We start from the raw sequence: 43,192 nt of genomic DNA on the forward strand, positions 1-43,192 counted from the left end.
CCGTCAAACCGGAAAAGCTCTTGGCATAAGCCCTTCATGGTTGAATACTGGCCCTATAGGGGAACAGGCCCGCCCTCGATCGTGTGGGCGGCGCAACACTGAAATTTGCTAAGAGAAGTCACCATGTTCAAATCAAATTGGAAATTTTTACTGCTCGCAGCGCTGGTGAATCCAGGCTGCGCAACCCTGGTCATTCGCCTTGCACCATCGGACTGCGCCGTCGTCAATGAGGCCGTACCGGACGGCCAAATACCTGACCCGGCGGCCATTGCGAAGGATGCGTTCTGCGCCAAACAGCTGATGGACCGTCATGCTCCCCAGGGGGCTGTCTCCATTTTCGGCAGCGCACGCACACCGGAAGATCACGAAGCCTACAAAGTCACCCGCGAATTCGCTTTCAAATGGACGCAAAAACATGGCGCTGAATTCCCTGTGATGACCGGCGGAGGCCGCGGCATCATGGAAGCCGGCAATCGGGGGGCCGCGGATGCCAAGGGCAAGAGCCTCAGCATCGGCACCTGGTTCACGGGTGGTTTGGAACGGCCGAACACCTACACAACGCACGGATACATGGCAGCAAGCTTCTCCCAGCGGGAAACGGATCTTATAGATTACGCGGCCGCTGTCGTCATCGCCCCCGGCGGTTTCGGAACCGAGTGGGAGATTTTTGAATCGCTGTCGAAGATTCAAACGAAAAAGAAAAAGACCGTGCCTGTAGTCTTCCTGGGTGGCAGGAAAACCTGGTCCACCTTTCTGCGCCGGGTGGAGGACATGAAAGCCCTCGGTACGATCAGCGCGGAAGACGATAAGCTCTTCTATATCGCCGAGACCACCGACGCCGCTGTCCTGCACATCGAAAAAGCGCTGAAGTCCAGCCAAGGCCGATGAGCCGAGGCATCAAGGGGGAACAGGATCATGGGCCAAACAGAAAACATCACGGCGGTCACCGATAAGGCCACGATAGATGCGCAGTACCGTTACTGGCGCGTGCGGGTGATGTATGGAATGATGGGCGGCTATGCCCTCTATTATTTCGTGCGGAAGAATATTTCGATCGCCAGCAAGGCCATCACTGACGAATTTCAATTTTCCAATACTGAATGGGGCGTCGTGCTGAGCGTCGCGACCATCGTCTACGCCTTTTCCAAATTTTTCAGCGGGGTCCTCGCCGACCGCATGAATCCCAAGTACATGATGAGCATTGGTCTTCTGGCTTCGGCCGTGATCAACCTCTTCTTTGGATTCGGCAGCAGCCTGACCTTCTTCATCGTCTTCTGGGCCATCAATAACCTTTTCCAAGGGGCCGGCATGCCGCCCTGTTCCAAGCTTCTGACGAGCTGGTTTGCGCCCAAGGAAATCGGTTCGGCCTGGGGCATTTGGAATGCCTCCCATCAGATCGGTGGCGCTGTGATCGTGGTGTGGGCGGGCTACCTCGTCGCGCATGATGGCTGGCGCGCCGCGTTCTGGATTCCCGGCGCTCTTTGCGTGGTCGGAGCCTTCTGGCTTTTCAACCGACTCACCGATTCCCCCGAATCCATGGGCCTGCCGCCTGTGGAAGTTTACAAGGGCGAAGTCACGACGCCCGCGCCGAAGGACGATACTCCCTTCGCCGAGATCTTTAAAAAATACATCCTCTATAACAAGTGGGTGTGGGTCGTCAGCATTGCCAACTTCTTCGTCTATATCGTGCGCATCGGCATCATGGACTGGGCGCCCAAGTATCTGCAGGAAGCCAAGGGCTTTGATATCAAACAGGCGAGCTACGCGCTGTCCGGTTTTGAAATCGCGGGCATCTTCGGCGCTTTTGCCTCGGGCTGGATTTCCGACAAGATCTTCAAGGGTCGTCGCGGTCCCGTCTCGGTTTTCTTCATGCTGCTTCTGATCGTGGGCGTGGGCATACTCTTTTATGTGCCGTCCGGTCAGCTGGGTATGATGTCGGTGATCTTCGCCGCGCTGGGCTTTTTGGTCTATGGGCCGCAGCTGCTCGTGGCCGTGGCCGCAGCCGACTTCGCCACCAAGCAGGCGGCGTCCAGCGCTGTGGGTCTCACGGGGCTGCTTGGTTATATGGGAGCTTCTGTCTGCGGTGTCACCACCGGAGTTCTGGTGGATCGCTTCGGTTGGAATGCGGCGATACTCTTTTATCTGGCTTCGGCTATCCTGGGCTGCCTGCTCCTGGCCTTGACCTGGTTCAAGAGCGCCCACAACGCCACGCCGGATTCAGTGCATCACTAAACCTGCCGTTTCAAGGCCCGGAACGGGCCTTTTGAAACCGGTCGGCAGCGCCTTCATCTCGATCAGTTTCAGGATGAGTTTGATCAGGCCCGTCATCGACTCACACTGAAGGAAGGCGCGATTTTCATAATAGTCCGCCAGCTGAGTCCGAAGCGCGATGATATTCTCATGCGGCGCCAGCGTGCTGCCTTCCAGCGCATTGAAGAGTCCTTCCAAACGCAGGATCTCCGAGCGGGTTCGGCGGAAAAACTGCGCCCGCTCCTCCTGCTGATACTGATGCACGGATTCAATCGACAGGTGATCGAGCACGAGCTTCACATAGGGGAAGTTCTGTTTGAAAAATTGCGGCAGGTAGACCTTCAGCGAGGGTTCGAAGCACTGCTGGTCAAAGTCGATCGAGCGGATACGGAAATAATTCTGTTCAAAGTCCATGGTCACGTCGATCACGAAGTTGGCGGCGTGCATGTCCCCCAAGAGGCGCAGGACGCAACGCTCATTGAACTTCACGAATTCCTTGGCGAGGCGCACGCGGCTCGTATCATCCTGATCCAGTTTCTTCTGCAGGAACACATCACCCGGAATCCCGTAGATGTGCTCCTCGACCAGCGTGTCACCGGAATAAAGGTAGGAAATGCGGTTGGGCGAAAGCAGGTGCTCCAGCTCCAGGCCGAAGATCCGGGACATGTCGGCTTTTTTGAGATAAAAATAATCGAAGTTATCATTCAATCGGTTGATCACCCGCACCCGGAAAGGGGAGGTGTTCGCGTAAAGGCAGAGGTCGATGCGATCGACTTCCAGATGCCGCACGTGAAGGCCTGAGCCTCCGGCTCGCAGATGCGAGTAAATCTCCAGCAGCGCGTCGTGCAAAGGTCGCCTGACCGCGGGTGCGTAGCAGAGCGTGGACCAATAGGTATCCTGTCCTTGGGCATCATAGAGCGGCAGGGCCTCCACGTAGTCATGAAGTTCGTCGTAACAGATCGGGAGCTTGATTCCGCGATCATGTTGGCGAAGGTAGCGAGAAAATGGCAATGTGACTGAGTAGCTCAGCTTACGTTTCTCGATCAACTTCATGGACACCTCGAAATACGTAGTCTCCAGACGCATCTGCGCAGGAAAGTCAGCATTTGTCAAGTCCGATGCCTCGTTCCGGGGCGCCCTGCCGCTCTCTGGATTCAAAATTGTGATTTAGGTGAAAATCTGGGAAAATCAGACTCGCACTCTAGATCAAACGGAGAACCACGGAATGAGCGGCGAACTCTTATCCGCCGAAGACATGCGCCGCATTCGAGTCGAGTGGCGCACGGAAGCCGAAGATCGTATCCGCGCGGCTGCGGCGGTTCTTGGCCGCAGGGCCCGGGATGAGGCCGACGCTCCGCTCATGAAGGACCTCATGCGGGTCCTTCATTCTCTGAAGGGAACCGCCGCGATGGTAGGTTTCCGCGAGGTGGCGGAATTCGTCCATCAGATGGAAGATTACTGCGAAATGTTTCGCGGGCAAAATCCGGTGCCGTTCAGCCATTTTTCAGTGGAGCTCATGGAAAAGGCTCTGGAGGAACTCCTCGAGATCGTGGAAACGGCCGACGCTGACCATGATCCGGTCGTCGGCTCGTCTGCGGTTCGGAACGAACTGAAGACAGCGACCGAGGGCCTCTTGCGCGAAAAGGAACTTCATTTCACAGAACCGGAACTGCCGCCCCGGTCGCAGGACGCAATCAAATGGCCGGTCATCACCGCGCTTGATGAGCTGAAAAAAGACCTCACGATCTGCCCCAGCTGTCCCTTCATCAAGGAAAGCTATCGAACTCTTCATTCGAAACACCTCAGCTCCGATGAATTGGAAAAACAGCTCACGACCCTGAACAGTCTTAAGATTGAACCGTGCATCCTTCTGGTTGATGATGAGCCGGGCTTGACCCAGGTGGTCGGCGACCTCATCAAGCTTATCCTGCCCCGCGCGCGTCTGATCGAGGCGGATACGGGCGCAAAAGCCTTGAATCTTCTCAGCTCGGTCATGGGTGATCAGATTGATCTTGTGATCGTCGACCTTGAGATCATTGATATGAGTGGGCTCGCTGTACTGCGTTCGCTACATGAGCTTAAAAGTCGGAGCGAAGTTTTTGCCAATGGCATGATCATGACCGCCCACAAACCCTCCGAACAGGACCTGCATGAAGGTCTGCAGTTGGGCGTTCGCGAGTTCCTGCTCAAGCCATTTGGCATTGATCATCTTTTAACAAGTCTGATCGGCCCCATCCGCGAAGCCATGATGAGCCGTTTGCTTGTCAGTATCGTTTCCTACAGCCAGCGGGTTTACATGGGTTTCAACCGACTGGAGCGTGAACCCGATGTTCAGCTTCAAATCGGTATCCGCCGAGAGATTCACAACATGCTCACGCAGATGGCGAAAGCGCAGCGTAGTCTTCAGGACGCTCAAATGCTACCGTTCTGCTGAATGATCACCCAGCACAACGGCAGAAGGAATGCATTCAAACCGTGGCTGTGCTCAGCACCGTATAGCCAGCCTCCTCGATTTCAGCGGCGAGCGTCTTCGGATCCTCGACGCTATCCACTTTCACCAGCTTGGACGCCAAATCCACCTGAACCTTCGCCCGGCTATCGAGTTTGGTCAGCGACTTCGTGATGGCCTGGACACAGTGATTGCAGGTCATGCCCTCGACTTTAAATTCGTACATCGAAAGATCCTCCTTCCATAAGTTGATTCCAGAATCGGCCTTCCCACGGTGGGAGGGTCAAGGAAAATAATCTCTCTGGCCACTGTAAAATTTTTTGACAGTGATTTCGCCTTATTCCTTCCTGATTCTCGTGACTTACCGCCATATTTACTGGTCTATTTCCTGCAGGGTTGGCGCGGATCTCTGGCCTTTTCACGCACGAGGATACGCATGAAAAATCTCCTGCTGCTTACGCTCCTGGCCGCGACCTCCTTTCACTGCCATTCCCAGTCCTCAAGTCGCGTCGCGACTCTGGAAGCGCCCAAGGCTGCGCCTTTATCTGCGGCCAGTTCCATCGTGAACACGACCTATAATACCTGGGAAAAGGATGGCCGCTGGGAAGCGAGCATGGGGCCTTTGAATCCCAGCAAAGGCGGCATCGTCTGTGATAACGTCGATGAAAAATTTCGGACGGGCGACTATGCGCTCTGGTTTGTGGCGCCGAGTGATGTGATGCCCGAGCTGGGGCTGAAACGCTGCGGCCCCAATGTGCACGGTGGTGAGCCGTCCTGCGTCGAGAACTGGCAGCTCTGCGGCCGCAAGCTGAAAGTCAGCTGCAAGGCCGGATCACGCTGGTGCGGAACTCCGGGCAAGCCCTCGCTGCTGGCTGATTACAATGCCGCGCGCATTCCCGTGAATAACTATGTGCCTGATTATTATGTAAAGAAGACGACGGAGGCTTTGGGGGCATCACCGGCTGTACCTGAGGCTGTCGTGCTTTATATCACCGACTTCTGTCCTGCTGCGCATTCGCAGAATCAGGCCTCCGGTCACTGCCAAAAGCCTCAGCTGGATCTGGCGACCTCAGCCTTCCTGCTGTTAAGCCAGCAGAATGCTCAGGGCTATATTGATTCGCAGCTGGATCTTGAGGTGGAGCTTCTGCCGGAAGACGACAGCACTCCGGCCGGACCGCTTTATCCTAGCGGACCCAATCAATCGCAAACTTCCGCCCCTTGATACGGCCCTGGCGCAGACGTTCGACCGCAATGCGGCCGATGGACTGCGCAACAGCCACATAAGCGATGCGATCGTGGATCTCAATCTTGCCGATGTCCTGGGCGTCCAGGCCGCCGGCCTCTCCGGTCAAGGCCCCGAGTATATCGCCGGGGCGCAGCTTATCCTTGCGACCACCACCAATGGAAAGCGTCGTCATCGCCGCGCCCTGATAAAGGGCCTTTTCCTGCTTCGCGATCTGCACCCGTTCGCGCTCGAAGCTTGAACCCGTGTACGTTTCAATCGCGTCCACCTTCATGCGATCGCGGGTCGAGGCCAGGGAAATCGCAATGCCTTCCTTGCCCGCGCGACCTGTGCGGCCGATGCGGTGGACATAGGTGTCAGCCTTCAAAGGCAGATCGTAATTGATCACCAGATCCAGATCCGCGACATCAATACCGCGCGCGGCCACATCGGTGGCGACGAGCACGCGAATACTGCGGTTGCGAAGTTTGGCCATGACCTTGTCACGGTCCATCTGCTCCAGATCACCGTGCAGCCCGGCAGCGCTTACGCCCCATTCGTTCAAAGCTTTGGTGATTTCGGCGACCGCGGCCTTGTGATTGGAAAACACGATCGCGGTTTCTGGACGATATTGATCCAATAGCCCATGCAGGGCGGACAGTTTATTTTCAGCGCTGATCTCGACCAGGATCTGTTTCACGCTGGAGGCGGTCACCTCACCTTCATCAATGGTGATGCGCTGCGCCTCTCTTTGATAACGCGCGCTCATCCCTTCGATGCTGGCGGGAAATGTCGCCGAGAAGAAAATCGTTTGCCGATTCTTCGGAGCCGCGTCCAGAATTTTTTCCATTTCATCCGCAAAGCCCATGTCGAGCATGCGATCGGCTTCATCGAGCACGAGAAAGCGCAGAGGATTCAGATCGAGGTTCCCACGATTCAGATGATCGAGCGTGCGGCCGGGTGTGCCCACCACGATATGCACGCCGCTTTCCAGGCTATTGGCCTGAGGCCGTGACGGTTCCCCGCCAGCCAGCACCAAAACCTGCAGTCCGGGATGACGCCGCCCAAGTTTCCGTATCTCGCGCGCCACCTGCCCGCAAAGTTCCCGCGTGGGACAAAGCACCAGGGCCTGGACCCGCCGTGCGCTCACGCGGATGCGATCGAGGATGGGCAGGGTAAACGCAGCCGTTTTGCCGCTCCCGGTCTTGGACTGGCCAATCAGGTCATGACCTTGCAGCAGGAGAGGTATGCTCTGGGCCTGAATGGGTGTCATGGAGGCAAAACCCAACTCGGCAACGACCTGCTGCAGAGCAGGTGAAATCGCAAGCTGAGCGAAAGAGGATGGGTTTGCGGTGGGCGCTGTATGCATAGTTTTTCTCCGGAATCCTGGGACGGAGCACCATAACGCAGGACTTCGAAAAGAGCCAGCCAAGACTGGGGACGCCCTGAGCGATATCGTGTGCATCCTCTTTCAGCACACGCATCACCAGGGCCGGTCCATCCTCTCGGGAACCAGGATTTCAGGAGCCGCGGCTCAGCGTGGCAAAAGGCAGCCGGGAACTTTGACATCGACCTGCCCCTGATCGTTGCGGCAGGAATAGATCCAGAAGGTTTGCTGCGCGTAGCTATAACCCTTCTTATAGATCACAGAACCATCCTCATTCACTTCACAGGGATTATTGACTTCGCATTTGCGGCCCGAAGTATTGCCCGTGTTATTCACGGCCACCACGGTGCGCGTACCTGCGGCCAGAACCGGCGAGCCGGAGGTGCCACCGACGACATCGCAGCTTGAAGTATAACGAATCGCGTCCTCGAAGCTCCACTTGCCTTCCTTCAGAACCGGAGCCACGGCGGCCACGGCACAGGAATAACCGCGCTTCCAGTAGCCCGAGATGACCTCGATCTCGGTGCCGAGTTCGGGGGCCTCGCGGCTCAGCGTCAGCGCATCAATATTGAATTTCGCGCGGATGTCGGCATAGCTTTCACGCAGCTGGTAAAGACTCATATCGGTTTTGGTCATGGTCGCGTACAGAATTTTTTCCGCGCGCACGGTTCCGAGTTTATTGGCCTTGGCCCCCAGGACATCAAAGCTTCTGCTGTTGTTTTGATTGAACACGATACGGCCTGGATCGATCATGCCCGTGCAGTGACCGTTGCTGAGCACCATGGCCTTATCAGTGTCCTGGCTATCATCAAAACGCACGAGGCTGCCCGAGCAATTCGATAGGCCCAGAATGCCTTCGAAATCATAATCCGCGGTGAAGTTCTCCACGGCATCCAGACTTTTGGGAATGGGCAGGCCAAACTCAGGCATGCTGTCCGCGTGAAGTGACGAAAAAGACGCAAGTAGGCAGGGAATCGAAAGCAGTAAGCTTTTCATGGCATCCTCTCAATGTAATGACGGCTCGTTCTGCATTCATGGCTAAACATTCGCCTGAAGCTTGGCAATACAGCTTATTTGAAATATAGCCGCCTTCGATGGGCCGCCTTACCTCAGAGTAAGAAATCAAAATAAATTTAACATGCGGGTATACGAAGCCGAAGATCACCTTCAGAGCATGAGGTGAATGCGATGTCACGAATTCTTGCGATCTTCTTATTTTTACTCAATGACTTTCTGCAGGCGGCGCCAGCTCATCAAGCGGTCGTCGAACTCGACTCCGAGCTGCAAACCTTACCTTTGGATCAGCAGCTTTGGTTTGTGGAAGATGGCGCGGGAAAATTTCAGGAGACGGATATCCTGAAGCCTGAGTTCGCGCTGCAGTTTGCACCGAACAGCAGGAAGACGCCGAACTTTGGGTTTTCCCAAGCGGCCTGGTGGGCCCGTGTGCAGCTCCGCAACACGAGTGACAAAGCTCTGACTGTTTACGTCACCGAAGGCTACGCCGTCGTCGATCACATCAGCTTCTGGCAGGTGATACCAGACCAGGGCCTGGTCGCGCATGCGTCCATGGGAGACCGGACGCCGCATGATCCTCGGCGTGCAGCCCATCGGCTACCGACCTTCCGCATGGATCTGCCCCCTGGCGACAGCTGGCTCTATATCCGTATTCAAACGGAAGGAAGCGTAATCTTTGATATCAAGCTCCACGGCGAGGATGCCTTTCATCAGGCTAAAACCGATGACTATGTCTTTGCCTATACTCTTCTGGGCATACTCCTTGTGATGGCACTCTATAACCTTTTCATCTGGATGCAGCTGCGTAAACTCACCTATCTCGTGTATGTGGGCTTTATTCTCACCATGATCTGGCAACCGCTCGCCTACAGTGGGCTGGCTGTTCTTCATCTGAGCGATTACACATGGTTCATGAATAGCGGCTACATCTTTATCGCGAATAAATCCACGCTCCTCGCCTGCCTCTTCCCGGTCCTTTTTCTGTCTCTGAGGGACCGGCACCCCTGGCTTTTGCGCTTTTGCTATGCGGGGATGTTTTTCTCGGTCGTCTCCGATGTCTCGCTGCTGTCCAGCTATAACCTGGGAGCCAAAGTTTCTGTTCTGGGAGCGACGCTCGCGTCCTTCATTACTCTGACGGCCGGTATAGTCTGTTCCATGAAGCGCTTTCGCCCGGCTTACTTTTTTACTCTGGCCTGGATTGTGATGATTGTGGCCAATGTCGTCCGGATGGCTGTTGTCGCGGGACACCTGCCGGCCTCTTTCCTGGCCGAATGGGGCGTTCTGATAGGCTCGGTGGTGGAGGTCGTCCTGATCTCGCTGGCCCTGGCGGACAAGATTCGCCTTACGGAAAAGCAGGCCTTCGAAAGGATCGAACTGCTGAACCAGGAGCTGAAGAAAGAGCATGACGCCGTCGTGCACCTGAACAACAATCTTGAGCGCATGGTCGAAGAACAGACCCGCGAAATAAAATCCATTCTGAAGCATATTCAGATCGGTATCGTTGTAATCGGGAAAAACAAGCTGGAAATCACCGACACCTATTCGGAATCGGCCAAAAGCATTTTCAAAACGGAAAAGATCGCTGGGGTCCATGCAGTCGACCTCCTCTTCGCCAATGCCGCGATCGACAGTGATGTGAAGAGTCAGGTGCGCTCGGTGCTGGACAACAGCATGGGTGAATCGGCCCTGAACTTCGAATTGAATTCGAATCTTCTGCCCCATGAACTGACCTATCTTTTCGGACTGGAGCAGCGGGTGCTGCAGTTCGATTGGAATCCTGTCATGGACAAGGACGGGACGATCGAGAAGATGCTGATCTCGATCAAGGATGTGACGGCGCTGAAACAGCTGGAAGCGGAAGCCCATGAACGTTCGCGGGAACTGGAGTGCATCGGCGAGATTCTGGACGTGACCCCGCGGAATTTCGGGATCTTCATCGACTCCGCCCAACGTTTCCTGGCCGACAACCTGCGCCTGCTGAAGAGCAACCTGCGTTTTGACAAGGAAGTTCTGAAGATCCTGCTCATCAATATGCATACGATCAAAGGCTCGGCTCGAAGCCTCGGCCTGAAGAATCTGACTCCCATGCTGCATGACAGTGAACAGCTCCTGGCCCAGTCCTTGAATAAGGATGTGAAGTGGGATCATGCGCGACTGCTCCAGGGTCAGCAGATCATTCAGAATCAGATCGATTTGTATCAGCAGTTGAACCAGGCCAAGCTCGGACGGAATTCCGGCGACGCTCTTACTTTTTCGACCGAATTCGTGGATCGCATGCAGAACTTTTTGAGGGTCGTTGCCGACGAAGGACCATCCCAGTTCCGGCAAAAAGCGGTGAGCCTGAAGGAAGTCATTGAAAATCTGACGTTTATTCCGGCGGAAACCGTCTTCCGCGAGGTCCTGGGAACGGCCGATATGCTCGCGCGGGATCTGCGGAAAGAGCCGCCTGTCATCGAAGTTCGGGGGCATTCCATTCATCTGTCCATGGAAGCCCAGGAGCTGGTGCGGAACACTTTTGTGCATATCATCCGTAATTCCATGGACCATGGCATCGAAACCGCATCCGAACGCAGTGCGATGGGCAAGAGTCCAGAAGGGCATATTCAAGTGTCCGTTGCTCTGGAGGACGGCCAGCTCGTGATCGTCTACCACGACGATGGCCGCGGGCTGAATCTGCGGGCAATTCGCAGGATTGCGATGGATCGTGGTCTGCTCAGGCCCGATAAGAATATTTCGCCTGAAGACATGGCCTATCTGATTTTCGAGCCGGGTTTTAGCACCGTGGAGACGGTGAATGAGATATCCGGTCGGGGCGTAGGCATGAGTGCTGTCAAAGACTATATCGAAGTGAAGGGAGGTCAGGTCAGCATTGAGCTTCTGACCGAGACTCCTGTGATCAACCTGGACTTTGTTCCCTTCAATTTTGTCTTTCGACTGGTGCCGAAACTTTGCATTCAGGGAGTCGCCTGAACCATAAGCTTTGCGCAGAGCGAAGCGACTGCGACGCCACATCACTATTTTTATGCACCTCCTGGAGGCTTCAACCTGAGAATACAGGTTTACTCCAGGAGATCTCTGGTTTTTCTTCGTAAATCCTCGCTCAATCATTTCCGCCTGGGAGCCGAAAGCAGCCTTACCAGCGGAAGGAAACGTTCATGTATTTTCTAGTTCGACTCTTCGCTCTCCTGTCTCTGTTCGGGTCACTCACTGCCGAGGCGCGGACCCTCGCCGGGGATGGCATCCTCGATTTGCGAGGCCAAAAACTCGACGGCCCCCTTGAGCTGAACGGTGACTGGGCTTTCTATTGGCAAAGCTTCGTGGAACCTCAGGATATCGAGAAGCTGGAGGCCCAGCGGACGCTCATTACGGTCCCGAGCGTTTGGACCAATGCGAAGGAAAAGTACCCGACCTTCGGCTATGCGAGCTATCATCTGCGAGTTCGACTCGATGCGCCCGCGCCTCTGGCTCTTTATTTCCCGGCTTCGATATGGTCGGCATCACGCATCATCGTCGATGGCGTGGACGTGGCGCATTATGGAACATTGGGAACGTCCGCTGACACGTCCACAGGTGGCCAGGGTCCCAAACTCTATGCCTTTACGCCAAAGACGGCTGATTTCGATGTGATCGTGCAGGCGGCGAATTTTGAAATTTTCCTGGCCGGCATGAATAGTTCCCCCCTGCTGGGCTCGCTTGATGATCTGACCTGGATGCGCTTCAAAAAAATCAGTCTGGATGTTTTCATCATCGGCGCTCTTTTCATCATGGGCATCTATCATCTCTGCCTTTTCTGGTTGCGGCGGTCCGATCCGTCCACTCTCTTCTTCGGTCTGCTTTGCCTGGGCGTGGGATGCTACCTGACTGTGACCCGTGATGGTCTTTTGATGACTTTGGTGCCCCATCTTGATTTTAATCTGCGGCTTCGGCTCTATAACATCACCTGGATGGGCAGCGTGCCGATGTTCACCTGGTTTGCCCACTGCAGCTTCCCGAAACATTATAAAGCCTGGGTCCCTCTTTTCATGACCGTCGTCACCCTCGTCTTCGTCGGCCTTGCGGGTTTCACGTCCCCGCGTTTTTTCGTCGATAAGACGCTTGGCTATCAGCTCCTGACCTGCTGCATGTGCGTTCACGCGGTGGCGGCGATTTCCTATGCCTGGTATAAGAAAGTGGAAGGCGCTGCGTACTTCCTTGCGGGCATCATGTTCCTGCTGGGATCTTACCCGCATGGAAAAGGATCTGAAGGAGGCGGAACGGATCGTCGGCATCTATGAAAAAATCGCCCGGGAAAAACTGGGCCGGATCAGCGCCACGCATCGGCAGGTGGAATTTCATGTGGAACTCATCGAAGGGCTCTATTACGACATCTGCCATACGACCCGTGGCCGCGAGCTGCCGGCCGATGTTTTGAGTATGGTCGATCGACTCAAGGCGACGCTGCATGTCAAGCTCTTCAAGGACGTCGACCAGGTTTTTGCCGATCTGGTGGAGTGCCTGCCGGTGCTGGCGCGGGATCTGCATAAGGAAACGCCGCGTTTTGAATTGCATCACAGCGGGATTCTTCTGACCGAAAGAGCTGAGGATGTTTTCCGCCGGGTCTTTGTCCACCTTCTGCGCAACAGCATGGATCATGGTCTGGAAACAGCGCCCGAACGCAGCAAAAAGGGCAAGGAACCCGTGGGTCATATCCGGGTGAGCATGCAGCGGGACGGTGAACGCCTGCACCTCGTCTATGAGGATGATGGTCGCGGTCTGCATATCGCACGCATTCGTGATATCGGCCTTGCCCGTGGGCTGATCAGTGAGGATGTGAATTACACGGCGGCGGCTTTGGCGGAATTGATTTTTGATTCCGGCCTTTCGACGGCCAATCAGGTGTCGGATATTTCGGGCCGTGGCGTGGGTATGGATGCCGTCCGGAGTTTTCTGCAGGACGCCGGAGGCGGCATTACCATTCAGCTCGGAGAGGAAAAGGAACCAGGCTTTTTCGCTCTCCGCTTTTTGATTGATCTTCCCTTCGTTCTCTTTGAAGAACGGTTGCCCAACGGCGGTCAGCGCGCCGCCTGATAGGCAGCCGGGCACCACTCAACCTGCACGACCCGGCTTGAGATAACGAGCGAACTCGTGAATAATCTCTTGCTGGTGGTCGGCTGGCTATTGCATAGTTTCAGGGTATTCAACCTTCCGTACACCTGGAGGTCGATGGATCATGGCATCCCCGGATATTCTGAAATCCATTTTGCTTGAGGCTGAGTATGCCTGTTTCAATCGACGTCGGACTTTACGTGATGTCACTGAAGGGATGCCCTCGATCCATGCGGACTCCCATCTGATTCAGATCAAAGATCCCACGGCGCCCCTGGATACTTATGTCAATCGCTTGATTGTGGCTGATCCCATCGAAGCCGAGGCGCTGCTGAAAATCAGCCGGCAGTATGATGCTCAGAATCTCGCCCACTCCATCGATGTGCTGCCGCATGCCCTGACGCCGCAATTATCCGCTGAGCTGATCCAAGGTGGTTTCCTACCGTTTCGTGAGTTGCTGTTTCTTCACAGGAAGCCTGACTCGACTTTTCCTAGGCCAGCCGCTGGCATCTCCATCAAAAAAGTCGGGTCCGGCGAGGGACCTATCTTCCTGGACGCGGTGATGGCGTCCATGGGACGAGCGATTGCGCCTGCCGTGCTGGCCGCTAAACGCCATTTTTATGAGAATTCTTCGTTCATCTGCTATCTCGCTTATTGCGAGGATGAGCTGGCTGGATTGGCAACTCTTTATCATAAAGGCGATCGAGCCTGGATGGCGAACGCCTTTACGTTTGAGTCCTTTCGCGGGCGAGGCGTGCAAAGTGCGCTCATCCACAGTCGCATTCAGGATGCGGCGGCTCTGGGCGTCGCGACGCTGCTCACGGATGTGGAGTTTCTCACAGCCAGCTACCGCAATCTGCAGCGGCTTGGCTTTGGCTTCCATTATGCCGCGACCAGCTGGGAACGATTACCCAGCTGACGGCTCGCGGTTTGGGATGCTTGTCGAACCTGGTTTACATCGTCCAGGACTTCAGGGTCGAATTTATTCGGACTCGCCCTGAAACAAGGCGATCAACTTTTCAAGCCTGGCCTCGTGATCAGCGATGATATACACGGGCCTGCCGTCGATCGTCACAGCTGATGTTGTTGCACCGAATCGTGAGGGGCGACTGCAAAAGCCGCTCTTTTCGAGTTTGACCAGCATCTGAAAGCGGTCCGCATCATCACTGGCCTGGAATGCATCCTTCTTATCGAGAGTCACAAAGCTTCGATTGGCTGCGCATCTGGACTGCGGCTTGCCCAAGCCTGCTTTAAAACCTTCCATGAGCCTCGTCAGGCGCTCGTCATCATCGTTGAAACTGAAGACATCGCGGCCACCCAGGGTCAGGGAGGAACGGTTGGCGGACAATTCCGAAGCCCCCATGCAAAAACCACTGGCGAAGAGGACGCTCAAAGTCTGGGCGCGCTTGCGATCGTCGCTTTCATAGAAAACGTCCCGACCATCTAGAGTAATATAAGACCGATTGGCGTTACAGCGTGTACCGGCCGGAAAGAGTCCGGCTTGGAAAAGAGAAAGCATCCAGTTGAGTCTGGCGCCATCATCACTTTCATAAAAAACATCACGGCCATCAATGGTAATATAGGAGCGGTTCGCGCTGATCGGGCTGGCGCTGGTGCAATAACCACTAACCGCAAGTCGTTCCAGTATCGCCGACCGTTTATGATCATCGCTTTCATAAAAAACATCACGACCGCTGATGCTGATGTAAGAGCGGTTTGCGCCACACTTTGAACCCTCTGGCAGGATATTCTTCTTCGACAGGGTGAGCATCCACTGAAGCCGTTTGGCATCATCAGATTCATAGAAGACATCACGGCCGTCGATGGTGATGTACGATCGGTTTGCACCCACCCTGGTGGGCACCGAACAGAAGCCGCTCTCTTCCAAGCTCATAAAGGCATTCCATCGCTTGCTATCGTCGGATTCATAAAAGACATCACGACCATCGAGAGTCAGATAGGATGAAGTCACGCCGCATTTTTTCGAGGAAGGCAGATTCTTCTGAAACATTTCGAGCAGCCGATTCAAGCGCTCTTTATTGTCTGCAATGTAAAAGGCGTTCTTGCCGTCGATCGTTATATAGAAAGCATCAGCACTCACCCTGGTGGGTCGTGAGCAGAAACCTGAGGACTGCAGGGTCGCCATATGCTGATCACGGAGGGTCTTCTCGTTCATGCCATAAACAAAGGCCTCCTTGTCGTTGAGCTTGATGGTGAAATGGGTTTTGTCTTCCTTCACGCAGTTCCCATCCCTGCAAATAGGCAGATTCTGCATGTCTTCAAATGCCTTATCCCGATCAGCTTGACTTGAAAAAAAGCGGGTCGCATTGTCATCCAGCGTGCGGATGAAATAGAGATTTCGCTCCGAAGCCTCGCACTTTTCCGGACGGTCAAGGGTGGTGACCTGGGCTTGGATTGTTTTGCTTATATCCTGGCCGGCCGGTCCTTGGCACGATAGCGTCACATCACTGGTTGTGTTGATACGAAAGGACTCATTCGTTCCGCTCGCATCCAGACCGCGTAAATACTCGACGTTCCCAGATTCGTTCTTGAGCGCAAGCCCGCAGGTGTTGAGGCCCTCGGTCTTCCAGCTTATTGTGATGGGCTGTGGCCCATCGTCCCGGAAGATAAAGAGCGGATTGGGAGTGATCGCCAGATCGAGGATTTTAGGTTCCGGGCCAGGGGAGCGACCAACCTTGATACCGATCGTCTTTTGCACAGAGCCAGTGCTGTCTTTGCAAGTCAGAACCAGCTGCGTGCTTTCCCATACCTGGAAAGGAAGATCACGTCCTTGAACGTCAACCTTCATCGCCGAGTATGGCGTGAGGCGCTCCAGGGTGCAACTCGAAGCAAGCTGCGACTGCCATTTCAATTGAACTGTACCCTCATTTTCTGAAGGAGCCAGGACCACGTTATTGGGTTTTGCTTCAAAAGCCAGAATCGCGAGTTTGTTGCTGGGATCGCGCGTGAGCTTGATACTTTTCTCGGCTCGGACCTCATTGCCCTGCGCGTCGTTGCAGGTCAGAACGACAAATGTCGACACAGAGACGGAAATTCCCGCAATTTCATCGTTGGGCAGACGATCCGGATAGGACTGTCCATCTCCTAGAGTCAGCTGGCACTTATAGGTATTGCGGCTTCGCCATGTGACAGTGAGGAGCCCGGCTTTCTCATCGGGAGCCAGGTTCAGGAGTTCTGCTGAAAGCGTGAATTCATCTATAGCAGATTCCTGCAAAGGGTCCGACGCCCTATTGGACTTCGAATCTCCGCAGGCTTGGGAGACGATGGTTAGGGCAAGGAAAAATAACAAAGAGCGGCTCACGGAAAGCTCCTTCCTGTGTTTTGGCCACGGGCTGGTCCCGTGGCCGCTGTACCGCGAAAGACGCCAAAAAAGACAGGATATTGCAGAAATATTAGAGAATGTTTTGAGGGAGACTGGGGAGGTTTAAGAGACTATTTTTATTAAGTTTTCGGGTGAATACTGAGGGGTTGGTTCAATGCCCTCCCTCTTCGACTTCAACCGGGGCCCCTTCGTTCTCTTCAAAGAAAGGGCCGTGGCAGTCAGCGCGCGACCTGATAGCAGCCGACTTCGCGGCGCAGGGCTTCGAATCGCGTGCGCAATTCACCGACGGGATTGCGCGAGCCTTTTACATCGAGGCGCACAAAAACTTCACCATTGGGATTTTCCACCTGGATAAAGGCGGCGTCCGAAGGGGATGCAGGGCGGCAGCGGCTGTCTCCTTCCCCATTGCGGGCTCCGGCTTCCAAAGCCGCCATCAGGCGTCCTGCAAGGTCGCAGGCTTCGCTCGTGAAGCCGTCACGAGCCTGGGTCAGGACACGGCTGCTGGTCAGGATGTTGCCCTGAATCGAATAAAGAAAGCCACCCACTTCACCCTGAACATCGTTTGCATAGAAGCCATTTTTCGCGCCGGTGAAACCCGCGACGCTTCCATCCAGGGATACGACCGCATACTGCCGTGTTGGGGCTATTGGATCAAAATCTGCCGACTGAAGGGCTTCGATGATGACATCCGCTGCGTAACCCTTCGCAAGAAGACGCGCTGCATACTGCCGACCGGAGATATTGGTGTTGGCCTGAGCATGAACCGCACCGACACCGGGAACGCCTTGATAAACACGGCTGACCGAAGCTCCGGCGATGCAGCTTGTGGCCGCTCCACCGACCTGGCCTGTCTGCCTGTCGACGGCTACGATGGAATATGTAGCCCATACGGGGGCTGTAAAGACAAGACTGGCAAGGCCTACGAGAGAACGCAGAATGTGAGTGCGCATGGTGGCTCCTTTTCCTTTTGGGTTCTGCTAACAGAGCCGGAAGGCTTCGTCAAATCAAAATCCGCAAGGCGGGAGTTGGATACCAGGCGACTGTAAAGGGCTGACAGCAAAGGATCTTCACCTGTGATGGTGATCATGGTCGTGATCGTGGTCACAGCTTTCTGTTTCCACTTCCAGATTGATGAAATGATAACCCTTCTGGCGAATTTTTTCACGGGCCTGTTCTTTGATTTGCGTCGCGTGTTCCCAGGATGAAATGCGCAGACAAGCGGTGAAAACATGCTGACGCCCATCAAGGCTCCACGCATGAACATCACGCAGGGCTTTGACGCCGATGATATGCTCCAGATCATGGCGCAGAGCCGCCAGATCCTTTTCAGAAGGCACATGCTGCATGATGATGCGCAAAGGTTCCTTGAGATGGCGCAGAACATTCACCAGGACAAAAATCGAAATCCCGATGGCCAGCACCGGATCAATCCATGCGACCTGGAAAACGCGGATGCAAAGAGCGCCGATCAGAACGGCGATCCAACCCAGAAGGTCTTCGATCAGATGCCAGGACAGAATTTTTTCATTATGCGAATGACCGTGCGAAAGCCCAAAGGCGGCCAGGCCATTCACGAGGATGCCAAGGATCGCAAGACCGATCATGCCGTTGATGTTGGGCAGCTCGCGCGCTTCGAAAAGATGCGTGATGGCTTCCACACAGATGACAAACGATCCCGCGATGATGATGGTGCCTGAAACCAGGGAGGATAGGATCGAATAGCGCTGATAGCCATAGCTCAACTGGGCAGTCGCCCCCTGCCTCGATTTTTTCTGCAGCACCAGGGCCAGAGCCAGACTCATGCTGTCACCGAAATCGTGGATGGCATCGGCGATGATCGCAAAGCTGCCGATCAGGATGCCGCCGATCAATTCGATCAGGGCGAAGGCCATATTCAGATAAAAGGCCAGCTTGATCCGCTTCACAGCCGCAGCCGAAGCAGGGGAGTCATCCGCTATTGCAAGGGAGTGTTGATGGCCGGAATGGGAAGCGTGATCATGGTCGTGATCATGATGGTGATGATGGCCTTTGGTGCCCATGAGTCTCCGCCTTGTCGCCCGTGAGCGGTCTGATTCCTGGGAAGGTCGTCGCATGCTGACGACTGCCCGGAAGCAAGCGCTCTTTCAGGTAATCATACACCAAATGCAGAAGGGCGCCTCCAATAAATGCCTCAAAAAGACCGAAGTAGGAGGGGATCGCAGCAAAGAGGGCATGACTCAGGAAAAAGCCGAGGACCGTGCCCAGGGCCACGTTGATCAGCACAGCCATCGCCATGCGACGGCCATAGCGTTCGTCGAAATACTTCCAAAGAAATACTTCGAAGAGCATGCGATGAAGGAGCACGCTCATGCTCAGCTCCTTGGCATGATGATGCGCCTCGCCGATGGCCGGCAGCTCGGAACTGACCAGCGCCGCCCCATCAATCATGGCGTGGCTAAAGAGAAAGACCTGAACCAGAGCCAGGAAGAACCAGGATTTTTTTTCCGGATGCGAAAAGAAATAATCGTCCCCGACACCCAGCATGATCACACCGGCCAATGCAGCAACGATGGCACCCCAACCGTAGACGGCCAGGCTTTCCACTATAATATGAGTGATGATGGTGTAGGTGATCCCGACGACCAGAATGAAGGCCAGAATCTGTGAGGCTTTACGATAGCGCTGCACGGCCTGCACGATCATGGGAGTGCAGGCGAGGAGCAGCAGGCTTGCGAGTAGGTAGTTCATAAAGCCTTTCGAATACTTGGGATCGCTCAAGCGGACCGGGCCGCATGCGCTGACCTCATGTCTATCGGCATAAATACTAAAATTTACAATAAGAGGGCAGTCAAATCTCGGGCCCCGGGAGGGCAGGAATTAAAATATCCTGAGATTTTAGTCAAGTGGAAAGCCATTAAGGCGGGTAATCGCAAAGTCTCGGCCGCTTCTATTCGCAAGAACTTGCAACAGAAGCGGTGACTAAGTGCCTGAAAATCTTACCTTAGGGGTAAAGAATCTGGGTGATCCAGGCGTCCTTCGGGCTTTTCCGGGTATAGACGAGGCGATCGTGCAGACGGAAGGGTCGGTCCGACCAGAATTCCACGCGGATCGGCAGAATGCGAAATCCTGACCAATGCGGTGGCCGCGGGATGGTCTTGCCCTCGTACTGCTCAGTGACCTGTCTGAGACGCGCTTCGAATTCGGCGCGCTCTTTCATCGGCTGCGATTGCAACGAGGCCCAGGCACCCAGCTGACTTTCACGCGGACGGCTGGCAAAATAAGCATCCGCTTCGGCATCCGACACACGCTCGACGCTCCCCGCAACGCGCACCTGACGCTTCAGCGTATCCCAATGAAAACAGACCGAGGCCTGTGGATTCTCTTGAAGATCACGAGCCTTGGCACTCGTCATGTTGGTATAAAAAACCAAACCTTCGTGATCAAACTGTTTCATAAGCACCATGCGCACCGACGGCATGAGATCCCGCGAAGCCGTGGCCAGAGCCATCGCTGTGGGATCAATCAGAGTTGAGGCTTTTGCCTCAGCAAACCAGGCAGCAAAACGTTCGACAGGGTCCTGATTGTTGACAGCCATAGTCAGACATCTCCAGTTGAAAGGGTACGTGACGCGACTGGAGTATATAACAGGCCTCGTACGAGGGCTAGGCGACTTGCCCGATGCTGGATTTTTTCACTCGGAAAAGAGGCAATTCCAAATCGAGCCCCTTCACCTTGAAGGTGCCGATGGATTCCCATGCGCCTTCGGGCAGCCATGCGGTTACGGCCTCGGTCATCACGATATCATCCGCATCTGCCATGGTTTCCACGCGGGACGCAAGATTCACGGTATGACCAACGGCCGTGTAATCTGCCCGCTGGGGACCTCCAAAACTGCCGACGATGGCAGGCCCACAGTGCATGCCGATGCGCATGTGAAAGGTGTAATGCTCGGCCCGCTGCCATTCTTCGTTAAGCTCGGCCAGTGCTGTCTGCATGGCCTTTGCGCAGCGATGGGCACGGTCCACCTGGTCCTGAACGCGCATGGGCGTGGGCGCTCCGAAGATGATCATGATGCCATCGCCGATAAATTTATCCACGGTGCCACCATGTTCAAAGATGATTGCGCTCATGCGTACGAAGAAGGTATTCAGAATATTGGCAATGGACTGAGGCGACAGCTGCTCGGTTGCTCGGGTGAAGTTGCAGAGGTCAGCGAAAAGCACGGTCACGTCCATCTGCTTGGCCTGCTCATCCAAAGTGGAGCGGCCCTCGACGATGTCGCGCACCAGCTGAGGCGGCAAAAATCTTTGCAGGACGTTCTGCGCAATGTAGCGATTCAGTTCTTCGATCTTGCGCTCGCGCTTTTTCAGATCCAAAAGGTTGTCGACGGTCGCGATCAATTCCAGGTCATCGAAGGGTTTATTGATATAGGCATTGGCGCCCACGCGGGTGGCCAAGGCCCGGCTCTGCTCATCGCTCTTGGCGGTCAGGAGTATGGTCGGGATCGAGGCGAATTCCTCGTGCTGATGCAGGGTTTGAATGAATTCAGGGCCGGTCATGCCCGGCATCATCCAGTCGCTGATGATCAGGTCAAAGCGCTGCTGCCTTTTGAAGATAAGCTCCAAGGCCTTGGCCCCGCTTTCCACCAGCACAGTATGATAGCCGGCGGAAGCCAGCGTATTGCCGATCAGTCGCCGCATGTCGGCCACGTCATCGACCACCAGAAGATGGACGGCTTCCGCCGGTGGCGTGCGCGGGGCTATGGCATCTATATCTTGCGAAGGAGCGGGTTCATCCACATCCGCAAAATGCCAGTCGCGCGGCACAAAGCCCTTGGTTTCGGCCGGCCTGATATCGGGAATGGGACTGCGGTTCATAAAGCCCTGCAGGGCCTGAATCTCGTCATAGATATTGCAGGGTTTATAGATCACATAATGAACATGCGCTTCATTAATGCCCTGTTCCAAAACATCAGCCGAGGCCTGGCCGGTGATCATCACCCGGAAGGTTTCCGGATAGTGCTCGGCTGCGAATTTTAAAAGGTCGGTGCCCTTTTCATCACCCAGGACCACATCGGAAAGGAGAACCTTGACGCGATGGTTATCCAAAACCTCGCGCGCCTCCTCGCTCGTGGCCACGATACGATAACGGGTGCGACTGGACAGCTGCTCCAAAGCCAGGCGGAAGAAATCGCTTTCATCACGATCGTCCTCGACATAAACGAGGTCGAGTACAGGATCCTGATGATGCCGCACCTCGGTAACGCCTTCCACCCAGGCGCGCAGCATGGCCTCTTCCAAAGGCTTATGATACATGGCTTTGATATGGCTGGCATCAAGCATGGACGAGCGATGGGCCGGCATGATGGGTTGGGAGGAAATCAACGCCAGCCAACAGTCTTCCTGACAGCTTTGAGCCTGCTGGAAAAGGCTATGGGCCGCATCGTTTTCAAATTCCGCGCTGCAGATCACCGCGCGAATCGCGAATTCATTCAGCAGCGCGTGAGCCTCGGCAGGCGTGGCCACGGTTTTCACAGAGCGCAGCAGGCTGTGGGATTTGAAGAACTGTTCCACCAGCGCGCGGCTCGGCGCATCATCATCCACATAAAGAAGATCGACAATGGGGGCCTGCGAGGTCAAACCGGGGAATTCAACCCAGAAACTGGCGCCCTGCCCGACTTCACTGAAAACCCCGACGCGGCCATTCATCTTGCTCGTCAATTCCTTGACCAGGGCCAACCCCAAACCTGTGCCTTCCTTGCCTTCCTGATGCTGGCCTTCAATCTGTGAGAAAAGCCGGAAAAGGCGGCCCTGATCGGCCTTGGGAATGCCGCAGCCGGTATCCGTGACGGTGATGCGGACATGGCGATTCAAAAGACTGAGCGTGACGGTGATTTCACCATCCTGAGGCGTGAATTTCAGAGCATTCGACAGGAAATTGAAGAGAATTTTTTCCAGTGAATCGATATGCCCCAGAATTTCCACCGGCCCTTCGCCCGCCCCGACCCAATCCAGCTTCAGAGTGATGCCCTTCTGCCGGCAGATCTCGCTGAAATACTGGGCGGATTCCTCAACGAAGTGCCGCACATCAATCCGCTGCAAGCGAAGATGCCCATGCGCCATGGTCAGTTTTTGAAAATCAAGGAGCTGGTTGACAAGGCGATAGAGCCTCTGACCGTGGCGGAAGGCCTGGTCCAGGTTCTCTGCAACATGCTCGTTCTGTCGCGCGGACTTGAGGCCACCTAGAATCAGCGTCAGAGGCGTCCGGAGTTCATGCGAGATATTGCTGAAAAAGCGCGTCTTCTGTTCATCGAGCTGCTGCAGTTCCTGATGCGCGCTGATGAGCTGGGTCTGCTGCTCTTCCAGCATATTTTTTTGCATCTGGAGTCTTTGGGTCTGCTGATCCACTTCGGCCTGAAGGTTCTCGGAAAGATGCTCGACGCGATCAAAGGTCGAGGCAAAGCGTCGCGCCACGGCCTGGCTCAGAGCCACGATGAAAACCAGCACACCGTATTGAACAGTATAAGGCTTGCTGACGATGTGCTGGGTGACGGCAATATCATAAAGCACCGAGACCCCAAGAAGGATACTGCCGATCAAAAGTATCCAAGCTCCATCCAGATTACGCAGGGTGGCCTTGACGATGAACCAGCAGTTGAAGATAAAGCAGGGTATGATCGAAAGCTGAAAGACCATGAGCCAGGTCGTATAGAGCTTCGTCTCTGTGAATAGCACAACCGCACAACCCAAAAGACTGAGACCCTGCAGATAGGGAAGGACGGGCCACACCTCCAGGGTCGGAAAAAAGCGCAGAAGGAACATGGCGAAGATCACCGGCGGTATGACGATCGTGAGATACTCAAGCTTATATTTGAACGCAAAGACCCATTCCGCCGGATGACTCTGCATCAGCTGATAACCATCGCCGGCTATGAAGGAACGGATGCTGAGAAGCAGGCAGTAGATCGCCAAAAGAAGGCTGGCCTTGTCCTTCCGTCGCCTTGTATAAATCATGAAATTATAAATACCGACCAGGAGCAGAGCCCCCGACGCCAAAAGATAGCTGTCATGCTCCAGGGACCACTGCTGCTGCAGACGAGGAGTCGGACCTATTTCCGGCGTTTCCCTGACACCCCCACGCGCATAATGGAAATTGGCCAGCTGAATCAGTATCACCCAGGTTTCATCGACCGCTTCCGGTTGAAACGGCACGATCATGCTTTGAATGTGAGGAATGGTGCTCGCCGCGTCCCTGCCTACAACACCCATGCTGCGAATCACCGCGCGCTGCGGACGGGATTCCTCGTAGACATAGACCTTCAGCGCACTCGCCGCCTCGGGGATGCGCACTTCATAGCCCTGCTCACGCGGTGTCAGACCTGTCAGCCTGAGGCGATAGCTGGCGAGACCCGTACCGGGCAAAGTCTCCTGAAGATGCTGGCGACTGAGCACCAGCCAATTGCCGCCGATGGGTACAAGCCCGGTAGGGCTTGGGTTCTCGCCGGGCTGCACGATACGGTCCCAGAAAAATTCCCAGCGCGTATCAAGGCTGATAGGTTCCTGATGCGTGCGGGTATAGCGCAGATCGAGCGCAGGCGCCTGCGCAAAGACATCCATCCAGGTCATGACGACAAGGATTGCGGTTAATCCAATGTGAATTGGGGACAGCACGTAAATCCACCTTTGGCCTAAAACCTTCAAAAGCTCATTCTCTTATCGGCCACCTGCCGGAGCTTGTAGAGAAAAACTTTGCCAGCTACAATGCTGCATACTTTTATCAGACAAGGCATGGCATGCGGCGACTTCCTTTGGCTTTCTTTGCAATTCTTACCGGGGCATCAGTCCTAGGCCTCGGCTTCGCATGGCTCATGAATGTCACGCTTTTTGGGCGACCTCACGGCGCTCTTCTGCAATTGATGGCAGAAACGGCCGCATCCGGCATTGACTGTGAAGCGCCTGCACAAACTCCACTTTTTCGTCAGAATGCGGACAGGGGCACTCTGCATTACATCCTGCTCGATGCCCAGGGACATATTCTGGGTCAGCACGGACATATTCCCGCGGACGAGGCAGCCGTCCGTGAGGGGCCTGCCCAGTCCCGCTGGAAAGCAGACAATCCTCTGCGCCGCGAGAGCGTGTGGGCGAAGGTGGCGAAAGTCTGCGGCAAGGACTGGACGCTTTGGGCCTGGGATCCAAAAAACGAAACCTACCGTCATCTGCTCCTGCCGCGACAGATTATTTTGGTCGTCTCCTGCAGCAGCTCCATTATCCTTGTCGTCCTTCTTGCCTATCTTTTCCTGCGAAAAAAGGGTCAGGAAGCCCGGAAGGTCCTCGCCTCGATTCGCGAGGGCGCCCTCGGCAGTCGCCTCGTGACAAGGTTCTGGGAGCCTCGCTTGTCCCTGATTATGGAATTCAATCATATGGCGGCGGCCGTCGAGGATTCCTTTTCCCGTCTGCATGAAATGGAAGAAAGGCGCGCGCGCCTCTTAAGCGAGCTCGCCCATGACGTGCGAACGCCTCTGGCCAGTGTGCGGGCCGCGGCGGAAACTTTGAGCGAATTTCATGCGCAGCTCACCCCTGGGCAGAGGCAGACGCTGCATCAAACGCTGATGCTCGATGTGCTTTATTTCCAGCGTTTGATTGATGACCTTCTGATCCTGGCCCAGATGGAAAGGCTCGATACCACAGCGCCGCAGCAGAGCACGGATCTTAGCATGATCGTGGAATCCCTCTGGCCCCGCATGACCGAGCAGTATCCCGCCCTTTCCGCGACTATGGCGTGGCCTGATCCCCGGCCAAAGACCCTGATTGTTCCCGGAGATGAGCCTTTGATTCGGCGGCTTTTGCAAAACACTCTGGATAACGCCTTTCACTATGCACAAACCTATGTCGCGCTGAGTATAGTGTGCGAAGACCGGCAGCTCACTTTGAAGATCAGCAACGACGCGCCGCCCCTTTCCCGCGAGGATCTGCAAAACTGGGGACATAAACGGCGTCAGCGCATCATGACGGAAAAAGCCGGCCAGCCGCATACCAGTTTGGGGCTGGGGTCCTCCATCATCGTCGGGGTCAGCCGTCACCTGGGGGGTGCGGCCCGGCTGGAACAGAATCATACAAGCCCCGCAGGACTTGCCCAGATCACTGTTATCATTACACTTCCCTGGTTCAATGAAAGCACCTGAATTTCCATAGTCTCGCCACAATTCCCGCCGATAATAGAGCTTGAAAAGGATCGAATCCGATTCTTATGGAGGGAAAGCCATGGTGCCCAAGGCTGTTCTTGTTTATGCAATGCCCATCTTCGTGCTGCTCATTGCCTGGGAAATGTTTCGCTATCGTAAGAGTCAAAGGACCTTCCCCTGGATGGAAGCCCTGGTATCCATGCTGATGGCCCTCACCTATGTCTTCTTCAATCAGCATTCGCAGCCCCTGCTCGCGAGCGTGAATCACTGGTTCTATAGCCTAAGGCTCTTTGAAATTCCGGCCGACACGGTCTGGGGACTCATCCTGCTTTTTTTCGCCGAGGAATTCGCCTACTACTGGCTGCACCGCTGCGGGCATGAAATACGCTGGCTCTGGGCCTCGCATAGCGTGCATCACTCGCCGAATACGATCACCTTTTCCGGGGCGTATCGCCTGAGCATCACAGGTCCGATCACGGGTCTTTTCCTGTTCTTCGTCCCGCTTTTCATCCTTGGCTTTTCACCTGTCGCCGTCGCTGGCATGTTTGCTGTGAACCTCGTTTATCAGTTCTGGCTGCATACCGACTGGATTCCCAAGCTCGGCTGGTTTGAATATGTCTTCAATACGCCGAGCCACCATCGGGTTCATCATGCCACCAATGACGCGTACATTGATCGCAACTACGGCGGCATCCTGATTATCTTCGATCGCATGTTCGGCACCTTTGCCGAGGAAAAAGCTGACGTTCCCCTGAAGTATGGTCTGATCGGCAAGGAGCCGACTCTGAATCCCCTGAAACTCTTCTTTCAGGAATGGCTGGCCATTTTCCACGACGTCGCGGCGGCCAGAAGCTGGCGGGATCGCTTTTTTCTGGCTTTTGGCCGTCCGGGATGGCAGCCTGAAACCGCGAAGGAAAGCGCGGCCTCAAGACCTTTGATGATGCGCGGCAGCACAGGAGAACCCGACATTCATGAATCGCGTCCTGCTGGTTGAAGACGATAAAAGACTCGGCGACAGCGTGAAGTCCAATCTGGAATTACGTGGCTATGCCGTGACGCTCTGCCGAACGGCGAGCCATGCGCGTGAGGCCCTGCTCAAAGAGAATTTCGCCGCGGGCGTCCTCGACATTGAACTGCCTGACGGTGATGGCATCGCGCTCTGCGAGGCCATGCGTCTTCGTGATCCTGAACTCCCTATCCTGATTATCACCGCCCGTTCGGATGAAAACACAGCCCTTGCCAGCCTCAGTGCAGGGGCCGATGATCATATCCGCAAGCCCTTTGGTCTGCGCGAGCTGGGCCTGCGCCTCGAAAAGCTGATCCAAAAACGCAGCCGCCTGACTCCTCAGCTCCGTCTGGGCGATTTGGTCCTGGATCTGGATGACAGGAAGGCCCTCTTCCGCCAGCGCGACCTTGGACTGTCCCGCAAGGAGTTTCTGCTTCTGCGTATATTTTTGGAGAACCAGGATCGACTTCTTACCCGCAGTCAGCTTGTGAATGCGATGGAAGGGGAAGAGATTCTGCAGGATCGAACCATTGATTCGCACATTTCGCACCTGCGCAAGAAACTTCAGCACGGACTTTGCGATGAAGTTTCCATTACTTCCGTTTATGGCGAGGGCTACCGCCTTCTTGTAAAAAAGTCCTGCCCTCAAGTATGAAAAAATACCTTTTCGACTGTTTGTATTAATTCGCCTTCAAAAAATCTTGAGATCTTTCTGTAAAGTCTTCATTGCACGGCCAAAGTCCCGAGCCTTTCCGCCACGAAATTTTTTTCTCACAGATGAAAATTCCAGCGCCGAAAAATGGGTATAAGCATTCAGTCGAGTCCAAACCCCAAGGGGGGCACGGCTCAGGACTTAGAGGAGACCAGACCATGAACCAGGTTTATTCGCGCCTTTGTATAGCGCTTGCCATTTCCCTGGCCTTGACGGCCTGCGGTGAATCCACTCAATTCCGGGAAATTCCCCTGGGCGACCCCATCTCTGCGGAACAAAATCCTGAGATGAGCCCGATACCAACCATCGATCAGGATAAAACGGACAAGACCAACAAGGCCGAAAATAATCCCGGCTATTCGGGTGAAGAGAATTCACCAACCGCAGGGGATGCGCCTCTGGATACGGATACTCCGGCCCAGTCGGATAATCCCGGGCAGTCGGAAACCACAGCGCCTACGGTCCGTCTTTTCACCGACTGTGAAGAGAGCCCGGAAAAAGGCATCGTGGCCAACCTCTATGAGCTTCCTGTGAATACGGCGAAGCTGCCTGACTTCAGCTCGCTTTCATCCCTGCGTACGGTTTGCCTGTCGCAGCTGAATATCAAGGATCGTCAGTTCTCGGAAGGCTTTCCTGGAGTCGAAGGACTCTTTGAATGGTTCGCCTTGGATATGCAGTTCAAGGTGAACGCTCCGAAGGCTGGTCTTTATGAATTCAGCCTCGCCGCTGATGATGGAGCCATCCTTTGGATAGATGGTGCTGAGATCATCAATAATGATGGTCTTCATGAAGTGACGACCCGCACGGCGAAGATCTATCTGACAGCGGGCCAGCACAGCTTCCGCGTGGCCTACTATCAGGGACCGCGCTGGAGGATCGCTCTGGAACTTTTCTGGAAAGTTCCCGGCAGCACGACCCGCAGCTATATTCCGGCCAGCGCCATCAGCCGGGTGGAATAAACCCCGTCCCCTTGTGGTGGACCGCTCTAGAGCTGTCCACCAAAGTCAAAGAGGAATCCCGGTTTCTTATCCACCGTATCATCGATCTTGCGATAAAGTACCGCCAGCAGATTGAATTCCAAAAAGGTGATCGGCTGCTTCCCGACCACGTCTCCACCGATCGGCAGCACGAGCCCGGCTCCCGACAGCAGCACCCGATGATCAGGCTCCATCAAACGTCCGCCATCAGCAAACACTTTAAAAAGCGAGCGGCGCGGCAGCACCAGGAAGTTGGCCGGCAGCGGCAAACGCAGGGGAGTCGACACATCCGTCGACCAGGTTTGCAGACGTCCGACCAGAGGCAGACGCGGATGATCAAGCCGCAAACGGGACTCCTCGACATCCTGCGCCTGGAAAAGCCCCCCGCGGGGCACATCGCCTTCGCGCTTGGAAACTCCGGTAAAAATCTGGCCCTGCCACTGCAATCCGGGGACCTCGCAGTTGGCCTTCAAAAGCCCGACGCTGCGCTGATAATTGAAATCCCCGCTCGGCACCCAGCTGCTCACAGCATGATCGCCGAGCAGACGCCAGCCGCAGGTTCGGCGTTTTTCGCCGGTAATCGCGACTCCAAGACTCGACGCCAGATGACTTTCATCCCGATTGCCGAGGGTTTGCTTCAGACGTTGCCGGGTATAGATATCAAGCCAGGGGGCGCCCTTGAACAATGGGCGGCGTGAAACAGTCAGACTCGTTTCCCTTTCGCCCGGCAGGGTGCGATCATCATCCTGGGACACGCGCAGGTGCAGCTTCAGGGAGTGCTCGGGTTTATTCGTATCCCACTGCAGACGAAAGCCGGTTTTTCCGGTCGCCGGTTGATAGACCAGCAGTCCCGTCAGGCCCGTGCCCACATAGCGAAAGAGCTGCCAGCCGAGCTGCAGGGAGAGTTCATTGCCGGGAAGTTTTTGCAGGAAGGGAACCCAAACGATGGTATACGCATCATCCGCCAGGGTCCGCGCCGTGCCGGGAAAAAAACTCAGCTCAGTCCACAGGCTGCTGTTATTGTAGCGATCACTATCGAAGATGCTGCGATCGGGATCTATGTTCACATGATCGACGGACGCGTAAGGAACGGGGAAAACAATGGGCCGTTCCACATCCTTCGGTTGAACATGCCGCACGATCCGCTGGCCGTCCTTGGTTTTCAGCACAACATCGACAGGTACAGCGAGTTCATTGGTAAAGGACACCCGCACGGCCGTGGCCTGCCCACCCTCAGCCCTTTCCATTCCATCCAGCTTCGCATCGGGCCAGACATCGCTTTGCCAGTAACTTAAAAGCAGCGGTGACAGAGTTTCGGGAAATTTCGAACGCAGAAGATTCAAAACATGGGCTGGCGTGAGCGGCCGTTCCACGGCCTGGCCCACGATCTCCCGCAGAAAACGGGAGAATTCTTTTCTGCCGATTTCCTTCAGAAGCACGCGCAAAGCCTGGCTGCCGCGGACGAAGGAATAAGGTGGACGCTGCAGCATATCATCCATGGATCTTTGATTTTCATCCACCAGAGCGTTATGCGACTGCATCAGGCTCAGCGTCGCCGCGAGGATATCCTGGGTCTGCGTAAAGTTCAGAAGAAACCAGGCGTCATTCTCGTCATCGGATGCGAAAAGATTTCCGTACTGCTCGGAGTCCTTCAAAAAAAGCAGTCCAAGACTTTCCGATAAACTTTGAGTCAGCCAGGCATCCTGAAGACGTCCAACCCTAACCAGATAACCAAACCACTGCTCGGCCAGCACCTTGTTCAGCTGCCAGATCTTCCAGTTGAGCCAATCCTCCTGCAGCGAGCGCATCAGAGCCTGCTGGGGCCGATTGATGAGGACCAGACCGGCGACGCTGATCGGTTCGTATTCCTCGCTGTCGATCAGCAGCAGATCTTCCGTCGGCCAGCGTCCTATGACGCCATAGTGTTCACGCAGAATGGTCTTCACTGGCCTTTGCAGTTTCAAAAACTTGTCGCTCTGCGCCAGGAAACGAAGGCGAAGGCCGTCAATTTCCGTTTCGTGCACCTTGCCGTTGCGATAAAGAACGACATAGAAATCGCGACCGCGATACTGCACAGCTGCATCCGACCCATGCCCGGGATTCAGCTGCGACCAGCCACTTGGAATCTGCATGGTGACCTCAAAGCGCGAGGCCGTCGGGAGTTCCGGAAACTCCTCGGGACCAAGCTCGGGGCACTGTGTCAGCACACGGGGATAAAAGTCACTCAGGATGCGGGGACGATCCGGCCGATCCTTCCAGCCTGGAATGCGAAGGGTATAGCCGAGTTTCAGAACGCCTTTCTGTTCCAGCGCAGGCACGCGCCAGTAGCCGGGCCTTACCTCTTCCAAAAGCTCAGGCTTCTCCCATTGAAGAGCCGCGTCAACTCGTGAGGCCTGATCACGCATCGAATACCCGGTCAGGGAATGGAGTTCCGCAGCGCGGCGAAACACAGGATCCTCAAGGGGTACGTATAGGCAGGCCCCGGGCTTCAACTCCGCATCCTCGATGGTCATGCGCACGCCAGCTTCGGATTCATAATGCAGATCGCTGTCCTGAATATTGATATGGATGCGATAGGATACCACCGCGCTTTCCAAGGCCAGTGCAGGAGTGGCCTTGAGGTAAAGACAAAAGAAGGTGAGAAGGCGAATCCATTTCATCACGTTGGGCGGTCTCTCTGGAGGCTGTAAGTTGAGCTTCCATTGTACCCGTTTCCTCGCTAGGATGGGAGCCATAAACCACAGGAGCCTTGCATGGAAAGCCGTCCCAGCCAGACGCGGGCGCAGGACCTTGTCTCTCGATTTTTCATTCTTCAATCTGTGCTTTTTCTGTTGCCTTTGGCCACGACGTGGCTGCATCCGGTTTTGCTGGGCAATGTACGCAATTCGCAGATCCTGCTTGTTTTCATTTTTATCATGATCATCGTGAAAAAAAATATCACGCTGGATGCGTTACTCGCCTGGCGCTGCCCACCCAAGTTATGGAATGCACTGGCTCTGACGAGTCTTCTCTCCTTTTTAGCAACTGGTGTGACGCACTACCTTGGGCTGCGACTGAACGGCGAAGATTTCAGCATCTTCGATTGGATGCTCTTCAACACCAATTATCGTGAATTCATGACAAGCCCTATTTGCAATATGGCTGCAGCTCTGGATGTGTGTCATCATTTCGCCATTCATCCTACGTACATCATGATCCCACTCGCCTTCCTGCATCGCATTTTCGAGGAGCCCTTGTTTCTGATCACCGTGCACAGCCTTGCGCTCTGGTCGGCTATCATTCCCCTGCGGGCCCTGGCGCGGCATTTTTTAAAGCATGATGTGCTGGTGGCGGCGGTCCTGCTGGCCTATCTCTGCAATGCCTACGTCGGTTCCATTCTGAATCATGGCTTTCACGTCGAAGTCTTTTTCGTGCCCTTTGGCCTTGCTCTGCTGCGAGCCTGGGTCGCGCGGCGGACGAACTGGTGGGTCTGGCTCCTGCTCTTCCTGTCAGTGAAAGAGGATGGGGCGCTTTATATGATAGCGATGGCACTCGCTCAGATGGTTCTGACGCCAAGGGATCGGCGATCCTATGCTCTGTTCAGCGTGAGTCTCGCTGTCCTTGCTTTGAACCTTCTTCTGGTCCAGCCTTATTTCCTTAAGGTCACGGGCGCGACCGTGCCTTCGTATCTGCGTTTTTGGGGACACCTGGGAAGCAGCAAGGGCGAAATCATTCAGACGATTCTCACGCAGCCCCTGTCGACCGTCACCATGGTGCTCAAGTCGCATTGGTATATTCTGTTCGGAGCGCTGCTCTTTGTCCCGTTCCTCAGTCCTTTGGCTTTGGCGGCCATGGCTCCTGCGCTTTTGATCTATGGCCTCTCGAATATTTCGCACATGCGCGAATACGCGACCTACTATTCAGCGCCGCTGATTCCTTTTCTATTCTTTGGTCTGGTGGAAGGAGGGCACAGGATTATGAAGAGAAACCTGCGCGTCGCCCCGCGGCTGATTCTGATCGGCACATTCCTGTTTGCGCTGACGGGCGGTGGCTATCAGAAATTTCCCCTGATAGCCTTTCAGGCCCTGTGGGATCTCTATGAAGCCAGAAATTTTCTTTGGACCCAGGCGCGGCCTTTGATCTGCGCCCAGACGCTGCTCTATCCCCATCTGCCTTATGAGTGGAGGATTCAGCCGCTCTCGACGGAGTGCATGCAGGAACCTGCGGCGCTGACTGTATTTCTACGCAACAGCCGCTATGATTCCTATCCGATCGGAGCCCGGGAATTTCTCGCCTTGCGCGCAAGCGTTCCCGGCATGAGGCTGGTCAAGGCGTGGCCGTCGGGTCTTGAGATCTATCAGACGCTGCCTTGAGGGTGCATTCACCCGAGACTGCGGCTGCGATGAAACGCGCAGACGAGCTCAGCAATCTGCGTGACGTCGGGTTCCATCTCGATCATGGTGAAATGATCGCCCTCGACGCTTTTTATTTCCAGCTGCGACATGACATCCGCCCAGCCGCAGGTACGGCTTTTCAAAGGATCCTGGCGCAGACGATCTTTCGATATGATCAAAAGGCAGGGATCCCCGTAAGGCTCGCGCTGCTTTGCATAGGACACAGCAGCCACTGACTTGGCGAGCACGCGTTGCTCCCCCATTTCTGCCAGCCTGGGGTTGTCACGAAATTGATTTAAACTGGAAAATTGCGGCAGTACTTTTTCCCGCATGCGACGCCAGAGGAAGCGAAAAAGTATCGGTGGCGGTGTGCGTAAGGCCCGCCCGATCTGGCGCCAGCGAAACAGCAGCTTGTTATTCCATTCCGGGATAATGGCATCGACCAGAACGAGCACGCTGACCGTCTCGCCCGCCGCCTTGAGTCTTTGAGCGATTTCAAAGGCGACGATGCCGGCAAAGGAATACCCAAGCAGCTGATAGGGACCATGAGGCTGCAGAGCGCGAATCTGATGCATATAGCATTCGGAAAGTCGGGCGATCGAGAGAGTTTCACTGTTGGCGTCCGTAGCGGAAAGCTCTTCCAGAGTGAACACGGCAAAAGCTGCAAAATGATCCTCAAGGCGCTGGGCCAGCACCCGATAGGCCTGGACCCCGCCCAGCATGAAGAGCTTGGATTCCATGGGACCTTTATTGAGAAGTATGGGCTTCAGTTCGGACTTTTGCCCACCGCCCAGATAGTCAAGAATTCCTTGAACCGTCGCTTGCGCAAAGAATACCTGAGGCGGAATCACCAGATCATAGGTTTCCCGAAGATCCTGAAGCAAGAGGACAGCCAGCAAAGAGTGCCCACCCTCGTCGAAAAAATTAAGATCGGTGCCAAATGTTTCCCGATTGAGAGCCCGCGCAAAGCTTCTGGCGAGTTTATCGCGCAGGGAATGGTCGTGAGGGTCGTCGACCGTTTCGCGGACCTGCGCTTGCCAGGGAAGGTCCTGGAGCGCTCTGCGATCAAGTTTACCATTCACGGTGAGGGGCATTTTATCCAGGATCAGGAGCTGCTGGGGAAGCATGGCTTCCGGTAAATGCCTGGCCAGTTTGCGTCGAAACGCTGCGATCTCGCTCTCCTGAGGCCCCACCACAACCGCTATGAGATATTCCTGCTCCCGATCTTTTTTGTGCATGAGCGCACACTGCTCGGCCAGGCCTATTTCCCGGATTGTATTTTCGATCCCGACCAGCTCGATGCGAATACCGCGCAGCTGAATCTGAAAATCCTGCCTGCCGAGCATTTCCAGGTCACCGTTGGGCTGAAGTCGCCCGATATCGCCCATGCGATAGTAGCGCTCACCCTGAAGGCTGATGAATTTATCTTTCTCCAGATCGGGACGCTTGTAGTAGCCGAGCGCCAGGCCAGGACCTGCGAAACAGATTTCACCGATCACACCCGGAGGCTGGATTGCGAGCTGGTCATTGACGATGCGAACCTTGACATCGGGAAAGCCCCGCCCAACGAGGCTTTTGGTCTGCACCGCGTGCCGCGATACGGGATAGCAGGTCCCCATGCAGCTGATCTCAGTGCTCCCATAGAGAACGTAGATTTCCGCTCGGCTGAAAATCTTTTTCATATCCTCCATGACCGAGGCCGGGACCACATCACCGCCTGACGATACATGGCGCAGGTTCGAGAGATCCACGCTGCCCGCATCCTGACGCCGAATCGTCCGAAATATGCTGGACAGGAGGCTGGGTCCGGCGTGCAGAATGGTAGCGGAGGACAGCAGCTGCAAAAGACGGGGCATATCGAGGATTTCATGTCGCTCCGCAAGGATCAGCCTCGCGCCTACGCAGAGCGGTGATATGAGATCGAAGAGACTGATGCTGAAGGTCGGGCGCGCTATGGAAATAAAAACATCGCGGTTATCAAAAGCAAAGGCCTGCTGCGCGACATGTATATAGTGAGCGAGGTTGCGTTGGCTCGCAAGCACACCCTTGGGTTTGCCCGTTGTCCCGGACGTGAAAAAAAGATAGGCCGGGTCATCCAACGAAACAGGGATGGAGGCCGCAGTTTCCAAAGGGCGGAGTGGCAAGGTATCCAGAAGAATGTGGGCTCGGGAAAAAAGACAGTTGAGGCCGCTCAGGCTGCCATGCAGAAGGACAAGATGCGGATCCGCCTGCTCCAGCATATGCTGCATATAGGCTTCAGGATGCGTGGGGTCCAGAGGGCAATAGATGGCTCCAAGCTGCCAGATACTCATAATCGCCAGGAGCAGCTCAGGGCAGGTTGGAAGGCACACACCGACGACGGCACCCCGCTTCACTCCCTTGTCGCGAAGGCACTGGGCCAGGCTCTGGCTTTTGACCAGAAGGTCTCCATAGCTGAGATGCCGATCGTTCATGCTCACCGCGATCTCTTGCGGCTGTGATCGAGCCTTTCCCAGTACGATTTCACAGATGGGAGTATGGGGATAGGACGCGTGCCCGCTATCCAAAAGCTTTTCGAGCACTTTTATGTCGTCATGAGAAAGCATGGTTTTTGATTCAGCCTCGTCAGCAGGACTTTTCCAATAGAATAGCATAGTCGAGCCTGCTTACGAATCCTGTGGAATACTTATCCCAACCTTTCCCATTCTTGACCTGTACCGAACCTTGCACTTCCTTATTCAGCCGCTTGCGCCTGGAAACCCAGGCCTTGATCCGTGGGTTTCTTCAGGGATGCGGCACTTCCCGGACTGAGGCTCACAGGGGTTTGTGCCTTCAGGAATTCCATCATCTTTTCAGCTGTATCATGACCATCCCAGAATACAAAGACTCCCGCTTCGTCTTTGCCATACTGACGAGAATCAGAAGCATAGACGCGGGTCACGCGAAGTCGCACGAGTTCCTTTTGCAGCTCAAGTGTTTCCAGAGCTTGACGCAGAGCGCCGACAGCAGCTGAAGCCCGGATGGCATTCACATTGTAGAGGTCACGAAAGTCAAACTGAGGATAGTCGTCATGCAGGCTCGCCAGCCCATCCTCCAGGGATTTTTGAACGCTCGCGTAGGCCGGGAAGGCAGCAGCCTTGCCGAGCGCATGCAAGGAACCATTGCTCAGTCGCGTCCGGGCTGCGGAATTGTCCTCAAAATTAGCATCCCGAGAAACGGCATGACCAAACGCGATCAATTGGTCGATCAGATCGCTGGCTTCATCCAGAGTTTTTGGAGCCGGGCACTGGCTCACACCGAATTCGAGGCTCACCACGCAGCCCCAGTTTTTCAGGAAGGTTTCCACATCCTGGGCGCTGCGATCCGCGAATAAAAACCCGGTGATCGGGGTCACCGACTGGGGCGGCTGCGGCATGACGCTCGGTTTGTCACCCTCGCGAACGGGACGGGTCAGGATCATGCCGCCCATATTTATTTTCACTTCGCTGTTCGCGACCGTGATGTCGAAAGCCGTGGTATTCTTTGTGCCGGCGCGGGTAGGAGTCACCCACACTCCATCGCGACTCTGCACGCACACCTTATCAGTCAGGTCATACCAGACCCCTGTTCGCCAGCCATTGAAGCCGCAACTGGAACCCTTCTGGGCCGCCTGGGCGAACAGAGTTTCATAGACATTGAGATGGGTCTGCTTCAGCGTGGTGGTCATTTCACTCTTCTGGGCCGCGTATGTCGTGATAAAACGCGCATCCATCGCGAGGCTATAGCAGCCGCTAAAACGAAAGAGCGACATGGTTTGCTGAAGATAATTATCGGTGATTTCAAGGGTCGTGGAGCTGCTGCTGCCATCCGGGTTCTCGACACACTTGGATTTCCAGACACCATTCAGACGCGCATCAGCACTGGTCGATGTAAGGTTCAACGACGCGGCCGAAGCCGTGACACGCGGCGGTTCGCTGATCAGTGGTTTTTTATCGGATGACGAATGGGAAGAACCGCAGCCGAAAGCCGCAAAGCCAAGGATGGCATAGCCGAGAGCGAGTTTATAGGGGCGCTGAACCATGATTTCTTTCTCCATTTTATACCACGTCGACTTTGCGACAATACGGGGAAGCGAAGAAGGGATGGAAGTCCCAGGGATTTATTGCATGAAGCGGGGTTTTTTCTTCCCCTTCCCTTCTCATCACGCTAGCTTAGGGGCCTTGGTTAAGGAGAAACGCCACGATGAAATGGGCAAGCAAAATCAGTGTGGGTCTTTTGGCCCTTGGTCTGCAGGCACAGGGAGAGGCCGCCTCGGCAGCTCTTCCCAATCTTCAGGAATTGAAAAAGATGGAGGCGGCTTTCGCGCCTGTGCCTTTGAATGTCGATGTGAAAGCTCTGCCGGAATCGGAAAAAAAGGCCCTCGCCTTGATTATCCAGGCCGCACAGATCATGGATGGCCTTTACCTGCGGCAGGTCTGGGCCGGCAATGAAGCGAGGCTCTTGGACCTGCTTCAGGATCAAAGTGAACTCGGCCGTGCGCGGGTCCGCATGTTCGCGCTTTATAAAGGCCCCTGGATCCGTCTGGAAGAAAATCGGCCCTTCCTGCCCGCCGTTCCTGAAAAGCCGAAAGAGGCCAACTTCTATCCCGCTGGGACCAGCAAGCAGGATATTGAAAACTGGATCAAGGGTTTGAATCCAGCTGACAAGGAAGCCGCACAGGGCTTCTTCACCGTCGTTCGAAGGGATGCCCAGGGTAAATTCGCGAGCGTCGGCTATCACATCGAATATCAAAAGGAACTGGCGCTGGCGGCGGATTATCTTTTGAAAGCGGCTGCCGTCACAACGCAGCCGACGCTGAAAGAATTTCTGACTCTGCGGGCCAAAGCCTTTCAGACCAATGATTACTATGACAGCGAAGTGGCCTGGATGAAGCTCGATGCCAGCGTCGAACCCACCATCGGGCCTTACGAGGTTTATGAAGATGAGTGGTTCAATGCGAAGGCAGCGTTTGAAGCCTTCGTGACCATTCGCGATGAAGCGGAAACGGCCAAGCTCGCGAAGTATGAAAGAGAGCTGCAGGATCTGGAAAACAAACTCCCGATTGATCCCAAGTATAGAAACCCCAAGCTCGGCGCCCTGGCTCCGATCAAGGTCGTGAATTCGATCTATAGCTCAGGCGATGCGAGTCACGGCGTGCAGACGGCCGCTTTCAATCTGCCGAATGATGTCCGCGTATCCAAGGCGATGGGCACCAAGCGGACGATGCTGAAGAATATTCAGGAAGCCAAGTTTCAAAAAATCCTGATCCCGATCACCAAGGTCGTCCTTTCCCCCGCGGATCAGAAAGCGGTGACCTTCGATGCCTTCTTCACGCATATACTGATGCATGAAGTGATGCACGGACTCGGGCCGCACAATGTTCACGAATCGAAGGACAATACTTCGGTCAGGACAGCGCTGCAGGACAGTTATTCAGCCATAGAAGAAGCGAAGGCTGATATCTCGGGACTCTGGGCCATGCAGCAGCTGATTGATAAAGGCGTGATGGATAGAAAATACGAATCCTCGATGTACATCACCTTCCTCGCGTCCGCTTTCCGCTCCATTCGCTTTGGTTTGAATGAAGCGCACGGCAAGGGCATCGCTTTGCAGCTCAATACGCTTTTGGATGCGGGCGCCTTCACCGTGGATAAGAAGGGTCTTTTCTCGGTGAACAACGCCCGCATCAAGGAAGCGGTCAGCAAACTCACGGGCGAGCTGATGGAACTGCAGGCCCGCGGGGACTATGCGAAAGCCCAGGAGATGCTGAAGCGCCTGGGCGTCGTGCGGCCTGAAGTCAAAGCCGCGCTGGATCGTTTGAAGGGAACTCCGGTGGACATTGCCCCGCAATTCGTCACCGCGTCCCAGTTGATACAGCAGTACGGTCAGTAGGAGCCAACTGGAAATCAACGTTCCGAATCACGCCTTGATAGCTGAAGGGTGATTCATAGCGTTCGGAAACAGGCCCCCCGGAATCCTCGCCGACATCGAAGGTATCGTACTGGGAGTAAACAGCTGGTGTGGTCTGCGGGATATCGCGCTCACCCAATGGTTGTAGGTGGTTCGCGAACCGAGTTCATTCATATGTTCCAGGTTCTCCTCGAAATTCTCCGGCAGCGCATTGAAAATGCGGGCTTCATTGTAGCTGCCTTCCAGCCCGCCTTCCCCGCTGGCCCCGTTGTCCGAGGTAATGATGATGATGGTGTTATCCATCCTGCCGCTTTTTTCCAGAGCGGCCAGCAGCCTGCCGAATTCCTGATCGGTGTGATCAAGATAACCGGCGAAGGTCTCCTGCATCCTGCTGTAAAGGCGCTTTTCATCGGCATTCAGCTCATCCCAGGCTTTGATATCCTTGGGTCTCGGCGCGAGCTGGGTATCCTGGGGCACGATGCCGGCGAGCTTCTGACGAGCCAGCTCCTCTTCCCGCACGCGATCCCAGCCCTGATCAAAACGGCCCTTATACTTATCAATGAAAGACTGCGGCGCATGATGCGGGGCGTGCATCGCTCCTGTCGCATAATAAAGGAAGAAGGGCTTGTCCGGGCTATGACTCGTCTCCTGCTGCAGCCATGCAATAGCCTGATCGGTCATGTCCGTTGTGAAATGATACTCCGGACGACCCGCAGCCGGTGTCAGAGGTTTGCCGTTGTCCCAGACCAGTGGTTCCCACTGGGACGCATCACCCGCCATGAATCCATAAAAGCGCTCAAAGCCGAGCCCCATCGGCCAAAGATCAAACGGACCGTCGGGCCGCACCTGATCCACGGGCGTATTATGCCACTTGCCAAAGGCAGCCGTCGCATACCCGCTGTGCCGCAAGGATTCCACCAAAGACCACTTGTCCTTCGGAATATGGCTCGTGTAGCCAGGCTCGTCCGTCTGCAGTTCAACGATGACGCCTGTGCCTACGGAGTGATGGTTGCGACCTGTCAGCAGAGCAGCGCGTGACGGTGAGCAGAGAGCCGTGGTATGGAAATTGGTGTAGCGAATGCCCATCCTCGCTATGCGATCCATATGAGGTGTTTCCGTAATGCCTCCGAAGGATCCAAGCTGAGCAAAGCCCACATCATCCAGCATGAAGATCAGAACATTGGGCTGGGAAGGAGCCTGATCCGGCGACGGAGCGGCTGCGGACAGGGGCTGGACCAGAACCGATAGACCCATGACCAGCATGGGCCTCATAGGGATTTTAATCATGACTCACCTCATTGATTAGGATCAGGAAGCTGATTTCACGCAGCGAAAACCGACATTCGAACCTGCGCTATCCACGGCGCCCTTGCCCCGTGATCCCACGAGGTAACGTGTGCAATAGCGATCACTGCAAAGAAAAGATCCGCCGCGCTGAACGCGTTTCTGTGTATTGGGTTCACTCGGATCCACACTGGAATCGGGGCCTTTCGGATTGTGCACAACGCCCTGGGCGGCATCGCGGGCATAGGTATCCGGTCGGTACCAGTCTGCCGTCCACTGCCAGACATTGCCGCTGATATCGTAAAGCCCATAGCCATTCGGCGGAAAAGAGCGGACAGGGGACGTGCGGGCAAAGCCATCGTCCAGGGTATTCTCACTCGGAAATTTTCCCTGCCAGATGTTGGCCGGCCAACGGCCTCCTGGTTTCAGTTCATCACCCCAGGCATAGCGTTTCCCCTTGAGCCCACCACGCGCGGCATATTCAAATTCCGCTTCGGTCGGCAGGCGTTTGCCAGCCCATTGGCAGTAGGCTGCGGCATCGCTGTAAGCGATATGAACGACGGGATGATCCCATCGTTCGTTAATCTGCGTTGAAGGACCCTCGGGATGCTGCCACGAGGCGCCAGCCACATAGCTCCACCACTGCAAGGCATCGTCGAGCGTGTCCACTCGATCAGGAGGCGTAAACACAGCCGAGCCTGAAACCAATTTCTCCGGGGGAACATCGGGATAATCCTTCGGCTGAAGCGGGCGTTCCGCCACTGTCCGATAGCCGGTCTTCGCTGCAAACCCTTTAAAATCCCGGTTGGTGACTGGCGTCTGATCCATCCAAAAACCGGAAAGATGAACGGTGTGCAAGGGGAGCGCGTCGCTCAGCTGACAGTTCCTGCAGCCCATTTCAAAACGCCCTTCCGGAATCCAGACCATGCCCGCTTCCCTCGGCTTCCCGACCTTATGGCCGTTGCCAGCGGCGGAAAGAAGGACGATGCTTCCCAAGACGAGAAGGCTGTGTCTACGCATGGTGTTGACCTCTCGCTCTTGACTCAAGTCAATGACTGACCTTCACATCGGCCTTGGACCTGGCAGGAGACTCGCAAAGACTCCGGGATTTTTGCGCCTCGTTTCTGGCGAGGAAACCATAACCGGGACGAACGATGGCCGTGCGTGAGGCCGCGACCACAGTCCCTCCATAAGGTCCTTGCGCGACCACAGCCGTGCGCCTTGCCACCAAAGCGGATGCTGAGTTGCACCAAAGGCCTGAAGACAGGACGAGGCTCAGAAGGGCAAAATATCGTGTTTTCATAAAGGCATCCTCTCTTTATTCAGCGCATTAAAATGTGGAGCGGAACGTTCCCGGCGCAAAGGGAACCAGAGAGGCTCCTTCAGGGATTTGTGCGACGAACATGCTGTCGGCGATCTCGGTATTGAACTTCCACTCGCCGAAGGTGACTTCATACTCCGGCGCCTGGCTCAGGCTGCGGGTCGTGATCACGGATTTACAGATGAAGGTGTTGTCCCCCTGGGAAAGCCAGAGCTGCCAGTCAGCCAGCGGCGTGCGCACAGCGATATGCTCGCAATTACGACCGGCGATGCGACTCGTTCCGATATAGCGGGCTTTCTGCACGCTCTTCAGCGCCAGTTCACTCAGATCGCTGAGAAAGAGATCCGCCAGCGGGGCTTCAATATTCAAGCTGCCGAGTTTCGCCACGAGATCATCAATATCGCCAGCAAGATTTTCCTGAGCGTACTTTTTCTGAACCGGCTCGATGACGGTCAGGGATTTTCCGTCAAAGTAGGCTCTTTGATTCTCGTCACCGCTCTTGGTCGCGAAGATTTTGTCGGGACGCTTGAAGCGGACTTCCATCCGAAATGTTTTCTTGATCTTGAACTCATCCACAGGCTCGATTTCATCCAAGGTCGCAACCGCGTTCACGGAAATGCTCTGGGCCGATTCCAACCGGTCTGTGGCTTTTTTCAAAAGCCCGATAGCGCGGTCGTACGAAGCATCGGCCCATACCTGAGTGGAAACCATAAGCAAAGCTGTACCGGTGATAAAAGTCTTCATCATAGAAATTTTTCACTCCATACAAAAGCGTTCACAGGTTCTGTGTCTTTGTTCGGTTTTCTTACAACGCGCATTTTTTTTCGAAATTGGAATTGTTACCCGCTGGTGTTAACCCGGGGTGAATCACGCCCTCAAAGATCGATTAATTTATTTGTTAAGGGATGGCTCAGGCCGGTCCGCGCAGGCGCGTGCTTTTCATCAGGCGACTGATGATGTTGACGAGATTTTGTTTTTTGATGGGTTTGACGAGATAGGAATCACAGCCGGCTTGAATCGCGGCATCAATATCGGTCTGCAGGACGGAGGACGTGAAAGCGATGACGAAGGCCCGCGGCAGGTGTTCGTTGTGTTCGTGCTGACGAATGAGCTGCGTCGCCTCGATGCCGCCCATGACCGGCATATTGAGGTCCATGAGGACGATATCGAAATGCCCATTTTTATAGGCTTCGACGCCCTTCTGCCCGTCTTCGGCGAAGGTGAGTTTCCAGGGGAACGATTTGAGATAGATCTGGACCAGGTCGTGGTTGTCCTCGGAGTCATCAACATAAAGGATGCTGAGCGGACGATCGGCTCTTTCATCCAGAGCGGGTGCCGGGGCCTGGCCTTTTTTCCAGCTCACGAAAAAGCGCGTGCCGTTGCCCAGCTGACTCTCGACTTCCAGCTTGCCTTGACTCAGGCTGATGAATTCGCGACACAGCCCGAGTCCCAGGCCGGTGCCCCGTTCATCCTTCGTGCCTTTCTCGGTGAACCAGCCGTCTCTTTGAAAGAGCTTGTCTATGTGCACGGGTGCGATGCCCACACCGTTGTCCTCGATCATCATCAGAATTTTGTCGCGATCGTCGGTCGCGCGGCAAAGGATGTAGCCTTCTTCCGAACGCGTGAACTTGATGGCATTGGCGACGAGGTTGCGAATGACCGTGGACACCATCATGCGGTCGGCGTGGACCCAGATGTCGGG

Annotated in this window: 32 protein-coding genes; 14 read left to right on the plus strand and 18 right to left on the minus strand. The window is 55.1% G+C overall.

Features of this window, described 5'->3' with window-relative positions:
• Window positions 1–123: 123 nt before the first annotated feature.
• Together VFO10_RS12405 and VFO10_RS12410 are read left to right on the plus strand one after the other, a co-directional pair.
• The gene (locus tag VFO10_RS12405; RefSeq protein WP_325140539.1) at window positions 124–888 is read left to right on the plus strand and encodes an LOG family protein; all 765 of its coding nucleotides are present in this window, start codon (window positions 124–126) and stop codon (window positions 886–888) included.
• Window positions 889–915: 27 nt separating this feature from the next.
• The gene (locus tag VFO10_RS12410; protein WP_325140542.1) at window positions 916–2,232 is read left to right on the plus strand and encodes an MFS transporter; all 1,317 of its coding nucleotides are present in this window, start codon (window positions 916–918) and stop codon (window positions 2,230–2,232) included.
• Here VFO10_RS12410 and VFO10_RS12415 read toward each other — a convergent pair.
• Entirely contained in the window at window positions 2,218–3,303 is a 1,086-nt protein-coding gene (locus tag VFO10_RS12415) for a hypothetical protein (protein WP_325140545.1), read from the minus strand. The genes VFO10_RS12410 and VFO10_RS12415 overlap by 15 nt on opposite strands.
• A 172-nt stretch (window positions 3,304–3,475) precedes the next feature.
• Here VFO10_RS12415 and VFO10_RS12420 point away from each other — a divergent pair, with 172 nt between their 5' ends.
• Window positions 3,476–4,684, plus strand: a complete 1,209-nt coding sequence (locus VFO10_RS12420) for a response regulator (RefSeq protein WP_325140547.1) — start codon at window positions 3,476–3,478, stop codon at window positions 4,682–4,684.
• A gap of 34 nt (window positions 4,685–4,718) precedes the next feature.
• Here the strand turns inward: VFO10_RS12420 and VFO10_RS12425 are convergent, their stop codons facing one another.
• A complete protein-coding gene (locus tag VFO10_RS12425) occupies window positions 4,719–4,925 on the minus strand; it encodes a heavy-metal-associated domain-containing protein (RefSeq protein WP_325140549.1) in 207 nt (68 codons plus the stop codon).
• Window positions 4,926–5,135: 210 nt separating this feature from the next.
• Here VFO10_RS12425 and VFO10_RS12430 point away from each other — a divergent pair, with 210 nt between their 5' ends.
• Complete coding sequence (locus VFO10_RS12430) at window positions 5,136–5,921, plus strand: hypothetical protein (protein ID WP_325140551.1); 786 nt, start codon at window positions 5,136–5,138, stop codon at window positions 5,919–5,921.
• Here VFO10_RS12430 and dbpA read toward each other — a convergent pair.
• Window positions 5,884–7,290, minus strand: coding sequence for an ATP-dependent RNA helicase DbpA (dbpA, locus tag VFO10_RS12435; RefSeq protein ID WP_325140553.1), 1,407 nt, complete (start codon window positions 7,288–7,290; stop codon window positions 5,884–5,886). The genes VFO10_RS12430 and dbpA overlap by 38 nt on opposite strands.
• A gap of 165 nt (window positions 7,291–7,455) precedes the next feature.
• Window positions 7,456–8,304, minus strand: a complete 849-nt coding sequence (locus VFO10_RS12440; RefSeq protein WP_325140555.1) for a trypsin-like serine peptidase — start codon at window positions 8,302–8,304, stop codon at window positions 7,456–7,458.
• Window positions 8,305–8,496: 192 nt separating this feature from the next.
• Here VFO10_RS12440 and VFO10_RS12445 point away from each other — a divergent pair, with 192 nt between their 5' ends.
• The 4 genes from VFO10_RS12445 to VFO10_RS12460 all read left to right on the plus strand — a co-directional run bounded on the left by VFO10_RS12445 (window position 8,497) and on the right by VFO10_RS12460 (window position 14,326).
• Complete coding sequence (locus VFO10_RS12445; RefSeq protein ID WP_325140557.1) at window positions 8,497–11,292, plus strand: 7TM diverse intracellular signaling domain-containing protein; 2,796 nt, start codon at window positions 8,497–8,499, stop codon at window positions 11,290–11,292.
• A 185-nt stretch (window positions 11,293–11,477) separates the two neighbouring features.
• A complete protein-coding gene (locus VFO10_RS12450; RefSeq protein ID WP_325140558.1) occupies window positions 11,478–12,596 on the plus strand; it encodes a 7TM-DISM domain-containing protein in 1,119 nt (372 codons plus the stop codon).
• Window positions 12,550–13,389, plus strand: coding sequence for an ATP-binding protein (locus VFO10_RS12455; RefSeq protein WP_325140560.1), 840 nt, complete (start codon window positions 12,550–12,552; stop codon window positions 13,387–13,389). The genes VFO10_RS12450 and VFO10_RS12455 overlap by 47 nt, the downstream gene beginning before the upstream one ends.
• A gap of 142 nt (window positions 13,390–13,531) precedes the next feature.
• On the plus strand, window positions 13,532–14,326 hold the full coding sequence (locus tag VFO10_RS12460; RefSeq protein WP_325140562.1) for a GNAT family N-acetyltransferase: 795 nt from the start codon (window positions 13,532–13,534) through the stop codon (window positions 14,324–14,326).
• Window positions 14,327–14,389: 63 nt separating this feature from the next.
• Here the strand turns inward: VFO10_RS12460 and VFO10_RS12465 are convergent, their stop codons facing one another.
• The 6 genes from VFO10_RS12465 to VFO10_RS12490 form a co-directional block, all read right to left on the minus strand.
• Window positions 14,390–16,642 (minus strand): hypothetical protein, encoded by a 2,253-nt coding sequence (locus VFO10_RS12465; RefSeq protein WP_325140564.1) that lies wholly within the window; start codon window positions 16,640–16,642, stop codon window positions 14,390–14,392.
• 326 nt (window positions 16,643–16,968) lie between these two features.
• Entirely contained in the window at window positions 16,969–17,700 is a 732-nt protein-coding gene (locus tag VFO10_RS12470; protein WP_325140565.1) for a DUF1028 domain-containing protein, read from the minus strand.
• Window positions 17,701–17,817: 117 nt separating this feature from the next.
• Window positions 17,818–18,789: a cation diffusion facilitator family transporter gene (locus tag VFO10_RS12475; RefSeq protein WP_325140567.1), complete on the minus strand. Its 972-nt coding sequence runs from the start codon at window positions 18,787–18,789 to the stop codon at window positions 17,818–17,820.
• The gene (locus VFO10_RS12480) at window positions 18,758–19,477 is read right to left on the minus strand and encodes a hypothetical protein (RefSeq protein ID WP_325140570.1); all 720 of its coding nucleotides are present in this window, start codon (window positions 19,475–19,477) and stop codon (window positions 18,758–18,760) included. The genes VFO10_RS12475 and VFO10_RS12480 overlap by 32 nt, the downstream gene beginning before the upstream one ends.
• A gap of 253 nt (window positions 19,478–19,730) precedes the next feature.
• Window positions 19,731–20,324, minus strand: coding sequence for a pyridoxamine 5'-phosphate oxidase (gene pdxH / locus VFO10_RS12485; protein WP_325140572.1), 594 nt, complete (start codon window positions 20,322–20,324; stop codon window positions 19,731–19,733).
• A gap of 67 nt (window positions 20,325–20,391) precedes the next feature.
• On the minus strand, window positions 20,392–24,399 hold the full coding sequence (locus VFO10_RS12490) for a response regulator (protein ID WP_325140574.1): 4,008 nt from the start codon (window positions 24,397–24,399) through the stop codon (window positions 20,392–20,394).
• Between the two features lie 122 nt (window positions 24,400–24,521).
• Here VFO10_RS12490 and VFO10_RS12495 point away from each other — a divergent pair, with 122 nt between their 5' ends.
• The 4 genes from VFO10_RS12495 to VFO10_RS12510 all read left to right on the plus strand — a co-directional run bounded on the left by VFO10_RS12495 (window position 24,522) and on the right by VFO10_RS12510 (window position 28,587).
• Entirely contained in the window at window positions 24,522–25,910 is a 1,389-nt protein-coding gene (locus tag VFO10_RS12495) for a HAMP domain-containing sensor histidine kinase (RefSeq protein WP_325140576.1), read from the plus strand.
• A 79-nt stretch (window positions 25,911–25,989) separates the two neighbouring features.
• Complete coding sequence (locus tag VFO10_RS12500) at window positions 25,990–26,904, plus strand: sterol desaturase family protein (RefSeq protein ID WP_325140578.1); 915 nt, start codon at window positions 25,990–25,992, stop codon at window positions 26,902–26,904.
• On the plus strand, window positions 26,882–27,571 hold the full coding sequence (locus VFO10_RS12505; RefSeq protein WP_325140580.1) for a response regulator transcription factor: 690 nt from the start codon (window positions 26,882–26,884) through the stop codon (window positions 27,569–27,571). The genes VFO10_RS12500 and VFO10_RS12505 overlap by 23 nt, the downstream gene beginning before the upstream one ends.
• 215 nt (window positions 27,572–27,786) lie before the next feature.
• Window positions 27,787–28,587, plus strand: coding sequence for a PA14 domain-containing protein (locus VFO10_RS12510; protein WP_325140582.1), 801 nt, complete (start codon window positions 27,787–27,789; stop codon window positions 28,585–28,587).
• A 26-nt stretch (window positions 28,588–28,613) separates the two neighbouring features.
• Here the strand turns inward: VFO10_RS12510 and VFO10_RS12515 are convergent, their stop codons facing one another.
• Window positions 28,614–31,268, minus strand: coding sequence for a hypothetical protein (locus VFO10_RS12515; protein ID WP_325140584.1), 2,655 nt, complete (start codon window positions 31,266–31,268; stop codon window positions 28,614–28,616).
• Window positions 31,269–31,358: 90 nt separating this feature from the next.
• Here VFO10_RS12515 and VFO10_RS12520 point away from each other — a divergent pair, with 90 nt between their 5' ends.
• Complete coding sequence (locus VFO10_RS12520; RefSeq protein ID WP_325140586.1) at window positions 31,359–32,957, plus strand: DUF2079 domain-containing protein; 1,599 nt, start codon at window positions 31,359–31,361, stop codon at window positions 32,955–32,957.
• 8 nt (window positions 32,958–32,965) lie between these two features.
• Here VFO10_RS12520 and VFO10_RS12525 read toward each other — a convergent pair whose 3' ends face one another.
• Together VFO10_RS12525 and VFO10_RS12530 are read right to left on the minus strand one after the other, a co-directional pair.
• A complete protein-coding gene (locus tag VFO10_RS12525; RefSeq protein WP_325140588.1) occupies window positions 32,966–35,611 on the minus strand; it encodes an AMP-binding protein in 2,646 nt (881 codons plus the stop codon).
• Window positions 35,612–35,691: 80 nt separating this feature from the next.
• On the minus strand, window positions 35,692–37,017 hold the full coding sequence (locus VFO10_RS12530) for a hypothetical protein (RefSeq protein ID WP_325140590.1): 1,326 nt from the start codon (window positions 37,015–37,017) through the stop codon (window positions 35,692–35,694).
• Between the two features lie 161 nt (window positions 37,018–37,178).
• Here VFO10_RS12530 and VFO10_RS12535 point away from each other — a divergent pair, with 161 nt between their 5' ends.
• Window positions 37,179–38,867: a dipeptidyl-peptidase 3 family protein gene (locus VFO10_RS12535; protein WP_325140592.1), complete on the plus strand. Its 1,689-nt coding sequence runs from the start codon at window positions 37,179–37,181 to the stop codon at window positions 38,865–38,867.
• Between the two features lie 27 nt (window positions 38,868–38,894).
• Here VFO10_RS12535 and VFO10_RS12540 read toward each other — a convergent pair whose 3' ends face one another.
• The 5 genes from VFO10_RS12540 to VFO10_RS12560 all read right to left on the minus strand — a co-directional run.
• Entirely contained in the window at window positions 38,895–40,172 is a 1,278-nt protein-coding gene (locus tag VFO10_RS12540) for a sulfatase-like hydrolase/transferase (RefSeq protein ID WP_325140594.1), read from the minus strand.
• Between the two features lie 21 nt (window positions 40,173–40,193).
• The gene (locus tag VFO10_RS12545; protein ID WP_325140596.1) at window positions 40,194–41,189 is read right to left on the minus strand and encodes a formylglycine-generating enzyme family protein; all 996 of its coding nucleotides are present in this window, start codon (window positions 41,187–41,189) and stop codon (window positions 40,194–40,196) included.
• 28 nt (window positions 41,190–41,217) lie between these two features.
• Window positions 41,218–41,472, minus strand: a complete 255-nt coding sequence (locus VFO10_RS12550) for a hypothetical protein (RefSeq protein WP_325140598.1) — start codon at window positions 41,470–41,472, stop codon at window positions 41,218–41,220.
• A 27-nt stretch (window positions 41,473–41,499) separates the two neighbouring features.
• The gene (locus VFO10_RS12555; protein ID WP_325140600.1) at window positions 41,500–42,237 is read right to left on the minus strand and encodes a DUF2092 domain-containing protein; all 738 of its coding nucleotides are present in this window, start codon (window positions 42,235–42,237) and stop codon (window positions 41,500–41,502) included.
• 163 nt (window positions 42,238–42,400) lie between these two features.
• The coding region (locus VFO10_RS12560) for a response regulator (protein ID WP_325140603.1) at window positions 42,401–43,192 on the minus strand (792 nt) is incomplete at its 5' end.

It is taken from the genome of Oligoflexus sp. (assembly GCF_035712445.1).
Lineage (GTDB): Bacteria > Bdellovibrionota_B > Oligoflexia > Oligoflexales > Oligoflexaceae > Oligoflexus.

Coding starts and splice junctions, on each gene's coding strand:
- pdxH (WP_325140572.1), bottom strand. CDS start 20,324: ATGGCTGTCAACAATCAGGACCCTGTCGAACGTTTTGCTGCCTGGTTT.
- VFO10_RS12430 (WP_325140551.1), top strand. CDS start 5,136: ATGAAAAATCTCCTGCTGCTTACGCTCCTGGCCGCGACCTCCTTTCAC.
- VFO10_RS12475 (WP_325140567.1), bottom strand. CDS start 18,789: ATGGGCACCAAAGGCCATCATCACCATCATGATCACGACCATGATCAC.
- VFO10_RS12550 (WP_325140598.1), bottom strand. CDS start 41,472: ATGAAAACACGATATTTTGCCCTTCTGAGCCTCGTCCTGTCTTCAGGC.
- VFO10_RS12420 (WP_325140547.1), top strand. CDS start 3,476: ATGAGCGGCGAACTCTTATCCGCCGAAGACATGCGCCGCATTCGAGTC.
- VFO10_RS12425 (WP_325140549.1), bottom strand. CDS start 4,925: ATGTACGAATTTAAAGTCGAGGGCATGACCTGCAATCACTGTGTCCAG.
- VFO10_RS12405 (WP_325140539.1), top strand. CDS start 124: ATGTTCAAATCAAATTGGAAATTTTTACTGCTCGCAGCGCTGGTGAAT.
- VFO10_RS12470 (WP_325140565.1), bottom strand. CDS start 17,700: ATGCGCACTCACATTCTGCGTTCTCTCGTAGGCCTTGCCAGTCTTGTC.
- VFO10_RS12520 (WP_325140586.1), top strand. CDS start 31,359: ATGGAAAGCCGTCCCAGCCAGACGCGGGCGCAGGACCTTGTCTCTCGA.
- VFO10_RS12455 (WP_325140560.1), top strand. CDS start 12,550: ATGGAAAAGGATCTGAAGGAGGCGGAACGGATCGTCGGCATCTATGAA.
- VFO10_RS12540 (WP_325140594.1), bottom strand. CDS start 40,172: ATGATTAAAATCCCTATGAGGCCCATGCTGGTCATGGGTCTATCGGTT.
- VFO10_RS12440 (WP_325140555.1), bottom strand. CDS start 8,304: ATGAAAAGCTTACTGCTTTCGATTCCCTGCCTACTTGCGTCTTTTTCG.
- VFO10_RS12510 (WP_325140582.1), top strand. CDS start 27,787: ATGAACCAGGTTTATTCGCGCCTTTGTATAGCGCTTGCCATTTCCCTG.
- VFO10_RS12495 (WP_325140576.1), top strand. CDS start 24,522: ATGCGGCGACTTCCTTTGGCTTTCTTTGCAATTCTTACCGGGGCATCA.
- dbpA (WP_325140553.1), bottom strand. CDS start 7,290: ATGCATACAGCGCCCACCGCAAACCCATCCTCTTTCGCTCAGCTTGCG.
- VFO10_RS12500 (WP_325140578.1), top strand. CDS start 25,990: ATGGTGCCCAAGGCTGTTCTTGTTTATGCAATGCCCATCTTCGTGCTG.
- VFO10_RS12450 (WP_325140558.1), top strand. CDS start 11,478: ATGTATTTTCTAGTTCGACTCTTCGCTCTCCTGTCTCTGTTCGGGTCA.
- VFO10_RS12480 (WP_325140570.1), bottom strand. CDS start 19,477: ATGAACTACCTACTCGCAAGCCTGCTGCTCCTCGCCTGCACTCCCATG.
- VFO10_RS12445 (WP_325140557.1), top strand. CDS start 8,497: ATGTCACGAATTCTTGCGATCTTCTTATTTTTACTCAATGACTTTCTG.
- VFO10_RS12530 (WP_325140590.1), bottom strand. CDS start 37,017: ATGGTTCAGCGCCCCTATAAACTCGCTCTCGGCTATGCCATCCTTGGC.
- VFO10_RS12535 (WP_325140592.1), top strand. CDS start 37,179: ATGAAATGGGCAAGCAAAATCAGTGTGGGTCTTTTGGCCCTTGGTCTG.
- VFO10_RS12410 (WP_325140542.1), top strand. CDS start 916: ATGGGCCAAACAGAAAACATCACGGCGGTCACCGATAAGGCCACGATA.
- VFO10_RS12555 (WP_325140600.1), bottom strand. CDS start 42,237: ATGATGAAGACTTTTATCACCGGTACAGCTTTGCTTATGGTTTCCACT.
- VFO10_RS12505 (WP_325140580.1), top strand. CDS start 26,882: ATGAATCGCGTCCTGCTGGTTGAAGACGATAAAAGACTCGGCGACAGC.
- VFO10_RS12545 (WP_325140596.1), bottom strand. CDS start 41,189: ATGCGTAGACACAGCCTTCTCGTCTTGGGAAGCATCGTCCTTCTTTCC.
- VFO10_RS12525 (WP_325140588.1), bottom strand. CDS start 35,611: ATGCTATTCTATTGGAAAAGTCCTGCTGACGAGGCTGAATCAAAAACC.
- VFO10_RS12460 (WP_325140562.1), top strand. CDS start 13,532: ATGGCATCCCCGGATATTCTGAAATCCATTTTGCTTGAGGCTGAGTAT.
- VFO10_RS12415 (WP_325140545.1), bottom strand. CDS start 3,303: ATGAAGTTGATCGAGAAACGTAAGCTGAGCTACTCAGTCACATTGCCA.